This window comes from Streptosporangium sp. NPDC000563, from assembly GCF_040299985.1.
Classification (GTDB): domain Bacteria; phylum Actinomycetota; class Actinomycetes; order Streptosporangiales; family Streptosporangiaceae; genus Streptosporangium.
Genome location: NZ_JBEPDA010000001.1, coordinates 1,528,313 through 1,585,983 on the forward strand (window position 1 = coordinate 1,528,313; position 57,671 = coordinate 1,585,983).

Sequence of the window (57,671 nt, forward strand, 5' to 3'; positions counted from 1 at the left end):
GACAAAATTTCATGTGTGAACCTGCCTGGCCGCGTGCCCGTACATGTTCCAGGGCCATCACAGCCGGGCGCGACCCTCGAAAGGTGGCCGCGGGTGAACCTGGGATCTCTGGAACGCGCGATCATGGACGTGCTGTGGGGCTGCAAGCAACCGATGCTGGTTCGCCAGGTGCAGGACATGCTGAACCAGAACGCCGAACGGAGCCTGGCCTACACCACGGTGCAGACCGTCGCCGAGCGTCTCGTCAGGAAGGGCCTGCTGGAAAGGGCCCCCGTGCGCAACGCCTTTCGCTACACCGCGAGCCGCTCACGGGACGAACACGTGGCGGGGCTGATGCTCGCGGCACTGGCGAACAGTCCCGATCGGGCTCCCGTACTCTCGCGGTTCGCGGAGGGGGTGGACCCGGACGACGCCCTGCGCCTACTGCACGAGCTGGCGCGGCTCGCGGGGGAGCGGGCCCACGCCTCGGCGGCGGGCGGGACCCCGAGCACGCTGCCCTAGGCTCCCGCCCCGGGAGCCGGTGATCCGGCTTCCGGGACGGGAGAAGGGGAACGAGCCCTCGCGGACCGTCCTCGCCTCCTCGGACGAGGACGGATGCCCCACCTCGGGGAAGCGGGGGACTACAGGCGCTCGACGACGTAGTCGACGCAGGTGGTCAGGGCCTCGACGTCCTCGGGGTCGATGGAGGGGAACATCGCGACGCGCAGCTGGTTGCGGCCGAGCTTGCGGTAGGGCTCGGTGTCGACGATGCCGTTGGCCCGCAGGACCTTCGCGATCGCGGAGGCGTCGACGTCGTCGGAGAAGTCGATCGTGCCCACCACGTTGGAGCGGAACTCGGGAGCCGCGAACGGGGTGGTGTAGGAGGTCTTCTCCGCCCAGGTGTACAGGCGCCGGGCCGAGTCGGCCGTGCGGGCGGTCGTCCAGGCGAGGCCGCCGTTGCCGTTCATCCACTCGATCTGCTCGGCGAGCAGGAAGAGGGTGGCGACCGACGGAGTGTTGTACGTCTGGTCCTTGGAGGAGTTGTCGATCGCCACCGGGAGGCTGAAGAACTCGGGGACGTAGCGCCCGCTGGAGGCGATCTCGTCGACCCTGGCCAGCGCGGCCGGGGACATCAGGGCGATCCAGAGGCCGCCGTCGGAGGCGAAGCTCTTCTGCGGCGCGAAGTAGTAGACGTCGAACTCGCTCGCCTCGACGGGCAGGCCGCCGGCGCCGGAGGTGGCGTCGACCAGCACGAGCGAGCCCTCCTCGCCCACGCGCCTGATCGGCATCGCGACGCCGGTCGAGGTCTCGTTGTGGGTGAGCGCGTAGACGTCGACGCCCTCCTCCAGGCGGGCCTCGGGGTGAGTGCCCACCTCCGACTTGATCACGGTCGGGTCGCCCAGCCACGGGGCCTTGGCCGCCACGGAGGCGAACTTCGAGGAGAACTCACCGAAGTGCAGGTGCTGGGACCTGTCACGGATCAGTCCGAAGGCGGCGATGTCCCAGAACGCGGTGGTGCCGCCGTTGCCCAGGACGACCTCGTACCCCGCGGGGAGGGAGAACAGCTCGGAAAGCCCCGCGCGAACGCGCCCGACCAGCGCCTTGACGGGCTTCTGGCGGTGAGAGGTGCCCAGGAGACTGGACCCGGAGGCCGCGAGAGCCGAGAGTTGCTCGGGGCGCACCTTCGAGGGCCCGCAGCCGAAACGGCCGTCGGCGGGCTTGATGTCAGAGGGAATCACGATGTCAGCCACCTGACCAGCCTACTGAGCCCGGGGATCGATCCAGGACGGGGTCCGGATTTCGAGACGAGCCGTTGAAGGGTTTTGGGCAGGGCGGGACGATCACGCGGGGTGTCGCGGGTTCTTCGGGGTCCTGGGCGCTCGACGGCGCTCGACACGCCCGGTGGGCTCCGGGGGCGCAGCCGGGTGCCGCGGGTTCCTCGGGGACCCGAGACCGGCAACGGCTGCCGCGCGAGACGTCGCGCGACAGCCGTACAGGAGGGGAACTTCAGAAGGGGTGGACGACCTCGGCGGCTCCGGGGACGTCCTGGACCGAGCGCTGGGACGGACCCACGTAGTCGGCGCTGGGGCGGACGAGCCTGCCCGTGCGCTTCTGTTCCAGGATGTGGGCGGCCCAGCCCGCGGTGCGCGCGCAGGTGAACATCGAGGTGAACATCGAGGAGGGGACCTTGGCGAAGTCCAGGATGACCGCCGCCCAGTACTCGACGTTGGTGGCGAGCACCCGGTCGGGCTTGCGGGCGTGCAGCTCTTCCAGCGCGGCCTTCTCCAGCGCCGCGGCGACCTCGTAACGCGGTGCGTCGAGCTCCTTGGCGGTGCGGCGGAGCACGCGTGCCCGGGGGTCCTCGGCACGGTAGACGCGATGACCGAAGCCCATGAGGCGCTGCCCCTTGTCGAGCTCCGACTGCACGTACTTTTTGGCGTCGCCGAGCTGCTCGACGCCCTCGATCATGTGCAGCACGCGCGCGGGCGCACCGCCGTGGAGCGGGCCGGACATGGCGCCGACCGCACCGCTCAGCGCCGCGGCGACATCGGCTCCGGTGGAGGCGATCACCCTGGCGGTGAAGGTGGAGGCGTTCATGCCGTGCTCGGCGGCGGACGTCCAGTAGGCGTCGATGGCCTTGACGTGCTTGGGGTCGGGCTCGCCCTGCCAACGGATCATGAACCGCTCGACGATGCTCTCCCCCTTGTCGACCTCGCTCTGGGGGACCATCGGCTTCCCCAGGCCGCGCGCGGACTGCGCGACGAAGCTCAGGGCGTTCACGCTGGCGCGGGCCAGGTCGGCGCGGGCCTGTTCGTCGTCGATGTCGTGCAGCGGCCTGAAACCGTACGCGGGGGCCAGCATGGCCAGCGCGCTCTGCACGTCGACGCGGATGTCACCGGAGTGGACAGGAATGGGGAAGGGCTCCGCCGGGGCCAGGCCCGGCTGGAACTTGTTGTCGACAAGCAGGCCCCACACGTGTCCGAAAGAGACGCGACCGACCAACTCTTCGATGTCGACGCCCCGGTAGCGAAGGGCGCCCCCTTCTTTGTCCGGTTCCGCGATCTCCGTCTCGAAAGCCACCACGCCTTCGAGCCCGGGTTTGAAGTCGGACATTCTCGGCTGCCTCCCTTTCTTGAAGTCAAAGCCTTGATGTCGAGATACCGGCGGGTCATATTCAACCCCCTGGGCCGAGGCGGTGTGCCGCCGGACCCGCCGGAACGCGATCGCCCCAGGTGGGGGGCACCGCGCGGGCTTCCTGCTCGGCACGGGAGAATACCTTCCCGTGGATGCCACATCGCGACCGCCTTCGATGGCGGGCCTTCGCCGCACGTACCAGGGACTGCCCCTGATCGAGGCAGATCTCGCCCCCGACCCCTTCTCCCAGTTCGCCCTCTGGTTCGGCGACGCCGTGGACGCCGGGCTTCCCGAACCGAACGCGACCGTGCTCGCGACCGCCTCGGCGGGTGGGCGGCCGACGGCCAGGACGGTTCTGCTCAAGGGCTACGACGAGAACGGGTTCGTCTTCTACACTAACTACGAGTCGCGCAAGGGCCGGGACATGGCGGAGAACCCGCGTGCCGCCCTGCTGTTCCCCTGGCACTCCATCCGTCGCCAGGTGCGGGTGGAGGGATCGGTGGTACGGCTGCCGCGCGAGGAGTCGGCCATCTATTTCAGGTCCCGGCCCTACGGGTCGCGGATCGGCGCGTGGGCGTCGAGGCAGTCGGCGGTCGTGCACTCCAGGGACGAGCTGGACGCCCGTTACGAGGAGTTGGCGGAGCGCTGGCCCGAGGATCCGCCCGTCCCCGATTTCTGGGGCGGGCTGCGCGTGGTGCCGTCCGAGGTGGAGTTCTGGCAAGGTCGCACCGACCGCATGCATGACCGCCTCCGTTACCGGCGCTCCGGCGCCACCTGGGTCGTCGAACGTCTGGCCCCCTGAACACCCTCCCCGCTTTGTGCTGATATATCCATGTATGTCGGTTAGAGGGGTGTCGGGGTGGGGTTCAGGGACTTCGTTGGTAGGCATGCGGCTGATACGCGCCCGCTCGCCATACCCGCCTACCGGAGGCTCTGGGCCGGTCAGGGTGTGTCGTTCATCGGCTTCCAGCTCACCTCGGTGGCCGTCAGCGCCCAGATCTACGACATCACGAAGTCGTCCTTCTGGGTCGGCATGCTCGGTCCGGCCAACCTGATCCCCCTGATCGTCTTCGGACTCTGGGGAGGCGCGATCGCCGACGCGGTCGACCGGCGCAGACTCCTCATCGTCGGCGCGCTGATCGCCTGGTCGGGGACGCTCGCGCTCCTCGTCCAGGCCGCACTGGGCTCGACGAGCGTCGGCCTGCTGCTGGCCACCGTGGCCGTGCACGCCACCGGCTTCGCCATCACCGGGCCGACCAGAGGCGCGATCATCCCCAGGCTGGTCCCCGTCGACCTGATCCCCGCGGCCAACACCCTCAACTTCCTGGCGGGCGGCCTCGGCACGGTCATCGGGCCACTGCTCGGCGGGGCGGTGCTCGCGCGAAGCGGCTTCGCCGCCGCCTACCTGATCGACGCGCTGCTGTTCGGCGCCGGTTTCTACGCCGCGCTGAGGCTGCCGAAACTCGAACCGATCGGAGAGGTGACCCGCCCGGGGCTGCGGTCGGTCGTGGACGGTCTGCGCTACATCTCCGGACATCCGGTCGTGCTGATGTCGTTCGTCGTCGACCTCATCGCCATGGCGTTCGCGCTGCCCAGGGCGCTGTTCCCGGAGATCGTGGACGAGCGGTTCGGCGGCTCTCTGATCGCGTTCGGCTGGCTGTCGGCCAGTATCGCGATCGGCTCGGTGCTCGGCGGCCTGCTGTCGGGCTGGGTGGGCCGGGTCCAGCGCCAGGGACTGGCGCTCACGTACGTGATCGCCGCATGGGGGCTCACCGTCGCCGCGGCGGGGCTCGCCGACCGGTTGTGGTTGATGGTCGCCCTGCTCGCGTTCGGCGGGGCCGCCGACCTGGTCTCCGCGGTGTGGCGGCAGACGATCCTGCAGACCCACGCGCCCGACGACATGCGCGGGAGGATGCAGGGGGTGTTCCTGGTGGTGGTCGCGGGAGGTCCCAGGCTGGGCGATCTGCGGGCCGGTGGCACCGCCTCGTGGTTCGGCGCCACGTGGGCGTGGGTGGGCGGCGGGGTCGCCTGCGCGGTGGCCGTGCTCGCGGTGGGGCTGGCCGTCCCGGCCTTCAGAAAATATCGCCCGCTCGCGCGCAGCGTTTGAGCAGCTAGGGAAGGATTTGGCGTCCTCGGGCGTTGCCCTTCTTTGTCATCGTGGGCTGTTCTCCCAATAGGGTCGTCTTCTCAGACTTCCGAGGTCCCGCGCCGCCCTCCCGGGAACACCGCGCGATGGACGTAGCATCGAGAGAGGACGGGAGGAACCTTGACCGCACACGGCCTGATCGACACGACGGAGATGTACCTTCGTACGATCTTCGAGCTGGAGGAGGAGGGCATCGTCCCCCTGCGCGCGCGTATCGCCGAGCGTCTCCAGCAGAGCGGTCCCACCGTCAGCCAGACGGTCGCCCGGATGGAGCGCGACGGCCTGGTTCGCGTCGAGGGCGACCGCCATCTGACCATGACCGATCTGGGACGCACCCTCGCGACCCGTGTCATGCGCAAACACCGCCTCGCGGAATGCCTGCTCACCCAGGTGATCGGTCTGCCCTGGGAAGAGGTGCACATCGAGGCGTGCCGCTGGGAGCACGTCATGTCCGAATCCGTGGAGGCCAGGCTCATCAGCCTGCTCAACAATCCCACGGAGGACCCGCACGGCAATCCGATCCCGGGCCTTGAGGAGCTCGGTGTCGTCGGCCATCCCGGGGGGAGGCTGGAGTCGCTGCCGTCGATGGCCGCGATGGCCGGACCCAGAGATATACCCGTTGTCGTGCGGCGAATTAGCGAACAAGTGCAAAGCGATCCGGCTGTGATGCTTAAACTCAAGCAAGTCGGGATACAACCCGGACGCGAGGTGACGCTCGCGGCGAGCGACGACGGTGTGCGGGTGACAGGTGACGACGAGGCGGACAATTTTCTTGCGGATCTCCCGCGAGAGATTGCCGCGCACGTTTTCGTCTCCACACGCTGACCGAGGCCCCCTAGCTCGGTTGGATCCCGTTCGGGAGTCCCTCCGCTCCCAGGCCGAGACTGCAGGAGCAACCGTGGTTCGCTTTGCACACACCCGCCCACGAGGGGCGGTCACCGGATGAAGCGGTGGGGGGATGTTTCCCAGGACGCCGCTGATCACCTCACGGCCGGCTCCGTCCTGGATCTCGCCGAGATGGCGGTGGTGGTCACCGACAGGTTCAGCAACCTTCTCTACTGGAACCCGTTCGCGGAGAGGCTGTTCGGGCGCCCCGGCACCTCGGGGCCCCGTGACCAGTCGCTCTCCCTGGGCATCATGGAGAAGGACCACCCGCTCGCCGTCGAGCTCTCCAAGCACGTCCTCAAGGGCGGCGTCTGGGAGGGCACGTTCGACGTCAGGCGCGGTGACGGGACGATCATCTACGTACGGGCACAGGCCGTGCCGCTGCGGCATCCCTCGGGAGCGGTGACGGGCATCGTCATCACCGCCCGCGAGGCGATGCGCAGCAACGAGCGGGAGAAGGACCGCTTCGGCCTGCTGGAGCGGATCGGCGAGCGCCTCGCCGGATCGCTCTACGTCGAGGAGACGCTCAAGCGCGTCGCGGAGATGCTCGTCCCGCAGTTCGCCGACCACTGCTTCATCGAGTTGGTGGAGGAGGGGCGGCTCACCCGGAGGGTCTCCACCCACGTCCAGGGCTGGAGCCCGCCGCCCAACACCTGGGCGCCGCTCGGGGCGGAGATCCACTACCCGGTGGGGCACTACGCCGAGATCGCGCTGCGCCGCCAGGAGACGATCCTCGTCGAGGACTTCTCCCAGACCAACTATCCCAGTCCGGGCGAGGCCAACACCCGCCTCGCCGCCGAGATCGGCATGACCTCGGCCATCGTCGCGCCGCTGTGCGTGCGCGGAGAGACCCTCGGGCTCATCTATCTGGGGTTGTCCAACCTGACCGACCGGCGCAGCCCGCACTACGACGCCTTCGACCGCGACTTCGTGGGGGCCATCGCCACCAGGGTCGCCCTCGCCGTCGACAACGCCCTGCTGTTCGAGGAGGAGCGGCACACCGCGGAGTCCTTCCAGAAGCACCTGCTGCCCCGCGCGCTGCCGCAGCTCGACGGGCTGGAGATCGCGGTCCGCTACTTCCCCGCCGCCCCCCTGGCCAGCCACGGGCAGGGCATCCAGACTCAGGTCGGCGGCGACTGGTACGACGTCATCCCGCTCTCGGCGGGCCGGGTCGGCATCGTCATCGGCGACGTCGAGGGCCGGGGCGCCAAGGCCGCGGCGGTGATGGGACAGCTGCGGGCGGCCCTGCGGGCGTTCGCCCAGGACGACAAGCCGCCCGCGGAGATCCTCGCCAGGCTCGACGAGTGGACGCGCATCATCGCGACCCCCGAGCAGGACGAGAGCGGCGCCGACATCAGCGTCCCGCCCATCGTCACCTGCCAGTACCTCGTGTACGACGCCTGGTCGCGGCAGCTGTCGTTCGCCAACGCCGGTCACGCCCCTCCGCTGCTGCTGATCGGCGGCACCTGCACCGAGCTGGACATCCGCGAGGTCGGCCAGCCGCTGGGAGTGCGGGCGAAGGGCATGCACGCCGACCTGGTCTACAAGGAGGAGACGCGGACGCTGCCCCCCGGGGCCTCGTTGCTCCTCTACACCGACGGGCTCGTCGACCGCCGCCCCATCCGCGACGCCGACGGCAGGCCGCCCAACGTCGAGGAGGCGCTGGCGCAGCTCTGCGGCAAGCTCATCAAGATCGGTGACGCCTCCGTCGAGGAGATCGCCGACGCCGCCACCGTCGCGGTGCCCGGTGAGATCGACGACGACATGGCCATCCTCGTACTCAGGTCCGCCTCCGAGGACCTGGCCGTCGAGGAGCGCACCTTCCCCGCTCAGCCGATCATGGTCGGGGAGGCGCGCCGGATGGCCTCGGAGGCGTTCATCGGCTGGAACGTCCCCGAGGAGCGCGCCGAGCTCGCCTGCCTGCTCGTCTCCGAGGTCGTCACCAACGTCGTGCTGCACGCCGCCACCGCCAGCATCCCGCGCAGGGAGCTGACGATGGACGGCCCCCCGCTGCCGTTCGACGAGTCCTGGGACGTTCCCGGCTTCGAAGACGAGATCGTCAACGAGAAGGAGTTCACGCTCAGGATCCGCCGGGGCAGGGAGTCCGTCTGGGTCGAGGTCTTCGACCAGGATCTTCGGCTGCCACGCATCCGCAGCGCGGGGGAGAACGACGAGGGCGGGCGAGGTCTCTACCTCGTCGACCAGCTCGCCAGGCGCTGGGGCTCCCGTCCCACCAAGGAGGGCAAGGCCGTCTGGTTCGAGATCCCCACCAGGTCGCGCTGAGCCGCAGGCGGCACGACTGGCACCCGTTCCCGATCGATGGTTGACTCGGGGGCATGGAGCTGGCGTTCGAACGGCGCGGGACAGGTCCTCCCCTCGTCCTGCTGCACGGCATCGGGCATCACTGGCAGGCATGGTTGCCGGTGCTCGACAGACTCGCCGCCGAACGTGACGTGATCGCGGTCGACTTTCCCGGTTTCGGCATCTCGCCGCCGCTGCCGCCCGGCACGCCGTACACGGCGGAAAGCCTGGCGGACGCGATCGAGTCCTTCTTCGATGTGCTCGGCCTGCGCGACCCTCATGTGGCGGGTAGTTCCCTGGGGGGTTACGTCGCTCTCGAACTCGCCTCGCGCGGGGTGGTCCGTTCGGCCACCGCGCTCTCTCCGGCCGGATTCTGGAACCGCAGCGAGCTCATGTACGCGCGAGCCGTCCTCCGCGCCGGCCGGGCCTCGGTTCGCCACCTTTCTCCGCAGCGAGCCGCCCTCGTGGAAGATCCGCTGGGACGCCTTCTCTGCGCCGGTGTGCTGGTCGCCCATCCCCGAAGGGTCTCGTCCGAGGCGCTGCTCGCCGGGTTCCAGGCACTGGGGGACGCCTCCGGTTTCGACGAGACCCTCGCCTCGTTCGCGGGGCTGATGCCTCCCGCGCCGCCGAAGGCGCCGGTCACGATCGCCTGGGGCGAGCGCGACCGGCTGCTTCCGCGCCGGCAGGCCATCCGCGCGGCCAGATGGTCGGGGCAGCGGGTGAAGCTGCTCAAGGGGTGCGGACACCTGCCGATGACCGACGACCCCGAGCTGGTCGCGAGCGTGCTGCTGGAGGGCTCCCGGTAGGCGGGGCTTTTTCGCGGATTCACGGCTCGGGAGGGCGTCGTCCGGGGCCGGAGGGAGGGGTCAGCGGACGGTCTGTCCCCAGATGGCGAGCATCGCGATGACGAACACGGCCATGACGCCGATGTACGCGACCGGGCCGAGCCGGAAGGCACGCCGCACCCGGTTCAGGCCCCAGGCGAACAGGAACGCCAGGAAGATCAGCAGAATCAGTCCGCTGTCCATCGTCACCACCTCGGGGGAGTCTCCATTGACCAGTATGCGGCGCCGAAGCCGTCTTCGCGGTTGGTAAACGCAATCCCCGACCCATGGGATCGTTACCTTTCGTGAACAGGACCTCGAAGGCAACGTGTGCCCTGCTGGTGGCAGCCCTGGCCGCAGCCCTTTCCGCGTGTTCCGGTGGGAGCGGAGCCTCCGGCGCGCCGGCGACCGCCACCGTTACCGTGACCGCCTCGGTCACTCCGTCTCCCGTGGCCTCCGCCACGCTCTCCCCTTCCCTCACGCCGACCCCGGCCGCCTCCGCGTCGACGGAGCCCGACGATCCCGTCGCGGCGTCGCCGTCCGTGAGCGTTCCCGGGAGCCGGGACGTCGACGCCACGATAAGAGGGAAGATCGCCCTGCGCGGGGTGGACGGGATCACCGTGACCGCGGAGAGCGACCGGGAGGTGAAGGCCCTCCTGCTGCCGTTCACGGTCGTGCGCGACGCGCGGGGGCTGGTCTGCAGGGAGGGGCAGGCCCCGTACAGCTGCTCGATGGAGCAGTTGCAGGCGGCGATCAAGAAGAGGGGCGCGCTGTTCGCCAAGGTGACGATCAAGGACGGGGTGGCCACCCAGGTCGAGGACATCACCGAGGGGTGAGGGGCCCGGCCGGTCACGGGAGCCGCCGCCCCGCGAGGGCGTGGACGGCGGCTCTTCGCGGGACGTTCCGGGGTTCTCAGGAGCCGGGTGTCCTTGAGCGGGAGTGGCCCGTGAGCGGCAAGAGCCGGTCCTGGAGCGTCTTCCCGCGTCGGGCCTCACCTCTTCCCGCGTCGGGCCTCACCTTCATGGCCGAAGCGAGGGGTCCGCGCCCGGCGCCTCCGGCCGGGCTCCGAGGCCGGTCTCAGAAGCCGAAGGAGCGACCGATGATCTCCTTCATGATCTCGGTGGTGCCGCCGTAGATGGTCTGGACGCGGCTGTCCATCCAGGCCTTGGCGACGGGGTACTCCATCATGTAGCCGTAGCCGCCGTGCAGCTGGAGGCAGCGGTCGATGACCTTGGTCTGCAGCTCCGTGGTCCACCACTTCGCCTTGGCGGCGTCCACGGCGGTGAGTTCCCCCGCGTTGAGGGCGAGGATGCACCTGTCCACATAGAGGCGGGCGATGTCCACCTCGGTGTCCAGCTCGGCCAGCACGAAACGGGTGTTCTGGAAGCCGCCGATGCTCCGGCCGAAGGCCGTCCGGTTCTTGCAGTACTCGATCGTCGTCCGCAGGACCGTCTCCGCCGCCGCCACCGCCATCACCGCGATCGAGAGGCGTTCCTGCGGCAGGTTGGCCATGAGCTGGAAGAAGCCCTGCCCTTCCTGCGGGCCCAGCAGGTTGGCCGCGGGGACCCGGACGTTGTCGAAGAACAGCTCCGCCGTGTCCTGGGCGTGCATGCCGATCTTCTCCAGGTTGCGGCCCCTGCTGAAGCCCTCCATGCCCCGCTCGACGACGAGCAGGGAGATGCCCCGCGCGCCCGCGTCCGGGTCGGTCTTCGCCACGACGACGACCAGGTCCGAGTTGATGCCGTTGGTGATGAAGGTCTTCTGGCCGTTGACCACGTAGTGGTCGCCGTCGCGTACGGCGGTCGTCCTGATGCCCTGCAGGTCGCTGCCCGCGCCGGGCTCGCTCATCGCGACCGCCGTGATCAGCTCGCCGGAGGCGAACCCGGGCAGCCAGCGGGCCTTCTGCTCGTCGTTGGTGAGGTCCACGAAGTACGGGGCCATCACGTCGTTGTGCAGCGAGTAGCCCAGGCCGGTCGCGCCGATCGCCATCACCTCCTCGACGATCACGGCGTTGTAGCGGAAGTCCGTGATTCCCGCACCGCCGTACTCCTCGGGCACCCCGAAGCCGAACATCCCGATCTCTCCGGCCCTCTTCCACACCTCGCGCGGGACGATGCCGTCCTTCTCCCACTGATCGTGGTGGGGCGCGACCTCGCGGGCCAGGAACTCGCGCACGGTCTCTCGGAAGAGCCGGTGCTCCTCCTCGAAGAGGTCTCGCTGCATGGTGTGCCTCCTTGGGACTCGTGACGACTCGCGACGGCTCGTGATACAGAATACAATTCTGTTACTAGCAGGTACAGCCGATATCGCGCTGTTAGCGTGGCTTGCTGTGGTATGTAGAGGTATATCCAGATCACAAGTACGCCACGGTCTTCGAATCCACCCACGATCTCGCTGCGCCGAAGATGGTTCAAACCGTACGATCTACCCTCGGTGTGCTATGGGTATGCCTGTTGACGGCAGCCTTCGTGATCGGAGTATGTGGTGGTTCGGTGGCGATCTGGGCTCCGTAGGTCCCTCGCGGTTTCGGCCCTGTGCCTTTTCGGTGGCGCGCTCGTCGCACTGCCCTCCGGCGCCTCCGGTGCGTCCGGCAGCGGCATCGCCGAACTCGTGGTCGACTACAGCTGCACCGGGGGGATCGCCCTGGGAGGCAGCACGGTGAACCTCCGGACCAAGGTGTCGATTCCCACGACGCTCACCGTCGGGGAGCCGCTCAACATCGGCTGGGACCTCAACTACAAGAACGGCGACCCGGCCAGGTTCGGCTCGCCGGACTACTTCGGTCCCGGAGGCAAGGTCCTGGTCACCGGGAACGTGCAGATGTCCGGGAGCTGGATCGGCGTCCTGCAGCCGAAGGGTGTCGTCGACCAGCCGGGCAAGCTGCAGCCGGGCAGCATCCTGAAACTCCCCGAGGGGATCTCCGACGCCGCCCACACCGACCAGCCGGGCACGCTCAAGGTCTCTCCCCGGAAGCTGTTCGTGGACTTCATGCCCCCGGCCGGCGAGGTCATGGTCAACAACGACGACCCCCGGGTGAAGTATCACGCGGCGGCCGACTGGTACGAGCTGAACGACGAGGCGCTCAGCATCGGCGACTACGGCCGAGACCTGCACCGCACCGACAAGGTGAACTCCTTCGCCACCTTCACGTTCACCGGTACCGGGATCGAGTACGTCGCCCGGCGCAGCATCGAGGCGGGGCAGGTCGGCTTCAAGATCGACGGCCAGGACGCCACGCCGGCCTCCATCGACGCCTCGAAGGACGCCAACGGCACGCCGACGAACGCCGCGCACCGGGGCGGGCTCACGCTGTGGAGGTTCAACGGCCTCAAGTACGGCGAGCACACCCTCCAGGTCACGAACCTGGAGGACGGGAAGTTCGCGCAGGTCGACGCCTTCCGGGTGATCACGAGGGAGTTGCAGAACCCGCCGGCCGACTACCGGGCCACGTGCACGCTCGTCAGCGCGCCGGTCTCGGTGGACGTCACGATCTCCGAGCGGGGCGTGTCCCCCTCGCCCAGCGTGACGGGCTCCCCGGACCCCAGCGTCACCCCCAGCACTACGCCCACGGGCAGCCCCACGGCCACCCCGACGAGCACCCCGACGGGCACGGCCACCCCCACCCCGACGAACACTCAGACCGGGGCCGGCAACCAGACGCCCGGGCCGAACAGCACCACCAGGAGCACCACCACCTCCACGCCCAAGCCGACCCTCACCGTGACCGCCACCGTCACCCCCACCAGGGCCACCCCCACCGCGCCGCAGGTGATCATCACGCCCAGCGGCGGGGCGCAGACGGGTGAGGCTCCCGAGGGTGGCTCCGGGCTGGGGCTGCTCAGCGCGGGAACGGCGATGGTGACGGGAAGCGCGCTGGGCGGTGTGGCCTTGATGAGGCGGCGGGCGGCACACGCGCGCGGCCAGAGGGACAGCTGAAGGAGACGCCGGATGTATCAAGGACCTGGTCAGGGCGGTCCCGACCCCTATCACGGCACCGGCCCCGCTCCCAAGCCCAAGGGGAGCATGCTGATGGCCGGGCTCCTCGTGGCGGGATCGCTCGGCGGGGTGGCCGCGATCATGGCGGGGCTGCTCGCCTACCTGCCCCCCGCGGTGGAGGACGCGCCGTACGGGCCGCCCGTGCCGCAGGCGGCGGACAGCAACATCCAGATCCAGGAGGTCCCGGCCGCCGGCCAGCAGCCGGTGGGAGTGGTGCCCTCCTCGGTGGGACCGGGCGGGCTGGACGCCCCGCTCACGGCCGCCGCGCCCACGGCGGCGCCGCCACTGCCGGTGACCATGCCTCCGGAGCCGCTGAAGAGCGACGGCGTGCAGCCCCGGCGGATCGCCATCCCGAAGATCGGCGTGCTCGCCCCGCTGATGGCGCTCGGCGTCGACTCCAAACGGGAGATCCAGACACCTCCGCTGAGCAGGCCCAACCAGGCGGGCTGGTACAAGCACGGCCCGATCCCCGGGCAGCAGGGGCCCTCGGTGGTCCTCGGGCACGTGAACACCAAGAAGGGCGCCGCCGTCTTCAGCCGGTTGAAGGAGATCAGCCGAGGGGACAAGATCAAGGTCTCCCGGTCCGACGGAAGTCTCGCGGAGTTCACGGTCGACGGTGTGGAACAGGTCAGCAAGACGGCCTTCCCGTCCAAGCGGGTCTACGGCAACACCGGTGAGGCGACGCTGCGGCTGATCACCTGCGGCGGTGTCTACAACCGTGCGACCGGCCACTACACCGACAACATCATCGTCTACGCGACCCTGTCGAAGACCCGGCGCGCCTGAGTCCACCGTGTCCGGCCCGCGGTCCGGGTGCGGTGTTTCCCCGGTCGGGTGCGATACGCCGCGAATCCGCGGGTCGCGACGTTCTCGCCGCTCGTTAGCCTCCCCGCCGATCCGGGTAGGAAGTTCTTCGATAAAAGGCATCCCCCCGAATGATCAGAAGGCGGGGGTGTGTCCAGGTGAGCATCGTGCGGGCCGGGGTCGTAGCCGTACTCATAGGGGTGGCCGCTCTTGGCGCGGTACAACACCCGAAGGGGCACGATCGACACACGGGGTGGGGCGGCAAACGTTTCGCGCATTCGACGCCGAAGCACGCCGGGGGCTGGACGACCAAGAACTGGGGCAACGGCGGGCGGACGGCCGAACGTTCGAGGACGACCGTCGAACGCAAGGGAAACTGGGGATTCGGGCGGCCGGGACACTCCGGCGGCGGACGGCACAGGGCGTGGGAGACAGGGCGGCGATATCCGGGGTGGAAACACCAGGGTGATCGCGGTTTCTGGCGTCGGGGCCCGGAGGGCGAACGCGGCGAGGGGCGAGGGTTCGGGAGTCGCGGCGTCCGGGACTCCCCGCGGTCGGACCCGGACGCCGAGGGCGGTGACGACCGGGACCGTGAGCGACCGGGGGCGTGGGAGTCTCGGCGTCGAGGTCCGCGGGCCGGGTGGCGAGAGGGTCATGGGGCCGGACGGCAGGGGGCGGGTGCCTGGCGGCACAGGGGCCGGGAGCCGGGACGACCGGTGTGGGCCGGGGACGGCGTGAGGCGGCATCGGCACAGGGACGGGTATCGGCAGGGGCGGTGGGACGGGTCACGGGGCGAGTGGTGATCCGAGGTCGGGGCCCGGAAGTCCGATCCGCCGACCGGCCCGCGTTTCTCTTCGCCGAAGAGTGAGTGATCAGTCGCTCACTCTTTTTTTGTGGACAGCAATATCGGGATATATGTGGTGAAATGTCGCATGAAGTGGTCATGTGCTGTTATCTCGGCTAGAAATCACTTCTGATCGTTAATTGCATCTCCAGTCCGGGTATAGCCGCTTATGCGGATGTGTCCCCCTGCTGAACCGGAGCGGGGGGTGTACGCGGGTGAACAAGGCGCGGGCCGGTGTGCTGGCCGTATTCATAGGGATGACCGTGATCGGAGCCCTTCACCACGTCGATTCGACGGGCAGGCGGTCCGTGAGCCCCGCGGCCTGGCGATCCGGTGACTCGGTGGCCGACCGGCCCGCGAACTCCGAGAGTTCCGCGGACGGGAGTTCCGCGAACGGACGGTTCGCGACCTCTCCGGCGAACCCGGAGGCACGGCATTTCGGCCGTCACGAAGTCGCGCCGATCATCATCGCGCATCGCGGCGCCAGTGCCTTCCGGCCCGAGCACACGCTTCTCGCCTACGCGGTCGCCATCTCGATGGGCGCCGACTACATCGAGCCGGACCTCGTCTCGACCAAGGACCACGTGCTGGTCGCCCGGCATGAGAACGAGCTCTCGGCGACCACCGACATCGCCGGACATCCCGAGTTCGCCGACCGCAGGACCTCCAAGGTCATCAACGGCATCCGGCACACGGGCTGGTTCACCGAGGACTTCACCCTGGAGGAGTTGCGTACCCTCCGTGCCAGGGAGCGCTTCGCCACGGAGCGGCGGGAGAACACCGCGTACGACGGGATGGAGCGCATCCCGACGCTCGACGAGGTGGTCCAGCTGGCGCGCAAACACGGGGTGGGTGTCTACGCGGAGACCAAGTTCCCCACCTACTTCGCCTCGATCGGGCTGCCCCTGGAGGAGCCTCTCCTGGAGACCTTCGCGCGCTACGGATGGGACGACGAGCGGGACCCGGTGTTCATCCAGTCCTTCGAGGCGGGGAATCTCAGGCGGCTGCGTTCCCTCACCCGGCTGCGGCTCATCCAGTTCGTCGGCGCGACCGGCGCCCCGTACGACCTCGCGAGCGCGGGTGACCCGCTCACCTACGACGACATGGTCACCCCGGCGGGACTGCGGGAGGTCGCCAAGTACGCCGACGGCATCGGTCTGGTCACCAAGCGGATCGGTTCCGCGGGTCTCAGCGGGAGATCGGTGTCACCCGCCACGCTCGTCGGGAACGCCCAGCGGGAAGGGCTCCTCGTCCACGCCACGACGGTTCGCAGGTTCGCGCGGCTTCGGGCGGATCTCGGGAGCGGCGCCTCCGGCGGGCGCGCCGCCGAAGGGGTGAAAAGGTGGCTGCAGCGCCTGTACCGGCTCAACGTGGACGGAGTCATCGCCGACGACCCCGGGCTGGCACGCGCCATACGGGACCAGCTGCGCGGCGGAGGCTGACGCGCGGCCGGCCGGGTGCCGGGGCCGGCGTACCGGTCGGATGGCGCGGTGCCGCCGGTATCCGGCGGGGGCCCGCACGCGACAGGTCGGGTGCCGCGTGGTGTCGCCGGGTGCCGACGCGCGGGTCGGGTCGCCCGCTGCGGTCTTCCGTCAGCCGGTGCGCATGGCCGTCCGTACCCGGTCAAGAGTGATCGGCAGGTCGCGCTGCCGGAAGCCGGTCGCGTGGAAGACGGCGTTCGCGATCGCCGCGGCGGTGCCGACGATCCCCAGCTCGCCGATTCCCTTCACACCGACCGGGTTGAGCTCGTCGTCCTGCTCGTCGATCCAGTGGGCCTCGATCCCGCGGACGTCGGCGTTCGCCGCGATGTGGTACCCGGCCAGGTCGTGGTTGACGAAGTCACCGAACCGGGGGTCCATTCGCAGGGCCTCGTGCAGGGCCATGGAGATCCCCATCGTCATGGCGCCCAGGAACTGTGAGCGCGCCGTCCTGGCGTTCACGATCCGGCCGGCCGCGAAGACTCCCAGCAGCCGCTCGACACGGACCTGTCCGCTGTCGACGTTCACGCTGACCTCGGCGAACTGTGCCCCGAACGAGTGGCGTGAGAGGCGCTTGGCGGCGGCGAGATCCTCGGTGGTGTCCGCTCGCACCTCCAGTCCCTCGGGAGGGAGGACGCCGGACCGCTCGTCGAGTTCCTTCACCAGCGCACGGCACGCCTTGCTCACCGCCCAGCTCCACGAGGAGGTGCCCATGGAGCCCCCGGCGACCGGCGCGGGACCGAAGACGCTGCGGCCCACCCGCACCGTGACCAGGTCCATCGGCACGCCGAGTTCGTCGGCGGCCACCTGGGTCAGCGCGGTGCGGGCACCGGTGCCGATGTCGGCCGCGGCGATCTCGATCACGAACCTGCCGGTGGGCTGGGCGTAGGCGGTCGCGGTGGAGGCCATGGTGAAGACGGGGTAGGTCGACGACGCGACGCCGGTGCCGAGGAGCCGGTCGCCTTTCTCGCGGACGCCGGGCGTGGGGTCGCGCCCGGCCCAGCCGAAGCGCGCCGCACCCTCACGCAGGCAGGCGACCAGGTTGCGGCTGCTGAACGGGAGTCCCGACTCGGGGTCGGCCGAAGGCTCGTTGACGATCCGCAGTTGGACGGGGTCCATCCCGAGTGCGTACGCCAGCTCGTCCATCGCCGACTCCAGGGCGAACATCCCCGGCGCCTCACCGGGGGCACGCATCCACGAGGGGGTCGGCACGTCCAGCCGCAGCAGCCGGTGAGCGGTGTGGCTGCTGGGCGCCGCGTACATCACACGGCTGGCCGCGACCGTCTGCTCGGTGTACTCGACGAGCTTCGAACTCTGCTGGAGCGCTTCGTGCCACACCGCGGTCAGCCTGCCGTCCCGCTCGGCTCCCAGGCGTACCCGCTGCACGGTGGGCGTCCGGTAGCTGACGAGCGCGAACATCTGCTGCCGGGTCATCGCCACCTTGACCGGTCGTCCCACGGCGCGCGCGGCCAGCGCCGCCAGCACGGTCGGCGGGCGGGTCGCCGCCTTCGACCCGAAACCGCCGCCGATGTGGTCGGCGACGACGCTCACCGCGCTCTCGGGAAGACCGAACAGCCGGGCGATCGTGGTCGCCGACTTCCACGGTGCCTGGTCGGCGTTGTAGAGCGTGAGGGTCTCGCCCTCCCAGAACGCGATCGTGGCGTGCGGCTCGATCGGACTGGCGTGCTCGGTCGGGGTCGTGTAGACGGCGTCCACGCGGACCGGCGCCGACGCGAGGGCGCTCTCGGCGTCACCCCGGTCGACCGTCCCCGCGAGGCCCGCGTTGACCGTCTCAGGAGAGAAGATGCGCGGGTCGCCGGGATCCAGTTCGACGTCGTACTCCTCGTCCTCCTCGTAGTCCACGCGCACCGCCGACGCCGCCTCGCGGGCGCCCTCCAGGGTGGTCGCGACCACGGCGGCGACGATCTGTCCCCGGTAGGCGACGTCGGCCGACTGCAGAACGGCCAGCTCGGCGTCCTGCGCGGGACGCAGCCGAAAGACGTTGCCACTGTCCAGTACGGCGATCACCCCGGGCAGGGCGAGCGCTGCGGCGCCGTCGACGGAGCGCACCCGCCCTCGGACGATCGTGGACTGCACCGGCCAGACGTAGACGGCGTTCGGTACGGGGTACTCGTACGCGTAACGGGCCGCGCCGGTGACCTTGTCGCGTCCCTCGATCCTGGCCGGTGCCCCGCCCACCACCTTGTCGAGAGTGGTCATCCCCGCTCCTCCCGTGTGAGGCTCCCCGCGGACCCCGCCGGTCTCGTGAGATCGCGCACGCTCGCCGCGATCAGGTCGCCGGCGAGGTCGATCTTGAACTCGTTCCCGGGGAGGGGACTCGCCGCCGCGAACTCCGCCTCCGCCGCGGCGAGCAGCAGTGCCCTGGTCGGCCGGTGGCCGGTCAGCATCCCCTCGGCCTCCCTGGCCCGCCACGGCACGGGGGCCACCCCGCCCAGCGCGAGCCGGATCTCCCGCAGTGACCCGCCGGCCTCCGTCGCGACCACCGCCGCGATCGAGACCACCGCGAACGCGTAGGACCAGCGGTCGCGGACCTTGCGGTACAGCATGACCGCGCCGTCCGGGGGCGGCGGCAACTCGACCCCGGTGATCAGGTCGCCGGGGCCGAGCACGGTCTCCCGGTCGGGGGTGTCGCCGGGCAGCAGGTAGAAGCGGGAGAGCGGCACCGCCCGCTCCTCGCCCCCCGCGAGTCTGATGTGCACCACGGCGTCGAGGGCGGCCATCGCCACCGCCATGTCGGAGGGGTGGGTGGCCACGCACGCGACGGAGGTGCCGATCACCCCCAGGTCGCGGTGGTCGGTATCGCCGATCGCCGAACAGCCGGTGTCCCGTTCGCGCTTGTTGCACGGCTTGGTGATGTCCTGGAAGTACGGGCAGCGCGTGCGTTGCAGCAGGTTACCGCCGGTGGTGGCCATCGACCGCAGCTGCCCCGAGGCCCCGGCCAGCACCGCCTGGGAGACGGCGGGGAAACGTTCCCTGATGCCCCGGTCGCCGGACAGATCGCTGTTGCGCACCATCGCCCCGATGAGCACACTCCCGTCGGCCCGGTGCTCGATCCGGTCGTACGGCAGCCGCGTGACGTCCACCAGCGTCGCGGGCCTCGCCACGCCGAGCTTCATCAGGTCCACGAGGTTGGTGCCGCCGGCGAGGAACATCGCGTCGGTGCCGTCCAGGAGGGCGGTGACGGCGGCGTCGGGGTCGGTGACGCGCTCGTAGGTGAAGGGTCTCATCGCGTGCCCTCGGGGTTCCGCCCGGTGAGAACCGGCTCCCGGTTCTCACCGCCGGCCACGTCGAGGACGGCTTCGACGATTCCGGCGTACGCTCCGCAGCGGCAGAGGTTGCCGCTCATCCGCTCGCGGACCTCCTCGGCGTCCAGGTCGCGGCCGGAGGCGACACCGGCGGCGACGTCCTCGGTGACATGGCTCGGCCAGCCCTGTTCCGCCTCGCCGAGCGCGCCGATGGCGGAGCAGATCTGGCCCGGTGTGCAGTAGCCGCACTGGAAACCGTCCTGGTCGAGGAACGCCTGCTGTACGGGGTGCAGATCACTCCCGGGGGCGAGGGCGGCCACCCCCTCGATGGTGACGATCTCCTGCCCGGCGACCGCGACGGCGAGCGTGAGGCAACTGTTCACCCGGCGGCCGTCCAGCAGGACCGTGCATGCCCCGCACTGCCCGTGGTCGCACCCCTTCTTCGTCCCGGTCAGTCCGAGACGCTCCCGTAGCGCGTCCAGGAGGGTCACCCGGTTGTCCAGGAAGACGGGGTGGTCGGCACCGTTGATACGCAGCGTGATATCGCTGCCGAACGCTTCGACTGCCATGCGTTTATCCTGTCAATTCCCTGATGAGGGGCGGATTTCCTGCCAATCTGAAATTCTCAAAGAAGCGGCAATCCTGTCGGTTCGAGAATCACCGGGGAGCCAAAGAGGGGCCAAGATCGGCGCCGATCCCGTTCGGGCCCCCCGAGATCGGGTGACGTCGGCGGATCAGCCCGCTCGTCTGTCGGCGGCCATCGCCGACACGGTGGCCTCGCGCCGCCGGATCCGCTGTTGCCCCCGGTCCAGGATCACGGCGAGAACGAGCACGACCCCCTTCACGATGATCTGCCAGAACGTCGACACGCCCACGAGCACCATGCCGTCGGAGAGGAGACCGATGGCGAGGGCTCCGATGAGGGTGCCTCGCACCGTGCCGCGCCCGCCGCTCAGCGCGGCGCCGCCGAGGATCACCGCGGTGATCGCGTTGAGCTCGTACATCTCACCGGCGAGCGGTGACGCCGAGGTGAGCTCCGAGGCGATGATCAGGCCCGCGAGCGCGGCGCAGGCGCCGGAGATCACGTACACGGCTGTCTTGACGTACCTGATCGGGACCCCGGAGAGCTCCGCGGCACGCTCGTTGCCGCCCGTGGCGTACAGCCATCGCCCGAACGGCGTCCTGCCGAGCACGAGCGTGACGGCGACGGCGAGGAAGATCATGATCCACAGGCCCGTCGGGAGGCCGAGCACGCGCCCGTTGCCGAGAACGTGGAAACCGGTGTTGCCGAGCCCGGGGTCGCCGCCCAGATCGGGGTAGGTCGAGCCGTTGGAGATCAGCAGCGCGATTCCCCGCGCCACGTACAGCATGCCGAACGTCGCGATGAACGGCGCCACGTCGAAGCGGGTGATGACGATGCCGTTCACCAGGCCGACGAGCATGCCGACCATGACGCAGAGCACGATCACCCCCCAGACGGGCGGGTAGGCGACCACGTCGGCGAACCCGAGACCGAGCCCTCCGAGCAACTCGCCGGCGACGACCCCGGAGAGCCCGGCGATCGAGCCCACCGACAGGTCGATGCCGCCCTTGACGACGACGAGCAGCATGCCGAGCGCGATGATCGCGGTGATCGCGACGTGCTTGGTCATCGTGACGAGGTTCGGCACCGTGAGGAAGGAGTCGGACAGCAGGCCGAAGACCGCCACCACGGCCGCGAGGGCGATGAACGCCCGTAACTCGAACAGGTTGTTCACCAGCGACAAGCGGCGTGCCTCGGCCGTGACCGCCTCGGGCGGGGGGTGGTCCGCGGACGTCGACGGGGGAGACGTTTCCCGAGACGTCACTCCGCCGTCTCCTCGCCCGTGCCGACGGTGGTGCCGTCCGCCACCCTCATCAGCTCCTCTCTGGCCGTCTCGCCGCGCCGGAACTCACCGGCGAGGACGCCGCGGGCGAGCACCAGCAACCGGTCGGGGACGCGCAGGGCCTCCTCGGCGTCCGACGTGCTGAAGACGACGGCCAGGCCGCGCTCCGCGTGTGCCGCGAGGAGTTCGAAGATCTCCGCCCTGGCGTCGGTGCCGACGCCGCGCGAGGGCTCGTCCAGCAGGAGCACCCGAGGGGCGGTCAGCAGAGCCCTGCCGATGATCACCTTCTGCTGGTCACCACCGCTCAGGGACGCGACGGACGCCCCCGTGTCCTCCCGCCCGACGTCGATGTCGGTGATCATCCGGTCGACGACCTCCCGTTCGCGGGCACGGGAGAAGAACAACCGGTGGACGAACGTGCCCAGCCGGGCCAGGGAGAGGTTCTCCCCGACCGACATCGTCGGGACGAGGCCGTCGCGCCACCGGTTCTCGGGGACCAGGGCCACGCCCCGGGCGATGCGGTCGCGGATCCCCGCGTGTTCCAGCGGGACGCCACAGAGCAGGATCTCGCCCGACTGCGAGGGGATCAGGCCGGCGAGCGCCTCCAGCAACTCGGTGCGGCCGGAGCCCGTCAGGCCGTAGATCCCCACGATCTCGCCCTCCCTGACGGTGAGGGAGAGGTCGTCGATCGCGAGACGGCCGGGATTGACCGGGTCGGCCACCACGAGGCCGCGCAGGCTCAGCACCTCCTGCCCGCTGACCGGCGCGTGGTACGGGAAAAGGTCGTCCCGGTCGCGGTCGGTCATGCGCTCCAGGAGCCACCGGACGGAGACGCTCTCGGCGTCCGCCGTGGCGACGAGCCGCCCGTCACGCAGGACGACGACGTCGTCGGCGATCCGCAGCGCCTCCTCCAGGTGCGAGGAGACGTAGACGACCGCCACCCCGTTCGCGGTCAGCTCCTTGATGACCCGGAACAGGACCTCGATCTCAGGGGCGGTGAGGGCCGAGGTGGGCTCGTCCATGATCAGCACTCGGGCCTCCTGGAGGAGTGCCCGCGCGATCTCGACGATCTGCTGCTCGCCCGGCATCAGGTCGCCGACGGGCAGGTCGGGGTCCGGATACTCCTTCAGACTGTGCAGGATCGCCGTGGTGGTGGCCCGCTGGGACGAGCGGTCGATCACCCACGCCCCTCCGCAGATCTCCCTGGCCAGGAAGAGGTTGTCCTGGATGCTCAGGTTGGGGCAGAGGCTGAGTCCCTGGTGGACGATCGAGACGCCCTGGTCGGCCGCGTCACGGGACGACGCGAACCTGACGGGCTCGCCGTCGAGCTCGACATGGCCGGAGGTGGGGTGCTCGCTCCCGGACAGGATCCTCATCAGGGTCGACTTGCCGGCCCCGTTCTCGCCGAACAGCGCGGTCACCCGGCCGGCGGCGACGTCGAAGTCGACTCCCCTGAGCGCGGGCGTGTCCCCGTAGAGCTTGGTGACGTCGCGGGCGCTCAGGACGGTGGCGGCGGAGATCTTCACGAGACCTCCTTGATCGAGACCGGGGTGATGGTCACGACGGAGGGGGTGAGGAAGCTGAAGGCCCCGACGAAGGAGATCTTCCTGCCCTTCAGCCGCGGCGCGTCCAGGTGCCTGAGCAGCTTCTCCCGCACCTGGTCGTTCAGCGCGGTGGCGGCGTCGGCGTACTCCACCTGGCTGAGGAACTGCCCGAAGGTGATGAATCCGACCGCGTCCCGCAGCGCCGTGCCATTGATGACCGGACCGACCTGTAGCGACACCCGGGTGTCCGAGGGCAGCCCCGGCACGGTCACGGGCATCAGCCCGGACCTCACCGCCCCGGCCGTGCCGGTGCCCTTGACCGCGAAGGTGTAGGGGCCGTCGCCCTGCCGGACGCCGTACAGCCTCCCCGCCCCCTCCGCGTCGGTGGTCATGGCCTTCACCAGTACGGGCAGTTCGACGGCCTTCCTCCTGATCGCGGGTACGACCATGGCCTCGTAGGTCCGTGCTCCGTACGCGGCCGAGTCGAACGGGCCGGGACCCGAGGCCGCGACCGACTCCACCGAGCGGTATCGCGTGCTGAACCCGACGGCGACCAGGACGGCCACCGCGAGGGCGACGGCGACCCATCTCGTCGGGATCCGCCGACGGGAGACCTGCCCGCGACGCGCCCGCGGTGCGACCGGGGTGCTCATCTCAATCCTTCCGGTGGGGAGAAGAACTCGGGGAGAACACTGACCCGTCCGCTCCTCTCCGAACGGGAGCCGGTCGATTCGCCGGAGGTCGTTCCAGCCCGCCGCCGCGCGGGGCGCGGATGGTGGGGCCGATGATCATTGTGTCCGAATCGATGAAATATTTCCGCACTCCAGGAGGGGGTTACGGGCGTCCGAATTGGATCTCCCGCAGATTCCAGCCTGCCCGATGACGCTCCACAGATGGTGATCTTCAGGCCGGATATCACCAGTCTTGACCTGGTCTTTTCTGTATATCCAGGCGCTGATTGCCGATGCCGGGCCGCCGTCCCGCCGGATGGCCGGGCGCGAGGCGGGTGCCTCGGTCGGACGCGGGGAGGCGTCTTCGCCCCTGTCCGGCATCTGATAGGTGCCCGTCCGGTCCCCCGTTGGGCGCTTTACCCATGTACGGTGTCGTTTGCTGTGGGATAGATGGGAATTTGTGTCCGTTTAGCCGACTTGCTCGCGTGTCCCGGTCTCTGTTCGTAGGATCTATGCCGAACCTTGACCGCAATCTGTAAGCCTTGGGCGGCCGGTGCGCCGACCGATCGATCTGGAACGGGGAGAAACCGTGCTGAAGTCCAGGACGCGGCTGCGTGTCGCGGCCAAGACAGCCGTGATCGCTACGGTGGGCGCGGGCGTCTTCGGTGCGTTCCCCGCACTCGCCTCCATGTACGCCGCTCCCAAACCGGTCGCCTACACCTGCACGCTCGCCGGCGCGGTGTCGCCGTCGGCGACGTACACGTTCCAGATGGATCTGACCGGTCCGACGTCGGCGGTGACGAACGCCCCCCTCGTGGCGACCTGGAAGATCGGTCAGCCGGCCGCCCCTCCCACCCTTCCCGCCCTCACCCCGTCCGCGCCCGCCCCGGTGGGTGCGAGCCTCGTCGCCGACGCCGAGGTGCAGATCAATGCGACTCCCGGCGGAGTTCTGGCGAGCCCCAGCGAACTCCGCCAGATCCTGGTCACCGCCGCTCCCCCCGTCGCGGGGCAGGCGGTCACCGCGCCCCCCGTCCTCGTCACGGTGACCCCCCTCGCGACGGGTGTCGTCGCCTTCGAGCCCGGCGCGTTCACCCTGCTCCTCAAGACCGGCGCCGGGACGGCCGCCGCGGACGAGGCCGAACTGCTCGACTGCACCCTTCCCGACCCCGCCCAGGCGACCGCCGCCGCGCTGCGGGTGACCGTGGGAACGGGCACTCCCAGCCCTTCGGCCAGCCCTTCGGCGAGTCCGTCGGCGACCCCCTCGCCGTCGGCGACCCCGTCGGCCACCCCGACGACCCCCAGGCCGACGCTCACCGTCACCCGGACCCAGACCGCCGAGCCGTCCCGCGATCCCAACGAACAGATCGACGAGACCCCCAAGGGGGCCGCCTCCACCGGCGGCGGCGGCGACGCCGGCCCCGACGCTCGGATGATCATGTTCAGCGGTGCGCTGATGGTGGCGCTCGCCGGGATCGGCGGGCTCGTGCTGCGCCGTCGCACCGTCGGTCGCGGCTGATCGGGGTGGCCGGATGACCACCCCACCTCCGGGCGGCTGGCCGCCCTCCGGGCAGCACTCCCAGGGCCCGGTTCCCCACTACCGGCCGGTTCCTCCCGTCCAGCCGCCGTACCCGCAGCCCGGCCCCCCTCCGTACGGCTCGCCGTACGAGGGATGGCCGCCCGGACAGGAGCCTCTCGCCGGCGGGCGGATGATGCGGTCGGTGCTCATCCTCGCCGGGATCGCCGGGGTGGTCACGGTGCTGGTGGGCCTGCTCTACATGCTGGCCGCGCCCGAGGAGTACGGCCTGGCCGACCAGCGCACCACGCTGCCGCCCCGCGACCTGGCCGCGGCGCCGGCGAACCCCTACTTCCAGGCGGCACCGACCGTGCCGCCGCCCCTGCCCAGCCTGCCCGCGGCCCCGGCCATGCAGCCCTCGTCCCCGGTGCGCCTCGTCATCCCGCGGCTCGGGGTGAACGCGCCGGTGAAGTCCGTCGGGCTCGACAAGGCGGGCGCCATCGAGGTGCCACCGGTCGGCGATCCGAACCTGGTCGGCTGGTACCGCTCGGGCCCCACCCCCGGTGAGGCGGGTCCCGCGGTGATGCTCGGGCACAAGGACACGCGCGCGGGAAGCGCGGTTTTCAGCCGCCTCGACGAGATCCGCAACGGCGACGTCATCGAGGTGCACCGCAAGGACGGGATCATCGCCGTCTACACCGTGGGCGGGCTGGAACAGGCGGAGAAGTCGGTGTTCCCGACGGAGCGGGTGTACGGCCGGTCGTCGACCCCCCAGCTGCACGTGATCACGTGCGGCGGCACCTACAACCGTGCGACCGGTCACTACACCGACAACGTCATCGCCTACGCGACCATGACGAGCAGCAGGAGAGCCTGAACGGCCCCCTGCCCATGTGCCGAAAGGTGCGATCGGCCTCGCCGTCGCGCGGGCGGTTCCCGTTCAGGGCACGGACGAAGGTTCTGTTGTAACCTCCTATCAACCGAATGTTGCTCGGTTTCGTAGGCGGCTCGGGTTCGCGAGCAGGAGGCACTGTGGCAGAGGCGTACATCGTCGGGGCGGTCCGCACCCCCGTCGGCAAGAAGAAGGGCGGTCTGTCCACCGTCCATCCCACCGATCTGGCCGCGCACACCCTCGGCGCGCTCATCGAGCGTACGGGCGTCGACCCGTCCGCGGTCGAAGACGTGATCATGGGCTGTGTCATGCAGTTCGGCCCGCAGAGCATGGACATCGCGCGTAACGCGTGGCTGTCGGCGGGCCTCCCGGAGAACGTCGCCGGTGTGACCATCGACCGGCAGTGCGGCTCCTCCCAGCAGTCGATCCACTTCGCGGCACAGGGCGTGCTCTCCGGCACCCAGGACCTCGTCGTGGCGGCCGGGGTGGAATCCATGAGCATCGTCCCCATGGGGTCGAGCATCACCGCCGCGCTGGAGAAGGGCATGCCCTTCCCCTTCGGGGACAAGTGGGTGGAGCGCTACGGCAAGCAGGAGATCTCCCAGTTCCGCGGCGCGGAACTCATGTGCCAGAAATGGGGCCTCAAGCGCGAGGAGCTGGAGCGGTTCGCGTACGAGAGCCACCAGCGGGCCTCGAAGGCCGTCGCGAACGGTCATTTCAAGGACCAGATCGCCCCGATCAACGGTGTCGAGGACGACGAGGGCCCGCGCCCGGACACCACGCTGGAGAAGATGGCGTCGCTGAAGACGCTGAAGGAGGACGGCGTGATCACGGCCGCCACCTCCTCGCAGATCTCCGACGGCTCGGGAGCGCTCCTGATCGCCTCCGAGCAGGCCGTCCGCGACCACGGCCTCACCCCCAGGGCGCGCATCGTCACCCTCGCGCTCACCGGCGACGACCCGGTCTACATGCTGACCGCGCCGATCCCCGCGACGCGGAAGGCGCTGAAGAAGGCCGGCCTGTCCATCGAGGACATCGACGTCACCGAGATCAACGAGGCGTTCGCCCCCGTCCCGCTGGCGTGGATCAACGACCTGGGCGCCGACCCGGCCAAGGTGAACCCGAACGGCGGCGCCATCGCCCTGGGCCACCCGCTGGGCGGCACCGGCGCGATCCTGATGACCAAGCTCCTGCACGAACTGGAGCGGACCGGCGGCCGGTACGGGCTGCAGACGATGTGCGAGGGCGGCGGCCAGGCCAACGTCACGATCATCGAGCGTCTGTGACGACCTGATTCACCGAAAGGGCGTCCGTGGGGCGCCCATGAGATCCGGGAAAAGCCCCGGTCCCGGGAGGGAGACCTCCCGGGACCGGGGCTTTTCCCGGAAAGGACCCGCGGGTCAGCGGCCCCCCTTGCCCGGGATCCGGCGCGGCTGCCGGGTCGGCCTCGTCGGCATCGGAGGCATCGGCATGTGCCGCGGAGCCGCGGGCACGACGTGCTCGGGGAGCGGGGTGCGCGGCTTGGGGGTTTTGGCGGTCCTGGACTTCCCGCCACGCTTCTGGGCGGACTTGTGGGCAGGATGAATTCGCATATGAGGACTCCTTGAAGAATGTGACGACGCGGCGCGATCCCGGGTCGGACAACTCAGCTGCCACGTCGGACGAACGGGGCCGGAGGGCTGAGTGCGGGCGGATCAGCGAAGGCTGATCGACGCCGGCTCTTAGGAGTTGATCCACATGCGGACGAACATACGGTGCTGTCGCCGAGGCGTGCAACCCGTTAAAAACCGCGTGCGGTGCCGCCCCGGAAATCCGGGAGCGGCACCGCACGGGATGACGTGGGCTGTTCGAGCAGGGGGTTACTTGGGAACGCGGGCGACGCAGAAGACGGTCTGCCCGAACGGCGGGCGGACGAAGCGCTCGATGAAGCGGGTGAGGGGCACCACGGTACGGTCGTAGATCTTGACCAGGCGGGGGTCGGGGTAACCGACGCCGCCGCGGCGGACGGCGGCCCACCAGGCGATGCCGCCCAGGAAGTTGATCGGCTTGAGCACGTCGATGTCCAGGCCCGCCTTGGAGACCGTGCTGCGCAGGGTGGCGGGGGTGTAGCGGGTGACGTGGCCGACCTTGCGGTCGAAGTCTCCGTACAGCTGCATGTAGCCGGGCACCCAGATCACGATCCGGCCGCCGGGGAGGGTGACCTTGGCGAGCGAGCGCAGGGCCTCGACGTCGTCCTCGATGTGCTCCAGGACGTTCATCATCACGACGGTGTCGACCTTCTCACCGATCGGGATCTCGGTCGGCAGGCCGAACTGGAGCACGTCGATGTCGTCGCGGCCCTCGAAACGCTTCCGCAGCTGCTCCACGCAGTATGGGTCGAAATCGCTGACCACCAGCCGGTCGAGGCGGGGCAGGAAGGACTCGGCGAAGTGGCCAAGCCCGGAGCCGATCTCCAGCATGGACCGGCCCACGTGCGGGGCGACCATGTCGAGCTCGTACTGCCGGTAGTTCTTGGCCTCGTCCCCACCCAGGTGGTTCTCCAGGGCCTCGTCACCGGCCGCGGGTTGCACTACGCGGTCATACCCAGACATGCGGTTCCGTCCAGCTCGCTTACGGAAAGGCCGGGGCGAGGCCACGGCCAGGGACAGCCAGAGTCTAGTGGCGCTTCCCCCGCGGCGACCCCTTAAACGCCTCACGGCCGGCGTCGCGGCCCCGTGACGAGCGATCTTTCGCGACGAGGATCGGCACCGCCGGCGGAGGACGGAGGGCCCGGCCTCACCTCGATTACCGGCTCCGCCGAATCAGCCATAAAGCACCAGCATTTCCGCGCTTCACGTCGAACGGGGGGAAGTTCGACCTCGACCCGGCGGTGAGATTTGCACCGCAGGACAAAGAAACCCTCCTGGGAAATGGGCGGCCGACCCGTTCGTGATGTGGAAACGGTGCGATTCCCGGTGAGTGGAGAAAGGAGCGCGAATCAATGGAACAGACCCGGTGGTGGCGCGGGAACCTGCCCGCGGAGACGAACGACCTCATCGGCAGGGAAGGCGAGGTGCGGCGGCTGCTGAAACTCCTGGCCGACACTCCGCTGGTCACGGTCACCGGTGTCGGCGGCATCGGCAAGTCACGAATCGCGGTCAGGGCCGCGCGGGAGCGGGAGGAACACCACCCGGACGGCACCTGGCTGGTGGAGCTCTCCGGCGAGCGCGACGGCGATCTGCTCGCCCACACGGTCGCGGCGGTCCTGGGCCTTCCCGAGCGGTCCGCGCGGTCACAGGCCGAGACGCTCGTCGAGTTCCTCGCCGGCAGGAGACTCCTGCTGATCCTCGACGCCTGCGAGCATCTCCTGCCCGCCTGCCGCGCCCTCGTGAGGGAGATCCTGGCGGGGGCGCCCGGCGTACGGATCGTCACCACCTCTCGTCGGCCTCTCGGGCTTCCCCAGGAGGCGCTGCTCCCCGTCGGGCCCTTCGAGGCACCCGCCCCGGGGCCTCCCGTCCGATGGCCGGAGGGCGCCGTCCCGGAAGGCGCCCTCTTGGAAGGCGCGGGGGCGGACGACGCGTTGCGGCTCTTTCTCGACCGGGCCAGGAGCGTGGTTCCCGGCCTGGAGACGACCGAGGCCGGTGTGGCGGCCGCGGCCAGGATCTGCCGGCGGCTGGACGGCGTACCGCTCGCCGTCGAGCTGGCCGCCGGAGGGCTGGGATCCCTGCCGGTGGAGCGGCTCGCCGATCACCTGGAGGACCACTTCGAGATCCCCCACGGCAGGACACCGGCCCCCCGCCACCGAATCGTGCGCGCGGCGATCAGCTGGAGCCACGAGCTTTGCGACCCGCGGGAACGCCTGCTCTGGGCGCGGCTCTCGGTCTTCGCGGGAGACTTCGACGTGGCCGCCGCCGAGTGGGTGTGCGGCGACGACCCGCTGAGCGGCGTACCGGACCTGCTGGAGAGCCTGGAGCGGAGGTTCCTCCTGGTCCCCGTGCCCGGAGGCTACCGGCAGCCCTCCACGGTGCGGGAGTACGGCAGGGAACGGCTCGCCCTGCTCGGTGAGGAGGCCCGGCTGACGCGGCGGCACCGCTACCACTACCTCGAGCTGGCGCGCAGGGCCGAGGCCGACTGGTACGGCCCCGGGCAGGAGGAGTGGGCGGCGAGGCTCGCCTTCTCCATGACCGACCTCCGCCTCGCCCTCGACCCCGCCTCCCCGACCTCCGTCGAACTCGCGGGAACGCTCTGGATCCTCTGGTTCTGCCTGGGACGGCTGAACGAGGGCCGCCACCACATGGCGAGGGCGATCGAGGCGGCCCCCGTCACCGATCCCGGGCTGCCCAGGCTCCTGTGGGCCGACGGCTGCGTGGCCATCGCCCAGGGCGAGCCGGAGGTGGGCCGTCGTCGCGCGGAGGCGGCGCTGTCGGCGGCCCTCGACTGGGGCGACTACGCGGCGGCCGGGCACGCTCAGCTCAGGCTGGCCAGCAGCTCCCTGTGCGCCGGCGCCCTGGAGGACGTCGAGCCCCGCGTCGAGCTCGTCCGCGAGTACTTCCGCCGTGCCGAGGCCGCCACCGTGAGCGAACCCCTCGCCCTGGTGACCGCGGCGACGGCGGTCACCTGGCGTGGAGAGTTCGCCAGGGCCGTCTCCGTGCTCAAGGAGGCGCAGCGGCTCTGCGACGCGCGCGGCGAGCGCTGGGCCCGCGCCTGTGGCGACTACGTCCTGTCCATCGCGCAGCTGGGTCTTGGACGGGTGGACGAGGCCGCGGAGGCCGCCCGGCAGTCGCTCGACGTCAAGTGGCGCCTGCGCGACGCCACCGGCGTGGCGCTCGCGGTCGACCAGCTCGCGGTGATCGCCGCGGTCGAGGGCGACGGCCGGCGTACGGCGAGGCTCCAGGGAGCGGGGGTACGGCTGTGGGCCACCTTCGGGCTCCAGGGTTTCGGCTCCGAGGGCATGTCCGAGCCGAGGACCGTCGCCGAGCGGACGGCCAGGCAACTGCTCGGAGACGAGACCTACGACGCGGTCTTCGCCGAGGGTTACCAGGCCGACCCGGAGGAGGCCGTCGCCTATGCCCTCCACAGAGACGAGGCCGTCGCCCATGCCCTGCACGGCAAGGTCCTCCGAGAGCTCCTCTGAAAGGCCCGCTGAAAGGTCCTGCGAGAGGCCCTCGCCCCGGTGCCTTCCGCCGCTGTCGGCCACCGTGCCCTCCGGATGTCCTCCGAATCCGAAGAGGCCACTCTCGGCCCCGTCCTCCGAATCCAAAGGGAGCACCCCGGCGGACGGGATCACGGTCTCGCCCACGAGCGCGAGGCTTCACGAGGAGAAGGGGCTTTCGCGAAGGGCTCGGATGCGGTGGAATCTCTCCCAACATTCGCGAAGGAGCCCCCGACGGACGACGATGAGGCGATCACCCGATCGCTCGCCGGTGACCTGGACGCCTACGAGGTGCTGGTCGCCCGTTACAGCGTGCTCGCGCACCGCACCGCGGCCATGCTCGGCGCCGCCGACGAGGCCGAGGACGTGGTCCAGGAGGCGTTCGTCAAGGCGTACCGTCATCTCGCCTCCTTTCGCAGGGACGCGCACTTCCGCCCCTGGCTGCTGCGGATCGTGGCCAACGAGACGCACAACCTGACCCGCTCCCGTGGACGCCGCGACAGGCTGACCGTGCGGCTCACCGAGGTCGTTCCCCCGCCGGGCGAGGGACCCGAGGAGGCGGCGGTCGCGACCGACTTGAGGGCGCGGCTCCTCGACGCGGTGCGTACGCTGCCCGAACGGGAACGCGAGAGCGTGGTCTGCCGGTACTTCCTACAGCTGTCGGAGGCCGAGACCGCCCAGGTGCTCGATCTTCCCGTCGGTACCGTCAAGTCGCGGACCTCCCGCGGCCTGGCCCGTCTGCGTGAGGAGGTGGCCCGTGACCTCACCTGACGACCTCGAAGCCCGGCTCCTCGCCCTCGGGGAGTCCATCGACGTCCCCTCCCCGCCCCCGGACGACGTCGCGCGGGCCGTACGAGCCCGGCTTCGATCACAACTCGCCCCCGCCGCGTCGGCGCCGGACTCCGGGACGCCCGATCCCGAGGCGCCCGCCGCTCCTGGAAGCCCTGTTCCCGAGAGTCCCGTTCCCGAGGCACCCGCCGTCCCCGGAAGCCCTGTTCCCGAGACGCGGACCCCCGAGGCGCCCGCCGTTCCCGGAGGTCCCCGCGTGCTCAGGCGCGCGTGGGAGACGCTGCGAGACGGAGGGCGGGTACGGCGGCGGGCGGTGGTCGCCGCCGTCGCGATCCTCACGGCCCTCCTCCTGGGGGCGACACCCGCTGGAAGGGCCGCGGTCGCGGAGATCCTGCGCTTCGCGGGGGTCGAGCTCAGGATCGGCGGCCCCGGGCCGCTGCCGTCCGGGGTGCCCCAGCCGCTGCCCGGTGAGCGCCGGGTCACCCTGGAACAGGCGAGGGAGCAGGTGGCGTTCCCCGTCTCCGTCCCGGCCGCGCTCGGCGATCCCGCCGAGGTGAGGGTGAGCGACGGAGGCCGGGTGGTGTCGCTGTTCTGGCCCGGCGTCAGGCTGGACGAGTACGACGGCAGCCTCCACCTCGTCTTCAGAAAGGAACTGGGCCCGCCCTGGCCGGAGGACGCAGGTGTGGGTGCGGTGAAGGCACAGTGGATCCCGGCCCACCACGGCCTGACCTACCTGCCCAGGAGCGGAGGGAGGGCCGAGGTCCGTCCCCGTCCGGCGGGACCCACCCTCATCTGGCAGCGAGGGCGGGTCGGCCTGCGCCTGGAGGGCGTCGGGGAGCTCGGCCGCGCGCAGGAGATCGCCCGCTCGGTCCGCTGACGCCTTCTCGGGGGTGTGCCGGTGGCCGACGGGGTGCGTGGTACGTCGGGAGTCCACCCGTTCGGCTCGTTGACGTCGGCCGGGCGGGTGCTCGCCCGCTCGATTCTCCGGCGGCGGCGGGGTGTGTCCGAGCGGGAGGCTCTCCGGCGTCGGCCGGATGCGTCGGAGGGGGAGGCGCGTCCGTTCAGCCCGATGACGCCAGCCAGTCGTCGATCCCCTGGAGGAGCTTCTTGCGCACGTCGTCCGGGGCCGCCGAAGCCCGCACCGACTGGCGGGCCAGCTCGGCCAGCTCCGGGTCGGAGAAGCCGTACACCTGCCTGGCGAGCTCGTACTGGGGCAGCAGCCTGGCACCGAACAGCAGCGGGTCGTCGGCGCCCAGCGCGATCGGCACCCCCGCCTCGAACAGGCGCCGCAGCGGTACGTCCTCGGCGCGCTCGGCCACCCCGAGGCCGACGTTGGACGTCGGGCAGACCTCGCACGTGATCCCCCGGGCCGCGAGGCGCTCCATGAGCCTCGGCGACTCGGCCGCCCGCACCCCGTGCCCGACCCGGTCGGCGTCCAGCACGTCGACGCACTCGGCCACGCTGGCCGCGCCCAGCAGTTCCCCGCCGTGCGGTACGGCGAGCAACCCGGCGCGCTTGGCCAGCCGGAAGGCTCCGTCGAAGTCGCGGGCCCGGCCGCGTCGCTCGTCGTTGGAGAGCCCGAACCCGACCACGCCCTCGTCCATGTGGTGCGTGGCGAGGCGGGCGAGGGTCTTGGCGTCGAGAGGGTGGCGGGTACGGTTCGCCGCCACCACGACGGCGATCCCTATCCCCGCGTGGTCCGCCGCCCTGCGGGTCGCGTCGAGCATCAGCTCCATCGCCGAGGTGAGACCGCCGAACTTCGACGCGTACCCCGACGGGTCGATCTGGATCTCCAGCCAGCCCGATCCCTCGGCGGCCTCGTCCTCGGCGGCCTCGCGCAGCAGCCGGTAGACATCGCTCTCCCGCTGCAGCACCGAGCGCGCGATGTCGTACAGCCGCTGGAAGCGGAACCAGCCTCGCTCGTCGGTCGCGCGCAGCCGGGGCGGCCAGTCCTCCTCGAGCGCGTCGGGAAGGTGTAACCCGTGCTCGCGGGCGAGCTCGACGAGGGTCGAGTGCCGCATGGAGCCGGTGAAGTGCAGGTGCAGGTGCGCCTTGGGCAGTTCGCTGAGGGGACGTGGCATTTCAATATGGTGCCGTACCTTCGGGGGCGCCGATCGACGACCCCGATGTTTTTGGCGCGATCTGAAGGTCCGTTCACGTCCCGGGGAGGGGGAAGATCGCCGCGCGGAGGCCCGGGGGAGGGCGGTGAGCTCGACGCGGGCGGCGGGCCGGGTACGCTCACGCTCGTGTGGACGGAGCACGGGAGCCTCGCCGTCGAGATCGTCACGGGCACCGCGCGTGCGGGCAGGCCCGCTGAACAGGGCCGGAACCCCGCTCGCCTTTCCCGACATTTCCCGCGACTTTTCCCGATTGGTTATTTATAGGGTTTTATGTGTTATTTCGGGCAGGCGTTGCGGGGGCACGGCACACCCGCCCATATCCCATCCCCCGTTATATCGAGGAAATTTAGGAAACGGGCTTTCAGCGGACCATGTCGCCGTGCGACCGTGGAGGCACACATTGTCAGGACGCTGGGGCTGCCATGGAAGCGGATGTCTTCGTCGGCAGGGAGACAGAACTCGCAGACGTATCCGCACTGCTCGAAAGGGTCCGGCACGTCACGTTGACCGGCCCCGCGGGGGTCGGGAAGACCTGTCTCGCCCTGCGGCTCGCCCGCACCCTCGAACCCGCGTTCCCCGGCGGCGTCCACATCGTGGAGCTGTCGGAGGCGCCCGCCGACCTCGACTCCCTGACCGAGACGCTCGCGGACGCGATCGGTGCCCGCCGCGGGCCGGGCACCCCCACGCTGCGGGCCCTGGTGGACGAGTTCCTCACGCGCCGGACCCTGCTCGTCCTCGACACCTGTGACCGCGTCGTCGGCGCGACGGGCATCCTGGTCGGCCTGCTGCTGCGCTCGGTCGAGGGACTGCGCGTCCTGACCACCAGCAGACAGCGGCTCGGCCTGCCCGGTGAGCACCTTTACCCGGTCGGCGGCCTGCCGGACGCCGACGCCGTCCAGCTGATCACCGCCCTCGCCGGTGGCAGGTTCGGCGGCACGGATCCGGCCGAGCTCTGCAAGCGCCTCGACAACCTGCCGCTCGCGATCCGGCTCGCCGTGGCCGAGGGCACCCCCGGCGGTCTCGGCACCCTCGACGTGCTCGCCGCCACCCTCGACGGCCGCCCGATCTCCACCGCGGGGATCACCGCCTTCGACGGTCACGTCACCTCGCCGGACGAGCTCGCCGCGTCCCTCGAAGGCCGTACGGTCCCCGCGGCCGAACGCGAGATCCACGCCGTCGGATTCGGCGCCGCCCCGCCCGCGCGGGCCGCCGCTCCCCGGCGGCACAGCTCCATGCGCGTCGCCCTCGGCTGGAGCCACGAACTGTGCACCCCCGCCGAACGCCTGCTGTGGGCGCGGGCCTCGGTCTTCGCGGGCACCTTCGACATCGAGGCCGCCGAGGAGGTCTGCGCCGGCGGCGCCCTCGCGGCCAAGGACGTCCTCGACGGGCTGCTCGGCCTGCTCGACAAATCGGTCCTCGTCCGCGAGGAGGGCGAGGGCGGGGTCCGCTATCGCCTGCTCAACACCGTCCGCGAGTTCGGGGTGGTCTGGCTCGACCGGCTCGGCGAGACCGACGAGATCCAGCGCCGCCACCGCGACCACTTCCTCGCCCTGTCCGCCCGCGCCGAGATGAGCTGGCAGGGCCGCCAGCTCGAGTGGTACCGCAGGCTGGTCCTCGAATGCGGCAACATGCGTGGCGCCATCGAATACTGCTACTCCCGGCCACCGGAATACCGCAGGGGACTCGACCTCGTCGGCAACCTGTGGTTCCTGTGGGCGTGCTGCGGCATGCAGGCACCCGGTGACGACCTCCTCCAGCGCGGCCTCGACCTCGATCACACCCCCAGCCCCGAACGGGTCAAGGCGCTCTGGGTGCACGCCTGGGTCTCGATCCAGCGCGGTGACCTCGAACGCGCCGAACGCATCCTCACCGAATGCGCCGCCGAGGACGCCGACGGCTACGCCACGGCCTACGTCAGCCAGTTCCAGGCCCACCTGGCCGTGGTCAAGGGCGATGTGGTCGAGGCCCTGAGGCTCATCAAGCACGCCAGGGTGCGCCACCGCTCAACCGGCAACGTCTTCCCGGGCTTCCTGCCCACCTACACCGTGGTCGCCACCGCGATGATGCTCGCCGACCACCATGAGCAGGCCGTCTCCGTCCTGCGCGAGGGACGCGAGCTCTGCGAGTCCTGCGGCGACTACTGGACCCTCATCCGCCTGGACCTCCTCCTGGCCCAGGCCGAGCACTCCCTGGGCAACACCGTCTCCGCGCTCGACTCCGCCTGCGGCTCCCTGCGCGGGGCCCGCCTGTTCGGCGACAGCATCTCCCTGATGGAGGCACTGGAGGTGTTCGTCGTGATCGCCGAGGCGTGCTCCGACGACACCTTCGCCGCCACCATGTTCGGAGCCTCCCGCGCCGCGTGGCGGAGCGCCGACGTGCCGCCCAGCCGTTCACCCGTGATCGCGACGCAGCTGCGCACGGCCGAGCTGAGGCTGCGCGGGCGCATGGGCAGGACGGAGTTCGAGCGGCTGGAGGCGCGGGGAAGTTCGATCAACCTGCGCGACGCCGTGGAACACGCACTCCAGGGGGAGCTTTCTTGACGCGCTGCGGCAACCTGCCGGCCGAGATGAACAGTTTCGTCGGCCGCACCACCGAGCTCGACGAGATCGCGAAACTCCTCACCAGGACACGCCTGCTCACCCTGCGCGGCCCCGGGGGCGTCGGCAAGACGCGTCTGGCCCTGCGGGCCGCGAGGAACGTCCGTGACGACTACCCCGACGGCGTCTGGGTGGCCGAGCTCTCCGCCGAGACCGACGGCGACCTGCTCATCCACGGCGTCGCCGGACTTTTCGGCCTGCACACCCCGGCCGAACGTCCCGCCCTGGACTCCCTCGTCGAGCATCTCGTCGACCGGCGGCTCCTCATCGTCCTCGACACCTGCGAGCACCTGGTCGACTCCTGCGCCGCCCTGGTCGTGGCCCTCCTGACCGGCGCGCCCGACGTTCAGATCATCGTGACCAGCCGCCAGGAGCTCGGCCTGCCGCTGGAGGTCGTCATGCTCGTCGAACCCTTCCCCGTCCCCCCGCCCGAGACCGCCGATCTCGCGGACCACGACGCGCCGAGCCTCTTCCTCGACCGCGCCAGGGCCGTGGCCCCCGGATTCCGTACGGACGAGCGGGCCATGATGGCCGTCGCCAGGCTCTGCCGCAGGCTCGACGGCATGCCGCTCGCCATCGAGCTGGCCGCCAGCCAGATGCGCGGCCTGTCGGCGACCCAGCTCGCCGACCAGCTCGACGTCCACTTCAAGCCGCTGACCGACGGCGAGGGACTCCCCGTCCGCCACCACACGCTCCGCACCGCCGCCGGCTGGAGCCACGAGCTGTGCACCCCCGCCGAACGTCTGCTCTGGGCCCGCCTGTCGGTCTTTCCCGCGGCGTTCGACGCCGAGGCGGCGCGTGGCGTGTGCGAGGACGAGCGCCTGCCCGACGTCCCCGGCGCACTCGCCGCGCTCGTGGCCAAATCCGTCGTCGCGCGCGTGGGTGACCGCTACCGCCTGCTCGACACCATCAGGGACTACGGGCGCGACTGGCTCGACGAGCTGGGCGAAGGCGCCCTGATGATCCGCAGGCATCGCGATCACTACCTGTCCACCGCCCGGCGCATGGACGCCGAATGGTACGGCCCCCGCCAGCTCGAATGGACCTGCTGGGCGCACCGGGAACTGCCCGACATCCGCGCGGCCCTCGACCGCTGTCTCGGCGCGGGCGACCACCGCGGCGCTCTGGAGCTGGCAGGAGCCCTGTGGGTGCTCTGGTGCCGGCTGGGGTTCGTCAGGGAGGGCCGCCACTATCTCGGCCGCGCCCTGTCCGCCGTCCCCGCCCCCGACAGGGCGAGGTCCAGGCCGCTGTGGGTCGTCGCCCATCTCGCGCTCATCCAGGGCGACATGTCCCTGGCGCGCGACCGGGCGGAGGAGGCCGTCGAGAGCGCCCAGCGGTACGGTGACGGCGACGCCGAGGCACACGCCCTTCTCGCCCTCGCGCAAACCCGCCTGTTCACCGGAGACCTGGATCGAGAGGACGCGCGGGCGTACGCGCTGCGCGTGGCCGACGGACTGGGCCCCACCTCGCAGGGAACGTTCTTCCTGCCCTCCTTCCTCGCCCTGGCCGCCACCTTCCGCGGCGACTTCGACGAGGCGGTGAGGATCCTGCGCGAGGCGCGTCCGGGCCACGAGGCGCGAGGGGAGCTGTCACAGCGCGCCACGGACGACTACGTCCTCTCCCTCGCCCTTTTCGGCCGGGGTGACCTCGCGGAGGCCTCAGCGGCGGCCAGGGCCTCCCTGGAGGCCAAACGACGGCTGCGGGACACGGTCGGCAGCGCTCTCGCCATCGACCAGCTCGCCAGGATCGCCGCCACCGAGGGCGACGGCGGACGCGCGGCCTGGCTCCTGGGGGCCGCGCAACGTATCCGGACCACCTTCGGGCCCCCCGGCGCCGGGGCCCACACCATGGCCGCGCTCCGCGAGGCCGCCGGTGCCCGCGCCACGTGCCTGATCGGCGAGACCGCCTACGCGCGGGCCTTCGACGAGGGCTCGGCCGCCCACCTCGAGGCCGCCGTGGCCTACGCCCTGCGGGACTGAGCCCCGCCCGGCGCGTACGGAGGGCGGGTTCGACCGGCGGGGGAGCCGTCCTGATCGGCGGTCCCCGCGGGAAACCCCGCGCCCGGCGGGGAACCGGTCACGCTCGGCGGGCCCGGCAGGGAGGCCGTCCTGATCGGCGGGCCCTGCCGGGGACCCGGCGCGCCGGGCGGTCAGGCCGTCGCGTTCAGCCGGCCTGGCCGAGGAACTTGGCGAGGCGGCTCACGCCCTCGACGAGGTCGTCGTCGCCGAGCGCGTAGGACAGGCGGAAGTATCCCGGGGTGCCGAAGGCCTCACCGGGGACGACCGCCACCTCGGCCTCCTCCAGGACGATCTCGGCCAGCTCGGCGGAGGTCGCCGGGCGCCTGCCGCCGAACTCCTTGCCCAGGAGCGCCTTGACCGAGGGATAGGCGTAGAACGCGCCCAGCGGCTCGGGGCAGACCACGCCCGGGATCTCGTTGAGCATCCTGACGATGGTCCGGCGGCGCCGGTCGAAGGCGGCGCGCATCTCCGCCACCGCCGACAGGTCGCCGGTGACGGCGGCCAGCGCGGCGGCCTGGGCGACGTTGGAGACGTTGGAGGTGGCGTGCGACTGCAGGTTGGTGGCGGCCTTGACGACGTCCTTGGGACCGATCAGCCAGCCCACGCGCCAGCCGGTCATCGCGTAGGTCTTGGCGACGCCGTTCAGGACCACCACCTTGTCGCCCAGCTCCGGGACCACGGTGGCGATGCTCGCGAACGTCGCGTCGCCGTACGTGAGGTGCTCGTAGATCTCGTCCGTGACGACCCACAGATCGTGCTCGGCGGCCCAGCGGCCGATCTCCGCGACCTGCTCGGGGGTGTACACCGCGCCGGTCGGGTTGGACGGGGAGACGAAGAGCAGGACCTTGGTGCGGTCGGTGCGCGCCGCCTCCAGCTGCTCCACGCTCGCCAGGTAGCCGGTGGTCTCGTCGGTCACCACGTCGACCTGGACGCCGCCGGCGAGCTTGATCGCCTCGGGGTAGGTCGTCCAGTACGGGGCCACGACCAGGACCTCGTCACCCGGGTCGAGCAGGGTGGCGAACGCCTCGTAGACGGCCTGCTTGCCACCGTTGGTGATCAGGACCTGGGCCGCGTCCACCCGGTAGCCGGAGTCGCGGAGCGTCTTGTCGGCGACGGCCTGCTTCAGTTCGGGAAGGCCACCGGCCGGGGTGTACTTGTGGAACCTGGGGTTCCTGCACGCCTCGACGGCCGCCTCGACGATGTAGCCGGGGGTCGCGAAGTCCGGCTCACCGGCGCCGAAGCCGATGACCGGGCGGCCCGCCGCCTTCATTGCCTTGGCCTTGGCGTCCACGGCGAGCGTGGCGGACTCGGAGATCGCGGAGATGCGCGCTGAGATGCGAGGACGGGTCATACCTCCATGGTTACAGACCTGTGCCGATGTTTCCGCCGCGTATCCACCATGCGGACGTCTTCCCGGGAGCCGCCTGAGCATCGGCGACGGCTTCTGAGCTGGACGATCGCCCGTCGGCGTCCTCCGGTTCGACGTGGTGGCCATTCACCCGTAGACTCCGGCATGGTCTTTCCGCCGTATGCGTGAACCGGCGGTCAAGACCGTGAGCCACGGACAAACTTCGGTCCAACCGATGTATGGTGGTTCATGTCTTAGGGCACTAGCGCAATTGGTAGCGCACCGGTCTCCAAAACCGGCGGTTGGGGGTTCGAGTCCCTCGTGCCCTGCTAGGAGCGGTCCGCGCATCAGGCGTCCAGCGCGCCGCTTATGTGCGTTGGACTCGATGGATTCAGGTGAGGACTGTGGCGATCGACACGCGCGGCGAAACCGCAGACAAGCCGAGCGGTGAGAAGAAGACCAAGCGCACTTCTCCCGCCCTTTTCTACCGGCAGGTAGTCGCCGAGCTGCGTAAGGTCATCTGGCCTACGCGCAAAGACCTTATTTCGTACACCATCATCGTCCTGGTCTTCGTTCTGATCATGGTCGGGATCGTGTCGGCTTTGGACGCGCTGTTCACCGAGGGCGTGCTGAGAATCTTCGGCGGAGCCTGAGCCGCGGTCTCCGGCGGGCGGATAGCCTCGCCGATGAGTCCACAAGCCATCGAAGAAAAGAGATAGAGCACCGTGTCCGAGTCTGCACAGTCGGCCGGCGAGCCCCGCGAAGAGCGCGAGGACGAGCTGGAGAAGGCCGTCGACGTCACCGAGGATTCGCTTGACGAGTCCGACGGGCGGGATGTCGACGCCGAGACCGACACCGACGCCGAGGGTGAGGCCGAGCAGGCCCCGGTCGGCGCCGTCGACGAGGACGGTGACGTCCTCCCCGACGTCGACCCGGTCGAGGAGTTCAAGCGGCACCTGCGGAGCCTGTTCGGCGAGTGGTACGTCATCCACTCCTACGCCGGTTACGAGAACCGCGTGAAGTCGAACATCGAGACCCGCACGCAGTCCCTCAACATGGAGGACTACATCTTCCAGGTCGAGGTGCCCACCCACCACGTGACCGAGATCAAGAGCGGCAAGCGCCAGCTGGTCAAGGAGCGGGTGCTGCCCGGATACGTCCTGGTCCGGATGGAGCTCACCGACGAGTCCTGGTCCGCGGTGCGTAACACCCCCGGTGTGACCGGTTTCGTGGGCCTCTCCAACAAGCCGAGCCCGCTGAGCCTCGAAGAGGTCGCCAAGCTGCTCGCGCCGGAGCCCTCGGAAGAGGTGAAGAAGTCCACCGCGAAGGCCTCCGCCGCGACGGTCGACTTCGAGGTCGGCGAGTCCGTCACCGTCATGGACGGCCCGTTCGCCACGCTGCCCGCCACGGTGAGCGAGATCAGCGCCGAGTCGCAGAAGCTCAAGGTGCTCGTGTCGATCTTCGGTCGTGAGACCCCGGTCGAGCTCTCGTTCAACCAGGTCTCGAAAATCTAAACCGGTCGCGTAGACTTCACCAGTCTGCCCCGCGGTCGCGGGGATGGTTCCTTCTTCACTCCGGCCGAAATTCAGCCGCCGGAGTGGGCCCCGCCTGCGCGGGGCCGGCAGGAACATCGTTCAGAGAAGCAAGGACCCGGAGAGAAGCATGCCTCCTAAGAAGAAGCTCGCAGCCTTGGTCAAGGTCCAGCTCCCCGCTGGCCAGGCCACGCCCGCGCCGCCGGTCGGTACCGCCCTCGGCCCGCACGGCGTCAACATCATGGAATTCGTGAAGCAGTACAACGCTGCCACCGAGGCCCAGCGCGGCAACATCATCCCCGTTGAGATCACCATCTACGAGGACCGCACCTTCACCTTCATCACGAAGACGCCCCCGGCGCCTGAGCTGATCAAGAAGGCCGCCGGTGTCGCCAAGGGTTCGGCCGTCCCGCAGAAGGACAAGGTGGGCAAGCTCACCAAGGAGCAGCTGCGCCAGATCGCCGAGACCAAGATGCAGGACCTCAACGCCAACGACATCGCGGCGGCCGAGAAGATCATCGCCGGCACCGCCCGGTCGATGGGCATCACGATCACCGACTAGCCGAAACGGCTGACCGGGCCCCGCGGGCACGAGCGCGAGAGCATGATCCGCGCGACCGTCGAGGGGCCGAACAACGGGCGGAGCACGAGCGACGTCCGGCAGGAAAATTTCGAAGTAAGTGGAGGGGCCAGGCGCTGGCCCGCACCACGAACACTCGGATCCACAGGAGTGATCACATGAAGCGCAGCAAGGGATTCCGCGCCGCGGCGGCGCAGGTCGACCGCGAGACCCTGTACACCCCGGCGCAGGCGGCCAAGCTGGCCAAGGACACCAACGTCGCCAAGTTCGACGCCACCGTCGAGGTGGCCCTGCGGCTGGGCGTCGACCCTCGCAAGGCCGACCAGATGGTCCGCGGCACCGTCAACCTCCCGCACGGCACCGGCAAGACCGCCCGGGTCCTGGTCTTCGCGACCGGTGACCGTGCCGAGGAGGCCCGCGCCGCGGGCGCCGACATCGTCGGTGCCGACGAGCTGATCGACGAGGTCGCCAAGGGCCGCCTCGACTTCGACGCCGTCGTCGCCACCCCGGACCTCATGGGCAAGGTCGGTCGTCTGGGCCGCGTGCTCGGCCCCCGTGGCCTGATGCCGAACCCCAAGACCGGCACCGTGACCCCGGCCGTCGGCAAGGCCGTCACCGACATCAAGGGCGGCAAGATCGAGTTCCGTGTCGACCGGCACGCGAACCTGCACTTCATCATCGGCAAGGTGTCCTTCGGTGAGCGCCAGCTCATCGAGAACTACGCCGCCGCCCTCGAAGAGGTGCTGCGTCTCAAGCCGTCCGCGGCGAAGGGACGCTACGTCAAGAAGGTCGTCTTCTCCACGTCGATGGGCCCCGGCATCCAGGTCGACCCCAACCAGACGCGGGCGCTGACCGCCGAGCTCGACGCCTGATGGCAGCCTGATAGCAGACGTCTTCTGAGGAAGGCCTCAACCGAATGGCCATTCGGTTGAGGCCTTTCTTCGTTCTCCCGGACGACGCGCCCGGCTTTGCCGACGCGTAGTGTCGTTGTCATGGATCACCGGGGGAACGAAAGGGTGGAGACGAAAATGCGCCGATTGGCTCCCACAGTCGCACTGGGAGCGGCCGCGCTCATCGCGGTCGCGGGATGCGGTGCGCAGGGCACCGGCTCCCTCGGAAACGTCAAACTCGCCGCGGCGGACGCGGTGCAGCAGAGTGCTCAGAAGGCCGAGGAGGTCACCTCCTACTCCGCGGACGTGGTTCTCGACGCCACCGGTGGGGAGAAGGGGGCGGGCAAGGTCCAGGGCAGCATGCTCTACCAGAGCAAGCCCCAGCTGGCGACGGACATCAGGCTCGACACGATCACCTTCGGCGGTCAGAACGTGCCCGGCGGAGCACGGGCCATCCTGTCGGGTGACACGGTCTACGTGAAGTCCGAGCTCATCAACAGGGTCGCCGGCACCAGCAAGCCGTGGACCAAGGTGTCGCTCAGCGAGCTCGACGCCAAGGGGCAGTCCGAGATCAGGAAGTTCATGGACCAGGCGCAGCAGTTCGACCTGGCGGGCACCGTGAAGCTGCTGACCGCGTCCAAGGACGTCAAAGCGGTCGGCACCGAGACGGTCGGTGGGGTCGACACGACCCACTACAGCGGCACCTTCCCGGTCGCCGAGGCCGCCCAGCTGATCGACCCGGCCAAGCGTGAGAAGCTTCAGGAGCAGCTCTCGCAGGCCAAGGACGTGAAGTTCGACCTCTGGGCCGACGCCCAGAGCCTGCCCCGCAAGGTCACGCTCAGCGGCTCCGAGAAGGACGCGTCGTTCAACCTGACGGCGCTCTTCAAGGGGTTCAACGAGCCCGTGGAGATCACGGCCCCGCCCGCCGACCAGGTGGGTGACCTGCCCGAGCACCGCGGCGGAAACTGACGTTTCCCGGAAGTCCACGCCCTCGGCCCACCGGCCGGGGGCGTGAGCCTTTTCCGTGCCCCTTTGCCGGGGAGGGCTCCTCCCGGGCGTCCCGGCCTGTTCTCGGCGCCCGTGGCGGGACAGGCTCCGGGGACGACGCCGGGAGGGGGCAAAAGCGTGTTTTTCCGGCTTACCGCGCTGAGGTGGCGCCGAGTTGGCATTCGTGGCGTCAGCGCGTAAGCTGTCAACGCCGAAGACCGCCGGTCGTCGTCAAGCCGCATGGCTTGATGACTTAAGGATCCACGTCAGTGGACGGCCCGCGTAGGTTGTGATGTGAGTTTTCATCTGGACTAACCTCCTTATGTGAGCCCCGTGCGCCTGCGCCGGGGCTTGTTCGCTTTTCTGGGCCCTTGCCCCGGCGGCACATCTGGAAGGAGGCCCATGGCGAAGGCAGAAAAGGCAACGGCTGTCGCTGAGCTGAAGAGCAGCTTCGACGGCTCCAATGCTGCCGTTCTGACCGAATACCGCGGTCTCACCGTCGCCCAGCTCAAGCAGCTGCGCGTTTCTCTCGGTGAGAATGCGAAGTTCGCCGTGGTGAAGAACACGCTGACCAAGATCGCGGCCACTGAGGCCGGGTTCAACCAGCTCAACGACCTGCTCGCGGGTCCGTCGGCGATCGCGTTCGTCAACGGCGACGTGGTCGAGGCTGCCAAGAGTCTGCGTGACTTCGCCAAGGCCAATCCCCTCCTGGTCATCAAGGGCGGTGTCGTCGACGGCAGGTCGATGACGCCGGACGAGATCAGCAAGCTTGCCGACCTTGAGTCGCGCGAGGTTCTCCTCGCGAAGCTGGCCGGTGCCCTGAAGGCGAAGCAGGGCCACGCGGCCGCCGTCTTCAATGCGCTGCCCACCAACATGGCTCAGCTGGCCGAGGCCCTGCGCGCCAAGCGCGAAGGCGCCGGCGAGTAGGTCCGCGCAGGCGGTCACAGGGGATTAACGCAAACCGCGGTCCCGACTTTCTTTAGTAGTTCAGATCCGTATGGAGGAACCATCATGGCGAAGCTCAGCACCGACGAGCTGCTCGACGCTTTCAAGGAGATGACTCTTCTTGAGCTGTCCGACTTCGTGAAGCTCTTCGAGGAGACCTTCGACGTCAAGGCCGCTGCCCCCGTCGCCGTCGCCGCCGCCGCCCCCGGTGCGGCCGCCGTCGAAGAGGTCGAGGAGCAGGACGAGTTCGAGGTCGTCCTCGAGGCCGCCGGCGACAAGAAGATCCAGGTCATCAAGGAGATCCGCGCCCTGACGAGCCTGGGCCTCAAGGAGGCCAAGGACCTCGTTGACGGCGCTCCCAAGTCCGTCTTCGACGGCAAGGTCAACAAGGAGCAGGCCGAGAAGGCCAAGGCCGCCCTTGAGGGCGCCGGCGCCTCGGTGACCGTCAAGTAGTTCGTTTCATCGAGAAGAGCGGGTCCACCTGGTGCCGGTGGCCCGCTCTTCTCGTGTTTCCGCCCCCCCGCGACCCGTGCCCGGGCCCCGGGTGAGAGGGGCGGGCGGCGGCCGGCCGGGATGCGCGTCGACGGCGGGGGAGGGCCATCCTCACCGGGCCGGACGCCTCGTCGTCTCGGGGCCGGGGTGAATGGGTGGGCGAAATGGCCCGGGGCATGTGGGCGAAGGCCGTTATGCGGATCTGCGCGGCGGGTTATGATCCGGCGATCGGGGAGCGCACCGTCCGGCGCGGTGCGACGGTCGCGCTCACCGGCCCGCGTTCCGCAGACCGTGCGATGGGAGAGAACGCATGGCAGTGCACGCCACTCGTTCCCGTCGCTCACGCCGCTCCCGTCGCCCTCTCAGGATCCTGGGGCCGATGCTGGGAGTTTTGATCGTGGCGCTGCTCGTCGCCGCGTTCTGGATCGGTGCCGCCCTGCGCGACGCCCAGACGGCCGCTGACGACCGGCAGGCCGCGTTGAGGGCGGCGGGGGCCCACGCCCTGCATCTGCTCTCCGTCGGCTACCGGAGCGTCGACGAGGACATCGAACGCATCCTCGACACCTCCACGGGTGTGGCCAGGGCCGAGTACGCCAGGACCGCCGCGGAGCTCAAGAGGAGCACGGTGAAGGACAAGATCCTCCAGACGGGTGCGCTGCGGGCCTCGGGGCTGGTCTCGTTGAAGGGGAGCACGGCCCAGGTGATGGTGGTGGGCGACGCGGTGATCCGGCGGGACGGGAGCAAGGACGCCCCGCAGGAGCGGTTCTACCGGTGGAACATGGAAGTGACCAAGGTCGGGGGATCGTGGCTCGTGTCCCAGGCGGAGCTGGTGCTGTGAGACATGCCTCCCGGCTGGCGATCGGACTCATGGTCGCCGTCGCGCTCGCGCTCGCGGCGGCCGTCTGGATCATGTTCACCGACCTGAGCCGGCTGCGCGCGGACGAGACGGCGGGCCGGGAGGCGCTCGCCGCGGCCCGTTCGGTCGCCCCCGACATGCTGTCGTATGACTATCGTACGATCGAACAGGATTTCGCAAGAGCGAGCGAATACACCGTCGGGGCGCTCAGTCTGCACTACCGGCAGCTGGCCAGGAGCATCGCTCCACAGGCCAGGAGACAGAAGACGGTGCAGCAGGCCACGGTGACCGGGGCCGGGGTCGAGTCGGTGGAGTCGGGAGGTTCCGGCCGGGTCGAGGTGCTGCTCTTCATGAGCATGAGCACGGTCAGGACCCCCGAGGGGGAGAAGGAGCCACGCCGGGTCGTCAGCCAGAACCGGGCCAGATTCATCATGATCAAAAAGGATTCCCGGTGGCTGGTCTCGGAGCTGTCCACCCTGCTCGGAGACCCTCCGCCCCCCTGATCGGCGCGTCGCTTTATTCAATTGTTAGTAAAGCCTTGGTTTGGGGTGGGTTGGCGGTTGGGTACACCGGCCATGGCAGCGTCGATCGTCGGTCGATCCATCGGCCGGTGTTCGATCCGCCGCGTGACTCAGCGTCAGCCACACCAGGTCGGGCATTGTCTCCGCTGTGGTGGTGTACGCAGGTCGCTCGGTGGGAAAACTCCCAGGGTCTCGGCTGTTTCCCTGCCGAAATGTCGGCTCCCGGGCTTGACGTTTCGGCTCTGACGGGCGATGCTGCGACCAACGTGGAGCTTGCAGCGAGACTGAAGTGGACAGGTGTATGCCGTTCGGCTACACTGCCCCTTTGCGCTGCCCTTTGACGACCCGCTTCTTTTGGTGCTCTGATGCATGGTCGTCTGGCGTGCGTGTAGTCAGTCCGCCGCGAGCCCTCGGAAGGACATCTGTTGGCAGCCTCGCGCAACGCCTCCGCCGTACCCGCCGGTCCCCGTCGTGTGTCTTTCGCACGAATTCAGGAGCCGCTAGAAGTTCCTGACCTTCTCGCTCTTCAGACCGAGTCCTTCGACTGGTTGCTCGGCAACGAGAAGTGGAAGGGGCGGGTCGAGGCGGCTCGCCAGGCCGGGCGCAAGGACGTTCCGGCCCAGTCGGGCCTCGAAGAGATCTTTGAGGAGATCAGTCCCATTGAGGACTTCTCCGGGACCATGTCCCTGTCGTTCCGCGATCACCGGTTCGAGCCGCCCAAGTACTCAGTCGATGAGTGCAAAGACAAGGACATGACCTACTCCGCCCCGATGTTCGTCACGGCGGAGTTCATCAATAACACCACTGGTGAGATCAAGAGCCAGACCGTGTTCATGGGCGACTTCCCGCTCATGACCGGTAAGGGCACGTTCATCATCAACGGCACCGAGCGTGTCGTCGTCTCCCAGCTGGTCCGGTCCCCGGGCGTCTACTTCGACCGCAGTGTCGACAAGACCTCGGACAAGGACCTCTACGGATGCAAGGTGATCCCTTCGCGGGGCGCCTGGCTCGAGTTCGAGATCGACAAGCGCGACAGCGTCGGTGTCCGCATCGACCGCAAGCGCAAGCAGGCCGTCACCGTGCTGCTCAAGGCGCTCGGCTGGACCAGCGACCAGATCCTTGAGCGTTTCGGTCAGTACGAGTCGATGCGCGCCACCCTGGAGAAGGACCACACGGCCGGCCAGGACGACGCTCTGCTCGACATCTACCGCAAGCTGCGCCCGGGCGAGCCCCCGACCAAGGAGTCGGCGCAGACGCTGCTGGAGAACCTGTACTTCAACTCCAAGCGCTACGACCTCGCCAAGGTCGGCCGATACAAGATCAACAAGAAGCTCGGGGTCGACAGCGAGATCACCCAGGGCACGCTCGCCGAGGACGACATCGTCGCCACCATCGAATACATCGTCCGGCTCCACGCCGGCGAGACGGAGATGCCCGGCGCGAACGGTCCGATCGTCGTCGAGACCGACGACATCGACCACTTCGGCAACCGCCGTCTCCGTACGGTGGGCGAGCTCATCCAGAACCAGGTCCGCCTGGGCCTGGCCCGCATGGAGCGCGTCGTCCGCGAGCGGATGACGACCCAGGACGTCGAGGCGATCACGCCGCAGACCCTGATCAACATTCGCCCGGTCGTGGCGTCGATCAAGGAGTTCTTCGGCACCTCCCAGCTGTCCCAGTTCATGGACCAGACCAACCCCCTCGCCGGACTGACGCACAAGCGTCGTCTGTCCGCGCTGGGCCCCGGTGGTCTGTCCCGTGAGCGGGCCGGTTTCGAGGTCCGTGACGTTCACCCGTCGCACTACGGTCGCATGTGCCCGATCGAGACGCCGGAAGGACCGAACATCGGTCTGATCGGCTCGCTGGCCTCCTTCGGCCGGGTCAACTCCTTCGGGTTCGTCGAGACCCCCTACCGCAAGGTCGTCGATGGCCGGGTCACCGACCAGGTCGACTACCTGACCGCGGACGAGGAGGACCGGCACGTCATCGCCCAGGCGAACACGCCCATCGGTTCCGACGGAACGTTCCTCGAGTCGCGCGTGCTCGTCCGCAGGAAGGGCGGGGAGTTCGAGTCCCTGCGCGCCACCGAGGTCGACTACATGGACGTCTCGGCACGCCAGATGGTGTCCGTGGCGACCGCGATGATCCCGTTCCTGGAGCACGACGACGCCAACCGCGCGCTCATGGGCTCCAACATGCAGCGCCAGTCGGTGCCGCTGCTCAAGAGCGAGGCGCCGCTGGTCGGCACCGGCATGGAATACCGTGCCGCGACCGACGCCGGCGACGTCATCACCGCCGACAAGGCGGGCGTGGTCGAGGAGGTCTCCGCCGACTACGTCACGGTGATGAACGACGACGGCACCCGTACGACCTACCGGGTCGCCAAGTTCAAGCGTTCCAACCAGGGCACCTGCTTCAACCAGAAGCCGATCGTCGCCGAAGGCGACCGGATCGAGGTGAACCAGGTCGTCGCCGACGGTCCCTGCACCGACGAGGGCGAGATGGCCCTGGGCAAGAACCTCCTCGTGGCGTTCATGCCGTGGGAGGGCCACAACTACGAGGACGCGATCATCCTCTCCCAGCGTCTGGTGCAGGACGACGTCCTGTCCTCGATCCACATCGAGGAGCACGAGGTCGACGCCCGTGACACCAAGCTGGGCCCCGAGGAGATCACCCGGGACATCCCGAACGTCTCCGAGGAGGTCCTGGCCGACCTCGACGAGCGCGGCATCATCCGCATCGGCGCCGAGGTCGTCCCCGGCGACATCCTTGTCGGAAAGGTCACGCCCAAGGGCGAGACCGAGCTGACCCCCGAGGAGCGCCTGCTGCGCGCGATCTTCGGTGAGAAGGCCCGCGAGGTCCGTGACACCTCACTGAAGGTGCCGCACGGTGAGCAGGGCAAGGTCATCGGGGTGCGCGTGTTCAGCCGCGAGGAGGGCGACGAGCTCCCCCCCGGCGTCAACGAGCTGGTCCGCGTCTACGTGGCCCAGAAGCGTAAGATCACCGACGGCGACAAGCTGGCCGGCCGGCACGGCAACAAGGGCGTCATCTCCAAGATCCTCCCGGTCGAGGACATGCCGTTCCTTGAGGACGGCACGGCCGTCGACATCATCCTCAACCCCCTGGGCGTGCCCGGCCGAATGAACGTCGGCCAGGTGCTGGAGACCCACCTCGGGTGGATCGCCGCCAGAGGATGGGACATCAGCGGCATCCAGGAGGCGTGGGCCGAGCGGCTGCGCGACAAGGGCTTCGCCGAGGTCGACCCGCGCACCAACATGGCCACGCCGGTGTTCGACGGTGCCAACGAGGAAGAGATCATCGGTCTGCTCGACAACACCCTGGTCAACAGGGACGGCGGGCGGATGGTCGGCGCGAACGGAAAGGCCCAGCTGTTCGACGGCCGTTCCGGGGAGCCGTTCCCGCACCCGATCTCGGTCGGCTACATCTACATCCTGAAGCTGCTCCACCTGGTCGACGACAAGATCCACGCTCGCTCGACCGGTCCGTACTCCATGATCACCCAGCAGCCGCTCGGCGGTAAGGCCCAGTTCGGTGGCCAGCGCTTCGGTGAGATGGAGGTCTGGGCGCTGGAGGCGTACGGTGCCGCCTACGCCCTGCAGGAGCTGCTCACCATCAAGTCCGACGACGTCCTCGGCCGCGTGAAGGTCTACGAGGCGATCGTCAAGGGCGAGAACATTCCCGAGCCGGGCATCCCGGAGTCGTTCAAGGTGCTCATCAAGGAAATGCAGTCGCTGTGCCTGAACGTCGAGGTGCTCTCCAGCGACGGCATGTCCATCGAGATGCGCGACACCGACGAGGACGTCTTCCGCGCCGCGGAAGAGCTCGGCATCGACCTGTCCCGGCGTGAGCCGAGCAGCGTCGAAGAGGTCTGATCTAGAAGCTGAGGAGGGGATTACATAGTGCTCGACGTCAACTTCTTCGACGAGCTTCGGATCGGCCTCGCGACCGCCGACGATATCCGCCAGTGGTCGCACGGCGAGGTGAAGAAGCCGGAGACCATCAACTACCGGACGCTCAAGCCCGAGAAGGACGGACTCTTCTGCGAGAAGATCTTCGGTCCGACTCGCGACTGGGAGTGCTACTGCGGTAAGTACAAGCGCGTCCGCTTCAAGGGCATCATCTGTGAGCGCTGTGGCGTCGAGGTGACCCGCGCCAAGGTGCGTCGTGAGCGGATGGGCCACATCGAGCTGGCCGCGCCCGTCACGCACATCTGGTACTTCAAGGGTGTCCCGTCCCGGCTGGGATACCTGCTCGACCTGGCCCCGAAGGACCTTGAGAAGGTCATCTACTTCGCGGCCTACATGATCACGCACGTCGACAAGGAAATGCGCGAGCGTGACCTGCCGTCGCTGGAGGCGAAGATCTCCGTCGAGCGGCAGCACATCGAGCAGCGTCGTGACGCCGACATCGAGGCTCGCCAGCGCAAGCTGGAGAGCGACCTGGCCGAGCTTGAGGCCGCGGGCGCCAAGGGCGACCAGCGCCGCAAGGTCCGGGAGGGCGCCGAGCGTGAGATGCGGCAGCTGCGCGACCGGGCCCAGCGCGAGCTGGACCGGCTGGACGAGGTCTGGAGCCGCTTCAAGAACCTCAAGGTCCAGGACCTTGAGGGCGACGAGCTGCTCTACCGCGAGATGCGCGACCGTTTCGGCCGCTACTTCCGCGGCGGCATGGGCGCCCAGGCGATCCAGGAGCGTCTGACCAACTTCGACCTCGCTCTTGAGGCCGAGAACCTGCGCGAGACGATCCGCAGCGGCAAGGGCCAGAAGAAGGCCCGCGCGCTCAAGCGTCTCAAGGTCGTGTCGGCGTTCCTGAACACCCGCAACTCGCCCAACGGGATGGTCCTCGACTGCATCCCGGTCATCCCGCCGGACCTGCGCCCGATGGTGCAGCTCGACGGTGGCCGGTTCGCGACCTCGGACCTGAACGACCTGTACCGCCGGGTGATCAACCGGAACAACCGCCTCAAGCGACTTCTCGACCTCGGCGCCCCCGAGATCATCGTGAACAACGAGAAGCGGATGCTCCAGGAGGCCGTCGACGCGCTGTTCGACAACGGCCGCCGTGGCCGCCCGGTCACCGGTCCCGGCAACCGCCCCCTGAAGTCCCTCAGCGACATGCTGAAGGGCAAGCAGGGCCGGTTCCGCCAGAACCTGCTGGGCAAGCGAGTCGACTACTCCGGCCGTTCGGTCATCGTCGTCGGCCCGCAGCTGAAGCTGCACCAGTGCGGTCTGCCCAAGCAGATGGCCCTGGAGCTCTTCAAGCCGTTCGTGATGAAGCGCCTGGTCGACCTGAACCACGCGCAGAACATCAAGTCGGCCAAGCGGATGGTCGAGCGTGCCCGGCCGGTCGTGTGGGACGTCCTCGAAGAGGTCATCACCGAGCACCCCGTGCTGCTCAACCGCGCGCCGACCCTGCACCGCCTGGGCATCCAGGCCTTCGAGCCGCAGCTGGTCGAGGGCAAGGCCATCCAGATCCACCCGCTCGTCTGCACCGCGTTCAACGCGGACTTCGACGGTGACCAGATGGCCGTGCACCTGCCGCTGTCGGCCGAGGCGCAGGCCGAGGCCCGCATCCTGATGCTGTCGACGAACAACATCCTCAAGCCGGCCGACGGCAAGCCCGTGACCATGCCCACCCAGGACATGATCATCGGTCTTTACTCGCTGACCACGCTCAAGGACGAGGACGAGAACGGTGTCGGCAAGGGCCGGGTCTTCGGCTCGGTGTCGGAGGCGCTCATGGCCTTCGACCGCCGCGAGCTGGACATCCAGTCGCTGATCCAGATCCGGATGAAGGGAGACGTCCCGCCGCCCCGCGGCTGGGCCGCTCCCGAGGGCTGGGAGGCGGGTGACAGCTACCGCCTGGAGACCACCCTGGGTCGTTGCCTGTTCAACCAGACCCTGCCGGCGAACTACCCGTACGTGAACTCGCAGGTCGGCAAGAAGCAGCTCTCGGTCATCGTGAACGAGCTCGCCGAGAAGTACCCCAAGGTCGAGGTCGCCGCGGCGCTCGACGCCCTCAAGGACGCCGGTTTCTACTGGGCGACCAGGGCCGGTGTGACGATCTCCATCGAGGACGTCATCGCGCCGCCGAACAAGGCCGACATCATGGAGACGTACGAGCGCAGGGCCGACAAGGTCCAGCGTGAGTACGAGCGCGGTCTGATCACGGACGAGGAGCGCCGTCAGGAGCTCATCGAGATCTGGACGCACGCGACCAGTGACGTGACCGACGACATGCAGAAGGCGTTCCCGAAGACCAACCCGGTCTGGATGATGGTCCAGTCGGGCGCCCGAGGAAACCTGATGCAGGTCCGGCAGATCTCCGGCATCCGTGGCCTGGTGTCCAACACCAAGGGTGAGACGATCCCGCGTCCGATCAAGGCCTCGTTCCGCGAGGGTCTGTCGGTGCTGGAGTACTTCATCTCCACCCACGGTCAGCGGAAGGGTCTGGCGGACACCGCGCTGCGGACCGCCGACTCGGGTTACCTGACCCGTCGTCTGGTGGACGTCGCGCAGGACGTCATCGTCCGCGAGATCGACTGCGGCACCGACCGTGGCGTCCCGCTGCACGTGGCCGACCGCGACGCCCAGGGCAACCTGGTCAAGGCGGAGAACGCCGAGAGCAACGTGCACGGCCGCATCCTCGCCGAGGACGTGGAGGTGGACGGCAAGATCATCGCGCCGATGGGTGTCGACATCAACGACATCCACGTCACCGCGCTGGTCGAGGCCGGGGTGGAGACCGTCAGGACCCGCAGCGCCCTCGTCTGCGAGGCCAAGATCGGTGTCTGCGCCACCTGCTACGGCCGTTCGCTCGCGACCGGCAAGCTCGTGGACGTCGGCGAGGCGGTCGGCATCATCGCCGCCCAGTCGATCGGCGAGCCCGGCACCCAGCTGACGATGCGGACCTTCCACACCGGTGGTGTGGCGGGCGCCGACATCACCCACGGTCTGCCCCGTGTGCAGGAGCTCTTCGAGGCGCGCGTCCCCAAGGGCGTCGCCCCGATCAGCGAGGCCGAGGGCCGGGTCCGCATCGACGAGACCGACAAGACCCGGAAGATCGTGATCGTCCCGGACGACGGTTCCGAGGAGGTCGCGTACCCCGTGTCGATGCGGTCGCGCATGCTCGTCTCCGACGGGCAGCGCGTCACGGTCGGCCAGCAGCTGATCGCCGGTGCGGTCAACCCCAACGAGGTGCTGCGCATCCTCGGCCCCCGGGCCGTGCAGCTGCACCTTGTGGCGGAGGTCCAGCAGGTGTACCGCTCGCAGGGTGTGTCGATCCACGACAAGCACATCGAGATCATCGTGCGGCAGATGCTCAAGCGCGTGAACGTGCTGGAGTCCGGCGACGCCGACATGCTGCCCGGTGAGCTCGTCGAGCGGCCGCGCTTCGAGCGGATCAACCGCGAGTGCGTGGCGGAGGGCGGCACGCCGGCCTCCGGACGCCCGGTGCTGATGGGCATCACCAAGGCCTCGCTCGCCACCGAGTCCTGGCTGTCCGCGGCGTCCTTCCAGGAGACGACCCGAGTGCTCACCGACGCGGCGATCCACGCCAAGTCGGACTCGCTGCTCGGTCTCAAGGAGAACGTCATCATCGGAAAGCTCATCCCGGCCGGTACGGGCATGCCCCAGTACCGCAACATCCGGGTCGAGCCCACCGAGGAGGCGAAGGCCGCCATGTACACCGTCGGCGGCTACGACGGCTCCGCGGCCGACTACACCTTCGGTTCGGGCTCCGGCGAGGCCGTGCCGCTGGAGGAGTACGACTTCGGTCAGTACAACCGCTGAACGGCACGACCGCTGAGCGGTCGCTGACGGCAGAGTGATCGCAGACGGCGCCCGGTCCCCTTCAAGGGGGCCGGGCGCCGTCGCTTTCCCTCCGGTACCGTCGCCTTTCCTGCCCGCTGACCCGATAGCTGGGGATGTGGACCTTTCTTGACCGGAATGTTGCGGCGAAAGCCACACGTTAATGCGGAGAACGGCCGGAGAAGTGCTTCGCGCCGGGTAAACTCGACACGGACCCGGAAGCGGTCGGTCGGAAACCGATCGCGGGAGTCATGACACGAACGCCGACGCCTGGCGAGTGCAGCCGTTTTGACGTGTTGCGTTGGGCTGGGTAGTCTTTCCCTTCGTGCCCATGTCTTCATGGGTCTTCATGCGTGCGCGTCGCCAGTTTCCCGATGAGGGGTCGGCAGAGGCGCCGTATGGCCTCCTCCACCGGACCGGCCTTAACCGGGATGTGGCGCGAAACTTACGCGACACGCCCGACCGCGTGGGTCGGAGGGGATGAAAGAACCGCAGGTCATGACACCGGCAGCACCTGCAAAATGCACCACATTCGAATTACCGGCTAGCACGAACGGAGACGCGGTGCCCACGATTCAGCAGCTGGTCCGCAAGGGCCGCCAGGACAAGGTCACAAAGACCAAGACTCCGGCGCTCAAGGCCAGCCCTCAGCGACGCGGCACCTGCATGCGCGTTTACACCACGACCCCGAAGAAGCCGAACTCCGCGCTCCGCAAGGTCGCGCGTGTCCGGCTCACCAACGGCATCGAGGTCACGGCCTACATCCCCGGTGTCGGCCACAACCTCCAGGAGCACTCCATCGTGCTCGTCCGTGGTGGCCGTGTGAAGGACCTGCCGGGTGTTCGCTACAAGATCATCCGCGGCTCGCTCGACACCCAGGGTGTCCGTAACCGCAAGCAGGCCCGTAGCCGTTACGGCGCGAAGAAGGAGAAGTAAGAATGCCTCGCAAGGGTTCTCCTGGCCGTCGTCAGCTCATGGCTGACCCGGTTCACAACTCGCCCCTGGTCACCGCGCTCATCAACAAGGTGCTCCTGGACGGCAAGCGCTCCATCGCCCAGTCCATCGTGTACGGCGCTCTCGAAGGCGCCAAGGAGAAGACCGGCAACGACCCGGTCGTCACCCTGAAGCGCGCGCTGGACAACGTCAAGCCCACCCTTGAGGTCCGCAGCCGCCGTGTCGGTGGCGCGACCTACCAGGTCCCGGTCGAGGTGCGCGCGACGCGTAGCACCACCCTGGCCCTGCGCTGGCTGGTGCAGTACTCCCGCGCCCGCCGCGAGAAGACCATGACCGAGCGCCTCATGAACGAACTGCTCGACGCCAGCAACGGCCTCGGCGCAAGCGTCAAGAAGCGCGAGGACACCCACAAGATGGCCGAGTCCAACAAGGCCTTCGCCCACTACCGCTGGTAACAGCGGGTTCGACGAGACGACGAGGACGCGAGAGAAGTGGCCACCACGACCGCTCTTGACCTGGCCAAGGTCCGTAATATCGGGATCATGGCCCACATCGACGCGGGCAAGACCACGACGACCGAACGCATCCTGTTCTACACCGGTATCAACTACAAGATCGGTGAGGTCCACGAGGGCGCAGCCACGATGGACTGGATGGAGCAGGAGCAGGAGCGTGGTATCACCATCACCTCCGCTGCCACGACCTGCGAATGGCTCGGCCACACGATCAACATCATCGACACGCCGGGCCACGTGGACTTCACGATCGAGGTGGAGCGCTCGCTCCGCGTCCTCGACGGTGCCGTCGCCGTGTTCGACGGCGTCGCCGGTGTCGAGCCGCAGTCCGAGACGGTCTGGCGTCAGGCCGACCGCTACGAAGTGCCCCGGATCTGCTTCGTCAACAAGCTGGACCGGGTCGGCGCGGAGTTCCACCGCTGCGTCGACATGATGATCAGCCGCCTGAACGCGACCCCCGCGGTGCTTCAGCTTCCCTGGGGCGTCGAGGCCGACTTCAAGGGCGTCATCGACCTGGTCAAGATGAAGGGTCTGCTCTGGAGCGCCGAGGCGGCCAAGGGCGAGATGTACGAGGTCGTCGACATCCCGGCCGAGCACGCCGAGGCCGCTCGCGAGTGGCGTGACAAGCTCATCGAGACGGTCTCCGAGAACGACGACGAGTTGATGGAGCTCTTCCTGGAGGGCGTCGAGCCCACCGAGGAGCAGCTGGTCGCGGCCATCCGCCGCGCGACGCTGGCCAGCGCCATCAACCCGGTCCTGACCGGCACCGCGTTCAAGAACAAGGGCATTCAGCCCCTGCTCGACGCGATCGTCGCCTACCTTCCCGCCCCGATCGACATCCCGGCCTTCAAGGGCCACGCGGTCGGCAAGGAAGACGAGGTCATCGAGCGTCACGCGGACGTGAACGAGCCGTTCTCCGCGCTCGCCTTCAAGATCATGAGCGACCAGCACCTCGGCCGCCTCACCTACATCCGCATCTACTCGGGCACGCTCGAGACCGGCACCGCGGTGACCAACTCGGTGAAGGGCCGCAAGGAGCGGATCGGCAAGATCTACCAGATGCACGCCAACAAGCGCGAAGAGCGCGCGTCGGCCGTGGCCGGTCAGATCGTCGCCGTGATGGGTCTGAAGGACACCACCACCGGTGACACCCTGTCGGACCCGGCTCACCCCGTGGTCCTGGAGTCGATGAACTTCCCGGCGCCGGTCATCAGCGTCGCCATCGAGCCCAAGACCAAGGGTGACCAGGAGAAGCTGGGCACCGCGATCCAGCGTCTGGCCGAAGAGGACCCGTCCTTCCAGGTCCGTCGTGACGACGAGACCGGGCAGACGGTCATCTGGGGTATGGGCGAGCTCCACCTGGAGATCCTCGTCGACCGGATGCGCCGCGAGTTCAAGGTCGAGGCCAACATCGGCCGGCCTCAGGT

At 69.3% G+C, this 57,671-nt stretch carries 46 protein-coding genes and 1 tRNA gene (1 of these 47 cut by a window edge); 33 read left to right on the forward strand and 14 right to left on the reverse strand.

Annotation, left to right across the window (positions count from 1 at the left end; translation table 11 throughout):
- The first annotated feature begins 93 nt into the window (after window positions 1-93).
- The gene (locus ABT352_RS07295) at window positions 94-501 is read left to right on the forward strand and encodes a BlaI/MecI/CopY family transcriptional regulator (RefSeq protein WP_350943208.1); all 408 of its coding nucleotides are present in this window, start codon (window positions 94-96) and stop codon (window positions 499-501) included.
- 119 nt (window positions 502-620) lie between these two features.
- On the opposite strand, the gene serC is transcribed toward ABT352_RS07295, so the two are convergent.
- The gene (gene serC, locus ABT352_RS07300) at window positions 621-1,730 is read right to left on the reverse strand and encodes a phosphoserine transaminase (RefSeq protein ID WP_350943209.1); all 1,110 of its coding nucleotides are present in this window, start codon (window positions 1,728-1,730) and stop codon (window positions 621-623) included.
- 256 nt (window positions 1,731-1,986) lie between these two features.
- A complete protein-coding gene (locus ABT352_RS07305) occupies window positions 1,987-3,093 on the reverse strand; it encodes a citrate synthase 2 (RefSeq protein ID WP_350943210.1) in 1,107 nt (368 codons plus the stop codon).
- Between the two features lie 169 nt (window positions 3,094-3,262).
- Between ABT352_RS07305 and pdxH the strand changes: the two genes are divergently transcribed.
- From pdxH to ABT352_RS07330, 5 genes are all read left to right on the forward strand, one after another.
- The gene (pdxH, locus tag ABT352_RS07310) at window positions 3,263-3,916 is read left to right on the forward strand and encodes a pyridoxamine 5'-phosphate oxidase (RefSeq protein ID WP_350943212.1); all 654 of its coding nucleotides are present in this window, start codon (window positions 3,263-3,265) and stop codon (window positions 3,914-3,916) included.
- Between the two features lie 57 nt (window positions 3,917-3,973).
- A complete protein-coding gene (locus ABT352_RS07315) occupies window positions 3,974-5,221 on the forward strand; it encodes an MFS transporter (protein WP_350943213.1) in 1,248 nt (415 codons plus the stop codon).
- Window positions 5,222-5,380: 159 nt separating this feature from the next.
- Entirely contained in the window at window positions 5,381-6,085 is a 705-nt protein-coding gene (locus ABT352_RS07320; protein WP_350943215.1) for an iron-dependent transcriptional repressor DtxR, read from the forward strand.
- A 117-nt stretch (window positions 6,086-6,202) separates the two neighbouring features.
- Window positions 6,203-8,428 (forward strand): ATP-binding SpoIIE family protein phosphatase, encoded by a 2,226-nt coding sequence (locus ABT352_RS07325; RefSeq protein WP_350943216.1) that lies wholly within the window; start codon window positions 6,203-6,205, stop codon window positions 8,426-8,428.
- Window positions 8,429-8,481: 53 nt separating this feature from the next.
- Complete coding sequence (locus ABT352_RS07330; protein WP_350943218.1) at window positions 8,482-9,252, forward strand: alpha/beta fold hydrolase; 771 nt, start codon at window positions 8,482-8,484, stop codon at window positions 9,250-9,252.
- A 60-nt stretch (window positions 9,253-9,312) separates the two neighbouring features.
- Here ABT352_RS07330 and ABT352_RS07335 read toward each other — a convergent pair whose 3' ends face one another.
- Entirely contained in the window at window positions 9,313-9,474 is a 162-nt protein-coding gene (locus ABT352_RS07335; RefSeq protein ID WP_350943219.1) for a hypothetical protein, read from the reverse strand.
- A gap of 101 nt (window positions 9,475-9,575) precedes the next feature.
- On the opposite strand from ABT352_RS07335, the gene ABT352_RS07340 reads away from it, so the two are divergent.
- On the forward strand, window positions 9,576-10,106 hold the full coding sequence (locus tag ABT352_RS07340; protein ID WP_350943221.1) for a hypothetical protein: 531 nt from the start codon (window positions 9,576-9,578) through the stop codon (window positions 10,104-10,106).
- A gap of 241 nt (window positions 10,107-10,347) precedes the next feature.
- On the opposite strand, the gene ABT352_RS07345 is transcribed toward ABT352_RS07340, so the two are convergent.
- A complete protein-coding gene (locus ABT352_RS07345) occupies window positions 10,348-11,493 on the reverse strand; it encodes an acyl-CoA dehydrogenase family protein (protein WP_350943222.1) in 1,146 nt (381 codons plus the stop codon).
- 261 nt (window positions 11,494-11,754) lie between these two features.
- On the opposite strand from ABT352_RS07345, the gene ABT352_RS07350 reads away from it, so the two are divergent.
- The 3 genes from ABT352_RS07350 to ABT352_RS07360 all read left to right on the forward strand — a co-directional run bounded on the left by ABT352_RS07350 (window position 11,755) and on the right by ABT352_RS07360 (window position 16,356).
- Window positions 11,755-13,206, forward strand: coding sequence for a hypothetical protein (locus ABT352_RS07350; RefSeq protein ID WP_350943224.1), 1,452 nt, complete (start codon window positions 11,755-11,757; stop codon window positions 13,204-13,206).
- Window positions 13,207-13,218: 12 nt separating this feature from the next.
- The gene (locus ABT352_RS07355) at window positions 13,219-14,052 is read left to right on the forward strand and encodes a class F sortase (protein ID WP_350943226.1); all 834 of its coding nucleotides are present in this window, start codon (window positions 13,219-13,221) and stop codon (window positions 14,050-14,052) included.
- Window positions 14,053-15,129: 1,077 nt separating this feature from the next.
- On the forward strand, window positions 15,130-16,356 hold the full coding sequence (locus tag ABT352_RS07360; protein WP_350943227.1) for a glycerophosphodiester phosphodiesterase family protein: 1,227 nt from the start codon (window positions 15,130-15,132) through the stop codon (window positions 16,354-16,356).
- Window positions 16,357-16,506: 150 nt separating this feature from the next.
- Here ABT352_RS07360 and ABT352_RS07365 read toward each other — a convergent pair whose 3' ends face one another.
- The 6 genes from ABT352_RS07365 to ABT352_RS07390 form a co-directional block, all read right to left on the reverse strand.
- A complete protein-coding gene (locus tag ABT352_RS07365; RefSeq protein WP_350943229.1) occupies window positions 16,507-18,612 on the reverse strand; it encodes a xanthine dehydrogenase family protein molybdopterin-binding subunit in 2,106 nt (701 codons plus the stop codon).
- On the reverse strand, window positions 18,609-19,640 hold the full coding sequence (locus tag ABT352_RS07370) for an FAD binding domain-containing protein (protein WP_350943231.1): 1,032 nt from the start codon (window positions 19,638-19,640) through the stop codon (window positions 18,609-18,611). The genes ABT352_RS07365 and ABT352_RS07370 overlap by 4 nt, the downstream gene beginning before the upstream one ends.
- Window positions 19,637-20,227 (reverse strand): 2Fe-2S iron-sulfur cluster-binding protein, encoded by a 591-nt coding sequence (locus ABT352_RS07375; protein ID WP_350943232.1) that lies wholly within the window; start codon window positions 20,225-20,227, stop codon window positions 19,637-19,639. The genes ABT352_RS07370 and ABT352_RS07375 overlap by 4 nt, the downstream gene beginning before the upstream one ends.
- A 165-nt stretch (window positions 20,228-20,392) precedes the next feature.
- Entirely contained in the window at window positions 20,393-21,505 is a 1,113-nt protein-coding gene (locus tag ABT352_RS07380) for an ABC transporter permease (protein WP_350943233.1), read from the reverse strand.
- A complete protein-coding gene (locus ABT352_RS07385) occupies window positions 21,502-23,049 on the reverse strand; it encodes a sugar ABC transporter ATP-binding protein (RefSeq protein WP_350943234.1) in 1,548 nt (515 codons plus the stop codon). Before ABT352_RS07385 ends, ABT352_RS07380 begins: the two co-directional genes overlap by 4 nt.
- Window positions 23,046-23,720, reverse strand: coding sequence for a DUF2291 family protein (locus ABT352_RS07390; RefSeq protein WP_350943236.1), 675 nt, complete (start codon window positions 23,718-23,720; stop codon window positions 23,046-23,048). Before ABT352_RS07390 ends, ABT352_RS07385 begins: the two co-directional genes overlap by 4 nt.
- Before the next feature lie 607 nt (window positions 23,721-24,327).
- Here ABT352_RS07390 and ABT352_RS07395 point away from each other — a divergent pair.
- From ABT352_RS07395 to ABT352_RS07405, 3 genes are all read left to right on the forward strand, one after another.
- Window positions 24,328-25,254 carry a hypothetical protein gene (locus ABT352_RS07395; RefSeq protein WP_350943238.1) on the forward strand — a complete coding sequence of 309 codons (927 nt, stop codon included), beginning with the start codon at window positions 24,328-24,330 and terminating at the stop codon, window positions 25,252-25,254.
- 13 nt (window positions 25,255-25,267) lie between these two features.
- Entirely contained in the window at window positions 25,268-26,128 is an 861-nt protein-coding gene (locus ABT352_RS07400) for a class F sortase (protein ID WP_350943239.1), read from the forward strand.
- A 155-nt stretch (window positions 26,129-26,283) separates the two neighbouring features.
- On the forward strand, window positions 26,284-27,429 hold the full coding sequence (locus tag ABT352_RS07405; protein ID WP_350943240.1) for an acetyl-CoA C-acetyltransferase: 1,146 nt from the start codon (window positions 26,284-26,286) through the stop codon (window positions 27,427-27,429).
- 114 nt (window positions 27,430-27,543) lie between these two features.
- Here the strand turns inward: ABT352_RS07405 and ABT352_RS07410 are convergent, their stop codons facing one another.
- Together ABT352_RS07410 and ABT352_RS07415 are read right to left on the reverse strand one after the other, a co-directional pair.
- Window positions 27,544-27,735 carry a hypothetical protein gene (locus ABT352_RS07410; RefSeq protein WP_350943241.1) on the reverse strand — a complete coding sequence of 64 codons (192 nt, stop codon included), beginning with the start codon at window positions 27,733-27,735 and terminating at the stop codon, window positions 27,544-27,546.
- Between the two features lie 267 nt (window positions 27,736-28,002).
- A complete protein-coding gene (locus ABT352_RS07415) occupies window positions 28,003-28,734 on the reverse strand; it encodes a class I SAM-dependent methyltransferase (RefSeq protein ID WP_350943242.1) in 732 nt (243 codons plus the stop codon).
- 389 nt (window positions 28,735-29,123) lie between these two features.
- On the opposite strand from ABT352_RS07415, the gene ABT352_RS07420 reads away from it, so the two are divergent.
- The 3 genes from ABT352_RS07420 (at window position 29,124) to ABT352_RS07430 (ending at window position 32,940) form a co-directional block, all read left to right on the forward strand.
- On the forward strand, window positions 29,124-31,256 hold the full coding sequence (locus ABT352_RS07420) for an ATP-binding protein (protein WP_350943243.1): 2,133 nt from the start codon (window positions 29,124-29,126) through the stop codon (window positions 31,254-31,256).
- Window positions 31,257-31,472: 216 nt separating this feature from the next.
- Window positions 31,473-32,045 carry an RNA polymerase sigma factor gene (locus ABT352_RS07425; RefSeq protein WP_350943244.1) on the forward strand — a complete coding sequence of 191 codons (573 nt, stop codon included), beginning with the start codon at window positions 31,473-31,475 and terminating at the stop codon, window positions 32,043-32,045.
- A complete protein-coding gene (locus ABT352_RS07430) occupies window positions 32,032-32,940 on the forward strand; it encodes a hypothetical protein (protein WP_350943245.1) in 909 nt (302 codons plus the stop codon). Before ABT352_RS07425 ends, ABT352_RS07430 begins: the two co-directional genes overlap by 14 nt.
- A 184-nt stretch (window positions 32,941-33,124) precedes the next feature.
- Here ABT352_RS07430 and ABT352_RS07435 read toward each other — a convergent pair whose 3' ends face one another.
- A complete protein-coding gene (locus ABT352_RS07435) occupies window positions 33,125-34,144 on the reverse strand; it encodes an adenosine deaminase (protein ID WP_350943246.1) in 1,020 nt (339 codons plus the stop codon).
- Between the two features lie 461 nt (window positions 34,145-34,605).
- On the opposite strand from ABT352_RS07435, the gene ABT352_RS07440 reads away from it, so the two are divergent.
- Both ABT352_RS07440 and ABT352_RS07445 read left to right on the forward strand, forming a co-directional pair.
- Window positions 34,606-36,723, forward strand: a complete 2,118-nt coding sequence (locus ABT352_RS07440) for an ATP-binding protein (RefSeq protein WP_350943247.1) — start codon at window positions 34,606-34,608, stop codon at window positions 36,721-36,723.
- Between the two features lie 26 nt (window positions 36,724-36,749).
- Complete coding sequence (locus ABT352_RS07445; protein ID WP_350943249.1) at window positions 36,750-38,759, forward strand: ATP-binding protein; 2,010 nt, start codon at window positions 36,750-36,752, stop codon at window positions 38,757-38,759.
- 184 nt (window positions 38,760-38,943) lie between these two features.
- Here ABT352_RS07445 and ABT352_RS07450 read toward each other — a convergent pair whose 3' ends face one another.
- The gene (locus ABT352_RS07450; RefSeq protein WP_350943251.1) at window positions 38,944-40,149 is read right to left on the reverse strand and encodes a pyridoxal phosphate-dependent aminotransferase; all 1,206 of its coding nucleotides are present in this window, start codon (window positions 40,147-40,149) and stop codon (window positions 38,944-38,946) included.
- Window positions 40,150-40,402: 253 nt separating this feature from the next.
- Between ABT352_RS07450 and ABT352_RS07455 the strand changes: the two genes are divergently transcribed.
- The 15 genes from ABT352_RS07455 to fusA all read left to right on the forward strand — a co-directional run.
- A tRNA-Trp gene (locus ABT352_RS07455) sits at window positions 40,403-40,475 on the forward strand.
- A 75-nt stretch (window positions 40,476-40,550) separates the two neighbouring features.
- Window positions 40,551-40,799, forward strand: coding sequence for a preprotein translocase subunit SecE (gene secE / locus ABT352_RS07460; RefSeq protein ID WP_329089906.1), 249 nt, complete (start codon window positions 40,551-40,553; stop codon window positions 40,797-40,799).
- 72 nt (window positions 40,800-40,871) lie between these two features.
- Window positions 40,872-41,660: a transcription termination/antitermination protein NusG gene (gene nusG, locus ABT352_RS07465; RefSeq protein ID WP_350943252.1), complete on the forward strand. Its 789-nt coding sequence runs from the start codon at window positions 40,872-40,874 to the stop codon at window positions 41,658-41,660.
- Window positions 41,661-41,808: 148 nt separating this feature from the next.
- Complete coding sequence (rplK, locus tag ABT352_RS07470; RefSeq protein WP_350943253.1) at window positions 41,809-42,240, forward strand: 50S ribosomal protein L11; 432 nt, start codon at window positions 41,809-41,811, stop codon at window positions 42,238-42,240.
- Window positions 42,241-42,416: 176 nt separating this feature from the next.
- Window positions 42,417-43,130, forward strand: a complete 714-nt coding sequence (gene rplA / locus ABT352_RS07475) for a 50S ribosomal protein L1 (RefSeq protein ID WP_350943254.1) — start codon at window positions 42,417-42,419, stop codon at window positions 43,128-43,130.
- A 156-nt stretch (window positions 43,131-43,286) separates the two neighbouring features.
- Entirely contained in the window at window positions 43,287-44,117 is an 831-nt protein-coding gene (locus tag ABT352_RS07480) for an SCO4651 family lipoprotein (RefSeq protein ID WP_350943255.1), read from the forward strand.
- Window positions 44,118-44,537: 420 nt separating this feature from the next.
- Window positions 44,538-45,062 (forward strand): 50S ribosomal protein L10, encoded by a 525-nt coding sequence (rplJ, locus tag ABT352_RS07485; protein ID WP_350943256.1) that lies wholly within the window; start codon window positions 44,538-44,540, stop codon window positions 45,060-45,062.
- A gap of 84 nt (window positions 45,063-45,146) precedes the next feature.
- Entirely contained in the window at window positions 45,147-45,533 is a 387-nt protein-coding gene (rplL, locus tag ABT352_RS07490) for a 50S ribosomal protein L7/L12 (protein ID WP_350943257.1), read from the forward strand.
- A 418-nt stretch (window positions 45,534-45,951) separates the two neighbouring features.
- A complete protein-coding gene (locus ABT352_RS07495) occupies window positions 45,952-46,410 on the forward strand; it encodes an Rv1363c family protein (protein ID WP_350943258.1) in 459 nt (152 codons plus the stop codon).
- Window positions 46,407-46,931, forward strand: a complete 525-nt coding sequence (locus ABT352_RS07500) for a hypothetical protein (protein ID WP_350943259.1) — start codon at window positions 46,407-46,409, stop codon at window positions 46,929-46,931. The genes ABT352_RS07495 and ABT352_RS07500 overlap by 4 nt, the downstream gene beginning before the upstream one ends.
- 443 nt (window positions 46,932-47,374) lie before the next feature.
- The gene (gene rpoB, locus ABT352_RS07505) at window positions 47,375-50,842 is read left to right on the forward strand and encodes a DNA-directed RNA polymerase subunit beta (RefSeq protein WP_350943260.1); all 3,468 of its coding nucleotides are present in this window, start codon (window positions 47,375-47,377) and stop codon (window positions 50,840-50,842) included.
- A gap of 27 nt (window positions 50,843-50,869) precedes the next feature.
- Window positions 50,870-54,757, forward strand: coding sequence for a DNA-directed RNA polymerase subunit beta' (locus ABT352_RS07510; protein WP_350943261.1), 3,888 nt, complete (start codon window positions 50,870-50,872; stop codon window positions 54,755-54,757).
- Between the two features lie 582 nt (window positions 54,758-55,339).
- Complete coding sequence (rpsL, locus tag ABT352_RS07515; RefSeq protein WP_012887826.1) at window positions 55,340-55,711, forward strand: 30S ribosomal protein S12; 372 nt, start codon at window positions 55,340-55,342, stop codon at window positions 55,709-55,711.
- Window positions 55,712-55,713: 2 nt separating this feature from the next.
- Window positions 55,714-56,184: a 30S ribosomal protein S7 gene (gene rpsG / locus ABT352_RS07520; RefSeq protein WP_350943262.1), complete on the forward strand. Its 471-nt coding sequence runs from the start codon at window positions 55,714-55,716 to the stop codon at window positions 56,182-56,184.
- A gap of 87 nt (window positions 56,185-56,271) precedes the next feature.
- On the forward strand, window positions 56,272-57,671 hold the 5' portion of the coding sequence (fusA, locus tag ABT352_RS07525) for an elongation factor G (RefSeq protein ID WP_389976605.1). It continues 649 nt past the right edge of the window; only the first 1,400 of its 2,049 coding nucleotides appear in the window; its start codon is at window positions 56,272-56,274; its stop codon lies off the right edge, out of view.

Excerpts from the sequence above, each read along its gene's own strand:
- ABT352_RS07305 (WP_350943210.1), bottom strand. The coding sequence starts at position 3,093 with ATGTCCGACTTCAAACCCGGGCTCGAAGGCGTGGTGGCTTTCGAGACG.
- rplJ (WP_350943256.1), top strand. The coding sequence starts at position 44,538 with ATGGCGAAGGCAGAAAAGGCAACGGCTGTCGCTGAGCTGAAGAGCAGC.
- ABT352_RS07400 (WP_350943239.1), top strand. The coding sequence starts at position 25,268 with ATGACCACCCCACCTCCGGGCGGCTGGCCGCCCTCCGGGCAGCACTCC.
- ABT352_RS07410 (WP_350943241.1), bottom strand. The coding sequence starts at position 27,735 with ATGCGAATTCATCCTGCCCACAAGTCCGCCCAGAAGCGTGGCGGGAAG.
- ABT352_RS07445 (WP_350943249.1), top strand. The coding sequence starts at position 36,750 with ATGAACAGTTTCGTCGGCCGCACCACCGAGCTCGACGAGATCGCGAAA.
- ABT352_RS07415 (WP_350943242.1), bottom strand. The coding sequence starts at position 28,734 with ATGTCTGGGTATGACCGCGTAGTGCAACCCGCGGCCGGTGACGAGGCC.
- ABT352_RS07375 (WP_350943232.1), bottom strand. The coding sequence starts at position 20,227 with ATGGCAGTCGAAGCGTTCGGCAGCGATATCACGCTGCGTATCAACGGT.
- rpsG (WP_350943262.1), top strand. The coding sequence starts at position 55,714 with ATGCCTCGCAAGGGTTCTCCTGGCCGTCGTCAGCTCATGGCTGACCCG.
- ABT352_RS07365 (WP_350943229.1), bottom strand. The coding sequence starts at position 18,612 with ATGACCACTCTCGACAAGGTGGTGGGCGGGGCACCGGCCAGGATCGAG.
- rplA (WP_350943254.1), top strand. The coding sequence starts at position 42,417 with ATGAAGCGCAGCAAGGGATTCCGCGCCGCGGCGGCGCAGGTCGACCGC.
- ABT352_RS07390 (WP_350943236.1), bottom strand. The coding sequence starts at position 23,720 with ATGAGCACCCCGGTCGCACCGCGGGCGCGTCGCGGGCAGGTCTCCCGT.
- ABT352_RS07420 (WP_350943243.1), top strand. The coding sequence starts at position 29,124 with ATGGAACAGACCCGGTGGTGGCGCGGGAACCTGCCCGCGGAGACGAAC.
- ABT352_RS07495 (WP_350943258.1), top strand. The coding sequence starts at position 45,952 with ATGCTGGGAGTTTTGATCGTGGCGCTGCTCGTCGCCGCGTTCTGGATC.
- ABT352_RS07355 (WP_350943226.1), top strand. The coding sequence starts at position 13,219 with ATGTATCAAGGACCTGGTCAGGGCGGTCCCGACCCCTATCACGGCACC.
- ABT352_RS07450 (WP_350943251.1), bottom strand. The coding sequence starts at position 40,149 with ATGACCCGTCCTCGCATCTCAGCGCGCATCTCCGCGATCTCCGAGTCC.
- ABT352_RS07440 (WP_350943247.1), top strand. The coding sequence starts at position 34,606 with ATGGAAGCGGATGTCTTCGTCGGCAGGGAGACAGAACTCGCAGACGTA.
- ABT352_RS07330 (WP_350943218.1), top strand. The coding sequence starts at position 8,482 with ATGGAGCTGGCGTTCGAACGGCGCGGGACAGGTCCTCCCCTCGTCCTG.
- ABT352_RS07370 (WP_350943231.1), bottom strand. The coding sequence starts at position 19,640 with ATGAGACCCTTCACCTACGAGCGCGTCACCGACCCCGACGCCGCCGTC.
- rplK (WP_350943253.1), top strand. The coding sequence starts at position 41,809 with ATGCCTCCTAAGAAGAAGCTCGCAGCCTTGGTCAAGGTCCAGCTCCCC.
- ABT352_RS07435 (WP_350943246.1), bottom strand. The coding sequence starts at position 34,144 with ATGCCACGTCCCCTCAGCGAACTGCCCAAGGCGCACCTGCACCTGCAC.
- ABT352_RS07325 (WP_350943216.1), top strand. The coding sequence starts at position 6,203 with ATGAAGCGGTGGGGGGATGTTTCCCAGGACGCCGCTGATCACCTCACG.
- ABT352_RS07335 (WP_350943219.1), bottom strand. The coding sequence starts at position 9,474 with ATGGACAGCGGACTGATTCTGCTGATCTTCCTGGCGTTCCTGTTCGCC.
- ABT352_RS07480 (WP_350943255.1), top strand. The coding sequence starts at position 43,287 with ATGCGCCGATTGGCTCCCACAGTCGCACTGGGAGCGGCCGCGCTCATC.
- ABT352_RS07345 (WP_350943222.1), bottom strand. The coding sequence starts at position 11,493 with ATGCAGCGAGACCTCTTCGAGGAGGAGCACCGGCTCTTCCGAGAGACC.
- rplL (WP_350943257.1), top strand. The coding sequence starts at position 45,147 with ATGGCGAAGCTCAGCACCGACGAGCTGCTCGACGCTTTCAAGGAGATG.